Here is a 54066-nt window from a genome sequence, read left to right as displayed (position 1 = left end):
AGCGCTCAGAACGGCTCGCCCGGCTTGGGCATCGGCTTCCAGGGCAGGTCGTGCAGCGGCTGCTCGCCGACACCGAGCTCACGCGCCTGCTGGCCGCTCAGCTGCACGAATTCGAGCTGCGACGAGGGCACGGTGAGGCCGAGGGCGCGGTGGTCTTCAGAGCCGCCCTGCGTGTCGCGCACGAAGCCGTTGGCTCGCGGGTCGAGCTGCGCGCGCATCAGCACCGCGCCGTTGTTGGCGAACTCGGGCCGCAGCATGTAGTCGCGCGAGCCGTCGCCATGGCTCATGTAGACCGTCTCGGAGTTGGCGCCGTTGCGCAATGCCTCGGCCGCGTTGTGGCGGCTGCTGCGCAGGATCATGTTGGCGTCGGCCGGCGGCAGGCCCATCGCGCCGACCATCTGCACCGTGCTCAGGTGCTGCGCCACCGCGTGGTCGGCGCTGGGGTAGGCGTCGCCCCGTTGCGCGTCGAGCCCGGCGCCCTGGCGCGGCTGCTGGGCCAGCGGCATCAGGCCACCGGCATCGCGAATGGACTCGGCATTGGCCGTCGCCGTCAGGTGGTACAGCGTTTGCGGGTTGGGGCCTTGCACCGCCTCGCGCTGCGGCAACTGGTAGCTGCTGCCCGGCGGCGGCAGCGAGGCCGTGCGCCGCCGCGGCGCACCGTCGCCCAGGCCCCCGGCGCGGCTGGCCAACCCCGCGGGCGCCGCCCACTGCTGCGACGCGGGCGTTGGCGTGGTGGCGGGTGACGCGTGGTCGGCAGCGCCACTGTCGCTGGTGCCGGTGACGGACTGGGAACGGATTCGTGTCATGAGGGCCCCGCATGAATGGCGTTGGGCCTCGAGGCTAGGGCGGGCCGCGGCCCGGGCCGCTGGGGTGACACGAATCAACGTCCAGCCGCGCGAAGCCGGGCCGGCGGGTGGGCCGCGAAACCGGCTGGCAAGATGGCGGCGCCGGGCGGCCACCGCATCCCGCAAGCCTGCCCCCTTCAATGCCTGCCCCATCGGAATGACCGTGCAATTCAGGCCCTACACCTTGACGACCATCGCCTCGACCGGCGACCGGTTCACCGACTTCGCGCCCTATGTGGCGTCGATCAACGACGCTGGCGTCGTGGCCTTCCAGGCCACGCTGGCGGGCGGGCACAGCGGCGTGTTCACCGGCGGCGGCGGGCCGATCACCGACATCGCCGTGACCACCTCGGCCGCGTGCCCGGTGCAGCGGTTCACGAGCCACCCCGACATCAACCGGGCGGGCGCACTCACCGTCTATGGCACGCTCGACACCGGCGAACAGGCGCTGCTGATGTTCACCGACGGCCACCTCGCCGCAGCGGGCGGGCGCGACCGCTTCACCACGATCGGGCCCCTGGGCCCGACCATGAACGAGCACGGCGAGGTGGCCTTTCGCGGCGCGCTGCGCGACGGGCAGGCCGGCATCCATCTTCAGCGCGGTGCCGAGGCCATCACCATCGCAACGGCCGGCCCAGGCTACCGCGGGTTCGAAGGCCTGCCGGTGGTCAACAACCTGGGGCAGCTCGTGTTCCGGGCCGACCTGCCCGATGGGCGGCAAGGCCTGTTCATGCACCAGCAGGGCCAATGCTCGGCGATCGCGACGACGGGCGACGACTTCACCGAGCTCGCGCGCTTCCCGATCGTCAACGACCACGGCACGGTGGCCTTCGCCGCCGTGCGCAAAACGGGCGGGCCGGCGCTGTTCACCGCCACGGCCGGCCGCCTGACCTGCCTGGTGGACGCGGCGGCCGGCTTCGAGAGCTTTCGCGGCGTGCTGATCAACAACGCAGGCCCCGTGGCCTTCTACGCCACGCCCGCCGCCGGCCAGATCGGCATCTACACCGGCCCCGACCCGCTTCACCACCGCGTCGTCGGCGTCGGCGACGCCCTGCTCGGCGCCACGGTCACCGACTTCGCCCTGAACCCGGTGTCAGTCAATGAGCTTGGCCAGTTAGCGATCCGCGTCGCCCTCAGCGACGGGCGGCAGTTCATCTTGCGGGGTGATCCGGGCGGCTGACGCTTGCCGACTTGCCGCTGCCCGGCAGAACAGAGGAACGCGCGGCCGGCCTGACAGCACACTGGTTAGACTCCCCGGGCATGAACGCCTTGTTCTCCGAAATCAAGCAGGTGAGCTACGCGCCGGGCTTGGTGATGGAGCCGCACCGGCACCGCCGCACCAGCTTGTCGCTGGTGCTCGCCGGCAGCTACGAGGAGAGCATCCGCGGGCGCCGCGGTGAGTTCGAATTCGGCGCGCTGCTGGTGTGCCCGCCCCACGAAACCCACGCCCAGCGCTTCGGCGCGACGGGCTTGCGCCAGCTGTTGTTCACGCCCACGCCTGAGGCCATCGCGCGGCTGGATGAGGTGATGCGCCTGGCCGACGCTCCGGCCGTGCGCACGCTTTCGCTGGCCGACGTGGGCCGGCGCATCGCTCAGGAGCTGCACACGGCCGACGATTTCTCGGCGCTGGTGGTCAGCGGCCTGTCGCACGAGTTGATCGGCTTGGCCTCACGCGAGCAGGCCCGCCGCGGTGGCGCGCTGCCGTTGAAGCTGCGCCGGGCGATGGACTTGCTGCGCGAGCAGTCGTGCCAGCCGCTGGCGCTGGACGACATCGCCCGCGCCGTGGGCTACGAAGCGGGCGAGCTGGCAAGGGCCTTTCGCGCCCATGTCGGCCAGACGCCCGGCGAGGTCCACCGCCGCCTGCGCGTCGAGCGCGCGGCCACGCTGCTGGCCCGGTCGACGCAGCCGCTGGCAGACATCGCCGCACTCTGCGGTTTCAGCGATCAGCCGCACATGACGCGCGCCTTCAAGGCCCAGCTCGGCACCACGCCGGCGGCCTACCGCCGCCGCACCAGCGGCTGACGTTCAAAAGCGCAGATCCCGTTCAAGACAGGCGCCGCTGCCTGGGCGACAAACGCGTTCCTTTCATTTCACGAAGAGACGGCCATGACCGTGATGCGCCGGCCCCTGCTGTTGGCCGCCTTGACCCTGACCACGCTCACCGCACAGGCACGCGGCTATGACGCCGCCGCCTGGCAGCGCGACTACGCCCAGCTGAAGAAGACGCTGGAGCAGCAATACGCCAACCTGGCCTGGTTCGCGTCACCCGAAGGCGGCGTGAACCTGCCACGGCTGGACCACCTCACCCGCCAGGCCCTGCAGGCCGCGCGCAGTGATGACGAGGCGCGCCGGGCCATCCAGGGCTTCGTGGGCGCATTCAAGGACGGGCACTTCTCGGTGCTGCCCGATCAGGCCGCGCCCACAAGCGCGGCGCCCGAGGTGCCGGCCAGACCTTTCGACGCGACCGACCCCACGGCGAGTTGTGCGGCGCTGGGCTTCTTGCCCACGGCGCGCGAGGCCTTCTCGCTGCCGTTGGAGAGCCTGCCCAACTTTCGGCTGATGGGCGATGGGCTGTCGACCGTTTACCGCTCGGGGCTGGCCACCATGGCGGGTGGCCAGAAGATCGGCGTCCTGCGCATTCAAAACTTCTACAAAGAAGCCTTCCCTGCGGTTTGCCCGCAAGGTCATGCCTGGCTGAAGGCCAAGGGCGACCGCATCGACGAGAAGTCTCTGCGCGACGCTGCCGACCATCGCTGGTTCGAGGGCCTGGCCGAGCAGATCGACGAGCTGAAGGCCGCGGGCATGACCACGCTGCTGATCGACGTGGGCAGCAACAGCGGTGGCAATGACAGCGGCGACCTGTTCCCGCGGTTGCTGACCGACAAGCCCGTGCGCTCGAGCCGGCTGCGCATGGCGGCGTCCGCCGCGGCCACCGCCTATGCGGATGAACAACTGAAGACCCTGGACGCTGCGCTGAAAACTTCACCGCCCGCCGAGGCCCGCGACGCGCTGGGCCGGGCGCGCGAATTCTTCGTGCAGGCCAAGGCGCAGGCGCAGCAACCCTGTGACATGGCCTGGGTGTGGACACAGCAGCGGCCCTGGGCGAGCCAAGGCTGCAAGCGGCTGGTGGACGTGGGCCATGCCGGCGGCTTCGCAGCCACGCTGCCGCGGGGCGCGTTCGGCGACCAGAACATCGCCTACCGGCTGTCCTACCCGTCCAGCGCCGACGACCTGTGGGCCATGTGGAGCGGCCCCTTGTACGTGCTGACCGACGGTCGCACCTACTCGTCCGCCGAGATGTTCACAGCCGTGGTGCAAGACAACCACCTCGGCAAGACCGTGGGCGCCACCACCGGCGGCGACGGCTGCGGCTTCATGAGCGGCGACAAGCCCAAGATACTCACCCACTCGCGCCTGCGCCTGCGCATGCCCGATTGCATGCGGCTGCGCGCCGACGGCAGCGACGAGGTGGCCGGCATTGCACCGGACCTGCCGGTGCTGGCGACCGAAGGCGAAGACGGCCGCCAGCGCGCAGTGCGGGCGCTGGAAACCATCGCGGCCGACGTACTGGCGCGATAGGCCGTGGCGCTCTGGCCCTCTGGCCTTTCGGGCCCGCCGCGCGTCGTGGGCGTTACCTGCGGCCTCGCCCACGCGCGCCGCCGCGCCCACCACCGCGCCCCTGCCGGCGGGCACCGCCGCCCCCGCCACCGCCGCGCCGTCGATTCCGTTCCTTTTCCAGTTGACGAAGCAGCCGTCTTTCGTGATTGGTCCATCGCGCGTGCTTCCGGTCGCCCAGTCGAGCATCCTCGTCCTCGCGGCTCTGGATCGAGCTTTCCAGGTGGCCGATGTTCTCTTCGAGTTGTTCGGCGGTCAGCGCACCCCGCTGCTCGTTCGTCTTGACCTCCCGGATGTTGTCGATCTGCTGCTTGAGGGCCTGGTAAGCCGCTTGCGGCAAGTTGACACCGCCCCTGCCCCCGCCGCCCCTGCCACCGCGGCCGCCGCGGTTTCCGCGGTTGCCGCCCCGGCCTGCGCCGCCTCGCCCGCGCGGCTGCTTGTTGCGCTTGGGCATCCGCTGCACCGGCGCTGACGACTGGCTCTCGGCAATCGCGGCCGCCTGACCGGTGTCGTTCGCCGCATGCTCTGCGGCTGTCAAATGCGCCAGGGCCTGCCGCTGGGCCACCATGCGCGGGCTGTCGGCGAAGGGCGGTGGCCGCCCACCCGCCACCTGCGGCGCGCGCTGCGCCGACTCGGGCTCCGCAGCCGCGCGGCGCTGAGCCGCCTTCGCCACATCCTGCGGCGTTCGGGTCTTCATCAAGTCTTCTCCGGGCGGACGGGCAGCGACGGCCGCCCGTCCGCGCAGCCTAGCCACTTGAGGCTTGCAGCGGCATCGGCAATTTGCTGATTTCGCAGCGTGTGCGCTGGTGCGCCCACGGGCTGGTACGCGGACGGCCCAGCCGTGCGGCGTCAGCCGGCAGACCAGCGCTTCAGCGATCGTTCGACCTGCTTCGTGTCCAGCAGCAGCGCGGGATCAAGGCTCCAGCGCAGGAACCTCTCGACCACTTGCCGCTGCTCAGGAGAGCAGTTGAACTTGAAGTTCAGATGCGTGAGTTCAGGCTTCTTCGATCGCCCAAACTCCGCCAGTGCACTGACCGTGTAGTCGTGGACGAGTTCAGCCGGTCGATGCCCATTTCGCGCGCACCACGCCATGTACGCCGGAACCACGGTCTGCAGGCTGACGGGCGCGACCAGACGAGAGAGGTCGGGGTGAGCCTCGATGAAGACGTCGGATAGAACGCCAACGCTGTCCGGAAAGGCCGCTTCGATCTGTGCGGAGAGATGCGTGTTCTTCATGGGGGCCCAACGTTGGGAAAGCGATGCCTAACGTTTGCCAGCGTCATCCGCCTTGCCGGGTGGCATCTTCTCGGTGAGAGGGTTAGCCGTCCGGTCGCTGGTCACGCCAACGATCGGCCCCAGCTCTGCTCGCCGGTCGTCTCGCTGGAGGTCTGCCGAATACAGGCTGGACACCACGCCATCCAGGTACAGCGCATCCTTGCAGTGCAGGACATCCCGGAAGAAGACGGCCATTTCGTAGAAGGTGACGGGCCGCTCGGATATCACGAAGAAGGCAGCGCCTCCCGATACTCCAACGCCGTTCCGAATGAGCCGCGATTTTGACGCCGCATTGAATGCGGGGTGAATGACGCCGTTTCTGAGGAGCAGTGGGCCCGATTGGGTCGCGAAGCGAATGCCGTTGGCGACCTGTGGATACTCCCCGGCTTCCACAACCATCGGGCCTGGTGGCGCGAGCGCAAAGACCCCGTTGGGCTTCAGAAAGAAGTTGCCGCTTCCGGCCGCGGTATTGAGTGGAGAGACTTGCTTTCCTTCCACGACCAACAGACCGACCGGCGAGAAATCGGGGTGGTACATCCCCGCGTTCATGGCGAACACCAGCTTCTTTCCCTTGCCATGCAGCCAAGTCGACAGATGGTCGAACTGCTTGAACGGCTTGCCCTGCTCGTCACCCCAGAACACTTGCAGGTTCTCGGAGGCGGGATCAACGCGAACCACTGTGAATGGCTGATCCGATGCCTCAGAGGTGAAGCTGGCTGCCAGAAAGAGGAAAGCGAGAAGCGCGCCTCTCATCGTGTGACGCCTAACGTTCGACGCAAGAGGTGTCATGAATGCTCACGCCAGTTGCTCTGCCCTAGCATCGAACTGCCAGGCGACAAATGATCGCGGGATCGAACAGGGCCTAAGTCTTGTCGGGCGATTGCGCATCCGCTTCAAGCTTTTCAAGCTGCTCGACGTACTTGGTGCGGGAGAACACAAACGGCCCCAACTCGTCGTAGCGCCAATGGCCGGCGGCCGAGTCGGGCCCTCGATGCGGTTGTTCGAACTCGCTCCAGACAACTTCGGCCTCATTGACCTGGATTCTCGCGAGCAGCGGCCAGCAGCCCGGCTCACCACACTCGCAAGCCAGCACCATGATCTTGTCGTCCGGATCTTGGCCGCCTTCGGCCAGCTCCTTGCGCAGCGCGGCCGTATTGGCCACCCATTCATAGGCGCCGGCGATGCTCAGCTGGCCCAGCCGCTTGGCTTGCGGTTGCTCGACCTCGCGCACAAGGTCGATGAAGTTGCATCCATCGATCTTCAGTTCCACGCCGCGATGGCCCGTGTCGGCGGCATCGACCTGAATTGGATTGAGTTGGAGTTCGTTCACGCTGCTGGCAGCCTACCGGCCCGACACGCGCTCAGCAACTCCCGAGTCGCAACGCAAGACCCCAAGATGACCTCAAGGCCCGAAATTTCATTGCGTCAGCTCACTAGCGCGCTTGCTAACGAAGTCCATAAAGCTTGGATGCGCCGCGATACCGGTCAGATCATTCCTATCGTGGAATCGCTGAAGACACGCGGCAATTACGGCTGGGGCCGTATGCGTCCCACGCTGCTTCATTGCGCTGTTCGCCGCCGCGACGACGCCATTGACGGACATCTTGAAGCGTTTTTGGTCGTCGGGAGGTACCCCAATGTCGGTGACCATTTCGTCAAGAATTTCGCGCCACGGTCGCGGATCGGTCGTGACTCCCGCAACCTTGTCGGGGAGGGTCCACCAGTGCAGGCGACGAGTCCCAGTCACTGACGTATGGTGGCCGGTGGCATATCGAAACACACCTGGGTCAAACATGCTCTGCCAAGCCGGCACCTTGGCGAGAGTTCCTGGTGTGCGCCCGGAGAATTCCACCTCTCCGTTCTTCTCGGCGATGAATACGATGTTTGGAGGGAGTACCGAGCTGAGGCGCCTAGCGGCGGCCAGGGCCGACACTTCGCATTCTTCGCTTAGGCACTTGTGGCATTGACTAAGGTCTGGCGTTGATTCAAGCAAGCCTTCAAGCCAATCCGATGGCATCAAAAGTTCGGCGGCAAACTGGTTCGCTTCTTCTTCGAACAGCCAATAGTCATCCTTCGCCTCAACGTGCTCTGGGTCTAGGTGATCTACGATCGTTCCCCTGTGCCAGGGAATGACAATATGACCAAGCTCGTGGGCCTCTGTGAACCTCCTTCGGAGCGGCGGATTCGCAGAGTTGATAACCACCCGGGGTCGCTTGCCAGGAACTTTTAGATTCAAGCAGACGCCGTCCACGCCAGCGATCGGAATGCCTGCATCAACTACATCTGCATAGCGCTCAAGCATCGATCGAACATCGACACGTGGCGCGAGCCCATACCTAGCCGACAGACGCCGAGCAAATTTTTCCGGTGCGCCCGGTGCTAATTCCACAACCCCTGGTCCTTTAGCCACCGAGCCAGCTGCAAAGCCTTCCCCGACGACTCGGCCCGTGCAGCCATTGGCAATGCATTGAACTGCTCGATCAGATCGGCGGCATCTACGCCAGTGCGATGTGCATCCAAAATGAACGGGAGCACATCAGAGTCAACAACCCAGAGGTTGTACTCAGATCGAGTCATCCCCAAGAATTCGTGCAACGGAACATTCGCCCCTCCGTCGTGCCAGGCGTCGACATAGTCGTCTACCTCTTCTGGCAAGCGGTCACCCTGCAAGCAAAGTTGAACAAAGCTAGACATCGATCTTCCTTCCACGCACAGCATCCTTGATTAGCGATCCAGTGACTGCATCGATAGCGCCAAGGTGTCGTCCACGCTTGTTGTAGACCTCAATCTCCCCGTGCAGTGAGTCCCAAGTGTATAGGCGCTCGCCATCTGGCGATCGCCAGCGACGTTCGCCGTCAAAGGCGCCAAGACGGATACACCCGTCCAGGAACGAGGGGTGCGGAATTGGCTTTGGCGACACAAGAAGCGTCCTAAGGTTGGAAACCAAGTTGCCCAAGTAGTTGCCGAAGCACGCACTCGCAGCACAAGGATTCCGTGCTCCGTCTTGGACTCCTGCTCCTGTTGAAAGGAGGCGCGGGCCCTCGTGCAAACAGCCTGCTCTGCGGCTCCGTACGGCCATTTTGATAGTAAGCGACAGCCTCCCTCGTCACCCAAACACCCCCCTCACCACCTCCGCATTGCTCATCCCACCCGCATTGCCCAACGTCGACGATGAAGCCACCTGCCAGCACGCCAAGTGCGCCAGCGCATTCACCATCACCGGCGTCAGGTACAGCTGGGTAAACGTGTTGTAGAGCGGGAAGTCGTCGAGGCTTTCGATGTCGAGGGCGATGCGGGTTTCGGTGGGCAGTTGGCTCCACCAGCTGCTGACGTTGTCGTTGTAGACCCAGAGCACGTCGACCTGCTCTTGCGCCGGCACGTTGAACCACGGGTTGCTCAGCACGCGCAGGGTCTGGCGCACCAGCAGCGCGCCGCCGGCGCGTTTGGCGGTGAGCAGCTTTTGCTTCAACTCGTCGAACGCGCTGGTCTCGAAGACCTGGTTGTGGCGGAACAGGCGTGCCGCGCCTTGGCCCGGGTCGTAAGGGCCGTAGGGCACGTAGCCGTGGGCGGGTGAGAAGGGCTGCAGGCCGAACAGCGGCGGCAGGTCGCTGGAGACGACCGTGTCTTGGCGCGCCGGGTCGCGGCGCACGCCTTCGTCGGTGTTGATGAAGACGATCAGGCGCGGCACGCCGCGGGCCAGCAGCGCGTTGAGCCCCAGGTTCTCCAGGCTGCCGCCGTCGGCAAAGCGGTAGTCGAGCGCGGGCTGTTCGGCGCGGCCCTTGATGGGCCAGTAGTTGTAGCGCGGCACCAGGCCGCGAAACTCGGGGTATTGCTCTTCGAACATCTGCGCAAAGGCCGCGCTGCTGCAGCCGGCGATGTCGCTGAGCGAGAACGCGCGCTGCGGGCGGCTGGTGTGCACCTCGCCGGGGTTGCCCTCGCCGAGGTAGGCGCTGCGCATGGCGAACGAGTCGATCAGGCCGCCGCCGATGTCGCCCGGCTGCTGCGCGCTCTTGGGGAAGGCCGCGCGCACGCCGAGCATGAAGTTGGCCTCGTAGGGCATCAGCTCGGCGTCGACGCCGTCGCTGTTGAACAGGCTGGTGTTGAAGACCGGGTAGGGGCGCTTGCGCTGCACGGTGATGAAGTCGCCCGCGCGCAGCGTGGGGTTCTGCGCCAGGATGCCGTTGGGCGCTTCGAGGTAGCGCTCGGTCCAGCTGAAGTAGCGCGGGTCGAAGCCGTCGGCCGAGGGTGACCACAGACCGTAGTCTTTCAGCACCTGCTCGCCGATGAAGCCTTGCCACAGCTCGTTGTTGGCGTAGCCGTAGTCCTCTTTCAGGCGGTACAGGTTCTCCACCACGCGGGCGGGGTCGAAGCGGGTGGGCACCCAGCCCAGGTTGTTGGCTGGCAGCTCGTCGAGCCGCGCCAGCGTCAGGCGCGACGGGTCGAGCTCGACGTCGCCGAGGAAGTCGTCGTCCGAGATGCTAGCGGGCAGGTAGGTGAACAGCGTGTTGGCCCAGGTGCCGCCCGAGACCGACGAGATCGCGAACGTGTCGTCGAGCAGGCCCAGGTGGCGCAGGCCACGCAACTGGCCCATCGCGCACGACAGCGCCCGGCTGCCGCCGCCCGAGAAGCACAGGCCCACCGAGCGTGCGCCGGGTTGCGGGCTGCGGGCCGAATCGGGGGCGCGCTGCGCGGGGCGCAGCGGCAGGATGCCCGCGGTCAATGAGATGGTCATGGTGGGCTCCCGGGTGACGTCGTACGGTGGTCGAACTGCTGGTCGTACGAGGCACACCCGGCGCCGCCGCGGTGCCCTCACCCGGTAGAACGAGATCCACCGGCGAAACCCGACAACTGCTTGTGGGAATAGTTCACGAATGCTGGCTTGTTCACCGGCGCCGCCGCAGTCAGTTTCCTGGGGACGGCGATTCAAGAAAATCGACCAACCACCAAATCACAAGCCATTGTCAATAAAAGACTTTTTCTATTAAAGTCAAGAATTACAAGACTCCAAAGACAGAAATCTCAGCCTATGGCTCAGTTTGTTCACCACGACTTGCGGTTGCTGAACCCGAGCTTCGATTCGCCGCTACTCGACGTGCTGACCGACCTGGAGCATCTGCGCCGCCTGCAAATGCAGGGCACGACGCCCTGGCCAGTCTTCTTGCAACTGAAGCAGGTTTTCCATTTGCTGGAGAGCCTGGCCTCGGCGCGCATCGAAGGCAACCACACCACACTGGCGGACTACGTGGAAGCCAAGGTGTTCGAAGGCTCCGCAGCAGCGCAATCAGAGCAACTGCGCGAGGTCACCAACATCGAACAGGCCATGCAGCAGCTGGAGGCCGCATTGCAACCTGGGGATCCGCTGCCCGAGCATCTTCTGCGCGCGCTGCATGCCACCACCGTGGACGGCCTGACACGTGAAGGCGACCGCAGCCCCGGCACCTATCGCAACGGCTCGGTGCGTATCGCGCAGGCCGAGCACCTGCCCCCCGATGCGCTGAGGGTGCCTGAGTACATGACCGAGTTGATGGCCTTCATCAACCGGCCCGACCCGCCCAAGTACGACCTGATGAAGGTCGCCTTGGCGCACCATCGCTTTGCCTGGGTTCACCCCTTTGGCAACGGCAACGGGCGCGTGGTGCGGCTGTTCACCTATGCGTTGCTGATCAAGTACGGATTCCAGGTCACGGCGGCAGGGCGATTGCTCAACCCGGCCGCGGTGTTCTGCGCCGATCGCAACCGCTACTACGCCATGCTGAGCCATGCCGACACGGGCAGCGATGCCGCGTTGGAAGCCTGGTGTGCCTACGTGCTGACAGGCATTCGCGACGAGCTGAACAAGGTGAATCGTCTGGCCGACTACGCACACCTGCAAAAGGCCGTGTTGCTGCCTGCAGTGGCGCATGCACGGCAACGTCAGCTCATCACCGCGCAAGAAGAGGCCATGCTGGCAACCACCGTCAAAGCTGGCGTCGTGAAGGCGGGTGATCTTGAAATGGCGATGCCGGGGCTCACCCCCAACCAGCGCACCTACCAGATTCGCAAGCTGGTGGACGGCGGCATGTTGCAGCCCATCAAGCCCGGCGCCCGCCAGTACAGCATCGGCTTCAGCCACAACGTATTGCTACGCGGCGTGGTACGGGCGCTGACCGACCAAGGGTTCATCTCGGACGTGCTCGCCGCGCCATCGCCGTAGCCGCACGCGGCGGCTCTCGAAAAGAACCAGGCTCCGCGCGGCCCAGCGCTACTTGACCAGCATCACCCGCATGCCCAGCGAGCGGCCGGCTTCGCGGTCGAGCACCTGCACGGTCGTCTGGCGCGGCTTGAAGCCTTCGGGCAGCGCCACGTTGCCGCGCACGATCTCGTGCGTGCCGATCGAGACCGGGATGGGCTTGGGGCTGACGGTGTTGGGGCCGCCGTGGGCCGACTCGCCGGCGACGACGAACTGCACCACGCCGGTCATCGGCTTGGCGCCGGCGCGGTTGCGCGTGAGCACCACGTCGTAGGCCAGCGTGTTGCCGCTGGCATTGAAGCGGCCGGCGCGCACCTCGACGCCGTTGTCGCGCGGGTCGGGCGGCAGCGCGTCGACCAGCGTGGCCACGTCGGCGCGCAGGTCTTGGGTGGCGCTGCGGCTGGCGGCCAGCTCGGCATCGAGCGTCTTCTTGGCGGCCAGCGCGGCGTTGAGTTGCTGCTGGGTGCTGGCCAGCTCGGCCTGCAGGCGCTGGCGCTCGCTCTCGGCCTTGTCGTAGGCGTTGCGCAGGGCGGCCGAGTCGGCTTGCGACAGGCGCGGCGGCAGGTGCCGCTCTTGCAGGTAGATCACGCCGCCGATGCCGGCGATGGTGCCGGTCAGCAGCCACACCATCCAGCTGGGCATGCGCCAGCGCGAGCGCCGGCGGCCGTAGGGGTCAAAGACAACAGGCTTGTTTCGGCCGAACATTCGCTCAATCAGGGTTCAAAGGTCGTTGGCACGCTACCGCCCGCCGACGACCTGTTTGAAACCTGATGTTCGCACGTTGGCCCACCGGCGCGGGCTAGAACTTCGAGGCTTCGGGCAGCTCGATCTTGACCTCGAGCACTTCGAGGTTGTCCTGGCGCTCGAGGTGGACCTTGATGTCGTTGGGGTTGATCGAGACGTACTTCGAGATCACGGCCACCAGCTCGCGCTGCAGCGCGGGCAGGTAGTCGGCCCCGGTGCGGCCGGCGCGCTCGTGGGCGAGGATGATCTGCAGCCGCTCTTTCGCGACGCTGGCGGTCTGCTTCTTCTCGCCGAGCAGGAAAGACAGGAACGACATCGGCACTTACCTCCCCCCGAACAGGCGCTTGAAGATGCCGGCTTTGGCGGCCTCGGTGTAGCGCATCGGCTTGTCTTCGCCCAGGAAGCGGGCGACCAGGTCTTGGTAGGCGCCGGCCACGTCGGAGTCTTTCAGGTGGATCGCCGGCAGGCCCTGGTTCGAGGCCTGCAGCACCGTCTCGGACTCGGGCACCACGCCCAGCAGCGGGATGCGCAGGATCTCTTGGATGTCGGCCAGCGACAGCATGTGGCCGTCCTGCACGCGAGCGGGGTTGTAGCGGGTGATCAGCAGGTGTTCCTTGACGGGCTCCTTGCCTTCGATCGCGCGCTGGGTCTTGCTGCTGAGCATGCCCAGGATGCGGTCGGAGTCACGCACCGACGAGACCTCGGGGTTGGTGACCACCAGCGCTTCGTCGGCGAAGTGCATCGCCAGCAGCGCGCCGGTTTCGATGCCGGCGGGCGAGTCGCAGACGATGTAGTCGAAGTCCATCGCGGCGAGGTCATTGAGCACGCGCTCGACACCCTCTTTGGTCAGCGCGTCCTTGTCGCGCGTTTGCGAGGCGGGCAGCACGAACAGCTTGTCGCACTGCTTGTCCTTGATCAGCGCCTGGTTCAGGTTGGCCTCGCCGTTGATCACGTTGATCAGGTCGTAGACCACGCGCCGCTCGCAGCCCATGATCAGGTCGAGGTTGCGCAGGCCGACGTCGAAATCGATCACCGCGGTCTTGTGGCCACGCAGGGCGAGGCCGGACGAAAAACTGGCGCTGGTGGTGGTCTTGCCGACGCCGCCTTTGCCGGATGTGACTACGACGATTCTTGCCATCGGTAACGAGTCCTCGAAATTTGATTCAGTGAAACGGCGTCAAGCGCCAAAACGGTCACGGGCTGAGGCCGCTCACGCCGGCTCGGGGCGGGCCTTGCTGGCCTTCGGTTCTTTCAGCGGCTCTTTCAGCGGCTCCATCACCAGCTTGTCGTCGACCAGCCGCACCTGCGCCGGCTTGCCGTGCACCTCGGCGGGCAACGCGGTTTCGGTGGTGCGGTAGACGCCGGCGATGGCGATCAGCTCGGGCTCCAGGCAGGTGCTGAAGATACGGGCCTGGGTGTTGCCCTTGTTGCCGGCGATGGCCTTGCCGCGCAGCGGGGCGTACACATGGATGTGGCCGTCGGCGATGACCTCGGCACCGAAATTCACCGCCGCCAGCACCACCAGGTCGCCCCCCTTGGCGTAGACCTGCTGGCCCGAGCGCAGCGGGCGATCGACGACCATGGTCGGCGTGATCGCGGCCGGCACTTCGACAAAGACTTCGCGCACCACCTCTTTCACCACCTCGACCTCGCGGATTTCCACCGGACGAGGCTTGGGCGACGGCGTCGGATCGGGCGCCTCGGACAGGCCTGCCGCCAGCGCCGCCTCCATCTGTGCCGGCGAGCCGCCCGCCGCGGCGATCGGCTGCAGCTTGTGCTCGCGCAGTGCCGCCAGCAGCGGCTCGAAGGCGATCGGATCTTCCTGCTCGCGCAGCGCCGACAGGTCGACCACCACCGGATCGTGGTTGAAAAGTTGCGGCGTCTCGCTCAGCCGGGCGGCCAAGGCGTCGCCCAGGGCAGCGGCATCGGCGCTCTTCAGCGCGATCGACAGCAGCGGCAGCGTGGTGTTCTTGAGATCGAAGGCGGCGTCATCGCCACCGGCCGGAGCCACAGTCATGGGTGCGCAGGAAACAGCCGCAGAGGGCGCGAAGTGTAACGGGGGGCCGCGCGCCCCCCGGTGGCCTCACGAACTCGCGACTTCAAGCTCAATCGATCCGGCGAAGGCGGAAGATGGTGCCTGCACCAACGGGTCCATCCTCGCAGGTCACCCCCATCAGATCGCGATTGGGGAGGAGCGTCAAGGCCCCACGCGTGCCGCTGCCTTCCGAGCCGTCCGCTGCGAACTTGTGTAGCACGGTCAGAACGCCGTTCTTCAACTGGTAGACCGTGCCCGGCCCTGTGGTCATATCAGCATTGATCGAGGCAGACGTCGTGCCGTATGCCACCCCCCTGGGCCCGACGGTCAAGCCGGTCACCGGCCAGATGCCCTCGGATCCATCGTCGGCGAATCCATGCGCCATGGTGTAGTTGCCCGCCGGATCGATTCGGTACACCGAACCGCTGGCGTAAGGCGTGGAATACGCCGTCGTGCCAACAATTGACCCGTCGGGCGCCAGGCTCGGACCCGCAAATGCTTGTTGCCCGTCGCGACCATCCCGCAGGAACGAATGCATAACCGCGAAGGAGCCATCGAGGCCAACGCGATAGATCGCCCCAAACCCCGAGTCGCCGCCATCGCTGGTCGCACCGTAGAAGGTGCCCGGAGTTCCTTCAACCAGCGCACCGCTGGTGTAGAGAGGATCCGTGTAGTTGACGCCAATCGTGTGCAGGACCGTGTACTCGCCTTGCGCCGTCAGTCGATAGATTCTGCCGCCGCCCCAGTAGCCGCCGCCCTGGGTTGTGGCGCCGTAGAAGGCCCCGTCCAGGCCCTGGATGATAGGTTGGGGGCCTTCGAACATGTCGAAGGCGTGAACGACCGAGTAGTCTCCATTCGGGCTCAAGCGATAGACCACCCCGCCGCGGTTGGCTGTCCAGTCGCCGAAAGTCGAGCCATAGAGATTTCCGTCGGTGCCCAACACGACACCGTTGGGAGACGCGTTGTCCTTTGCCGGAACAAAGGTGTGAAGCGTTTGAAGCCGGCCATTCGGAGTCAGACGGAAGACCGTGCCCTTGCTGCCGCTTGCCTTGCCGCCCTCGCGCGTGGTCCCGTAGTAGTCCCCATCGGAACCCCGAACCAGCGTGCTGTTGGGGCATGAACCGTCGGTGCCGCTGAAAGCGTGCACGATGCTGAACGCGTAGGTCGGCGCAGCGAGGCCATCCACGGCAGTCAGGCAAAGCGGCAACGCCGCGAGAAGTTTCGACCAACGAACAAGGCGTTGACCATGGGTCGCGCGCGACCCTGCACGGATTGAATCCAAATCGACTCCCTCTTGTCGCGCCAAAAAGCAGGCGCGTGCCGCAGAGGCTAGCACAGCATCTTTCGCTGGCCTTTGAGGAGCCTGTGGGTGCGCCCACCCTACGACATGATGACCTGCAGGCTGTGCTCGTAGCTGGCGGTGAGGCGGTCGAACACGTCGAGCAGCGCGTCGCTCGAGCGGGCCAGCAGTGTGCGGCTCTCGCTGCTGGGTGAGCCTTCGGTGCCACGCAGGCCGTGCAGCAGGCGCAGCCATTCGTCGCGCGCAGCGGCCAGCGCTTCGCGGCTTTCGGCGCTGGTCAGCGGGGCGCGCTCCAGCTCCAGAAGCGCCGCCTCGACCTCGTCGAGCAGCGGCTTCAGGGCCTCGCGCCGCGCGGGCTCGCCCAGCAGCGTGGCCAGCAGGGCGTCTTTGGCCACACGCTGCACGCGCATGCGCTGGCGGCCGCACAGGTTGACGACGGTCAGCGCGCGGCGTGCACCACCTTCTTCGAGCGCCTCGGTCAGCGCTTCGGCACTGGCCAGCAAGGCCATCGCACGCTGGTCGCTGTCGGCCAGGGCCTGCGGGGTCTGGCGCTGGCTCAGCGCGGCGGCGAGCGCAGCCCAGGCATCGTTCACCGCGGCGAGCGCGTCGCGCGTCGGCGCCGGGGCGTCGGCCAGCGGCGGGCAGGCGGCGAGGTGGTCGAGGTTGTCTTGCACACGCTGGGTGGCTTCGTCTTGCAGCGTGCGGGCACGGCGCGCGTCGATGCCGGCCAGGCGCTGCGCGGCCAGCTTGACCAGGCGCTGCGACAGCATGCGCAGCTGGCCGGCGCGGTTGATCGCATCGGCCCATTGGCTGGCCTCGATGACCGAGCGCGAGACCTCGCCCACCCGCAGGTTGGCGTGCATCGCCGCGCCGCGCAGCAGGCGAAAGGCCTCGTCTTCGCCAATGCCGCGTGCGCTCATCAACACGCCCTTGGCGCGGTCGACCCATTTGCGCTCGTCGAGCTGGCCGCGGGCCCGGGCCAGCTCGTGGCGGGCCGCGGCCTCGCGCTGCCAGCGGGCGCGGTCGAGCGCCAGGCCGGCGGCCAGCGCGTCATCGGCCAGGCCCTCATGCGGCCACCAGCCGGCCAGGCCCAGCGCCAGCAGCTCGGTGCGCTCGGCCTCGGCCAGCGGCGCCGACAGCAGCGACACCGCGCACGGCGGCTCGCCGGCCAAGGGCTGCAGCGCCTGCGCCAGCTCGGCCGCGGTGGCCACCACCACGACCTGATCCGGTGCGGGCGCACCAGCCTGATGCACCAAGGCGCTGCATGCGCCGCCGCGCCGGGCCTGCGCGCCCGCGCGTTCGAGCGCCTGCTGCACCCGCGACAGCGCCGCATCGACGGCGCCTGACACCTCTGAAGACGACAACAAGATCACGCTGACGGCCATGCGAGCGATTGTGACTGCAGCCTCGCTCACCGGTTGTCGAGCGGGCGCCGGCGCGCAGGCATGCGTCTTGCGTAGATGAGGCTGCGGTGTAACGACGCACCGCTGTTCCCATCACCGTCTTCAGGTTCGGCGTCATCGGCCCACGTTCTGGCTGGGCACGCGCGCCAACCTGGCCCACAGCTCTCGCAGTTGTTGGCGTGGCCCGCGCCTTGGCGCCGCAGCCCGGACCCTGCCCCGTTCCCCCCAATTCTTCCGCCGGCGCCCACCGTGGCGCGCCGGCGTTTGCGCATCGCTTGATCGCCTATCGAGATTCGCCCGACTTCATTGCCTTGCCACCCACCATGAGCCACCACAGCTTCAAGAACTTCCTCGGCGCCGGCCACGGGCCCACGCTGTTCGCCGCGTTCTTCTACTTCGCGTTCTCGTGCTGCATCTGGGTGTTGAACGGCGCGATGGCCCCGTTCATCAGCGAGGCCTACCAGCTGACGCCGGCGCAGAAGGGGCTGATGCTGTCGGTGCCGATCATCGCCGGCGCGCTGATGCGGTTTCCGCTGGGCGTGCTGTCGCAGTACATCGGCCGCAAGAACGCGACGCTGGTCGAGATGGGGTTGATCGCGGTGGCGATGATGTACGGCTATACGGCCGTGGACAGCTTCAACGACCTGCTGAAGATGGGTGTGCTGCTGGGCATTGCGGGCGCCAGCTTCGGCGTTGCGCTGAGCCTGGGCTCGGGCTGGTTCCCGCCGCAGCACAAGGGGCTGGCGATGGGGCTGGTGGGTGCCGGCAACGTGGGCACCGCGGTGTCGGTGCTGGTGGCGCCGCCGCTGGCGCAGTGGCTGGGTTGGCAGTCGGTGTACGGCGTGGCGGCCGGCGCGATCTTGCTGCCGATGGTGGTGATGGTGCTGTTCGCGAAAGAGCCGCCCGATGTCGACGCCCATGCGAGCTTCCGCGCCCACATCGCCTGCCTGTTCGAGAAAGACGGTTGGGTCTTCAGCCTGATCTACGGCGTGACCTTCGGCGGCTTCATCGGCCTGACCACCTTCTTGCCCAGCTACTACTACGACCAGTTCGGCGTGAGCAAGGTGCAGGCCGGCCAGTTGACGATGCTGGCGGCCTTCATGGGCGCCGCGGTGCGCGTGGGCGGCGGCTGGATCTCTGACCGCTGGGGCGGTGTGAACACGCTGACGCTGGTGCTGCTGGTGGTGGCCGGTGGCTTGACGCTGGTGGGCTTTGCCGGCGGCTCGCTGGTGCTGACGACGCTGCTGCTGATCGTGTGCTTCGCCGCGCTCGGCGCCGGCAACGGTGCCCTCTTTCAGCTGGTGCCGCTGCGTTGGCCGACGAGCACCGCGGTGGCCGGCTCGATGATTGGCGAGATCGGTGCGCTCGGCGGTGGCCTGGTGCCGAACGCGATGGGCTTGTCGAAGCAGTACCTGAGTTCTTACACCTGGGGCTTCGTGTTGTTCGCCGCGCTGGCGCTGCTGATGTTGGGCGTGATGCGCATGATGCAGATCCGCTGGACGCGGACTTGGGCTGAGAAAGGTGGGCGTGCACGGGCAGTGCCGACGCCCGACGCCGCGACCTACACCGGCGGCGATGTGAAGCGCGTGGCGCGTTCCTGAGCGGCGAGGGGCAGGGTGATGAAACCGGCTCGGCGCTCAATGCGGCAGGAAGAGAAGCCACATCACGAGCACGAAATTCAGCAGCAGCGACAGCCCGAGCGCGAGCTTCAGCACGGCCGCCGGGTCGCGCTTGATCAGCGGCGTGCTGCCGGGTGCACGCAACGGCCGCGAGGCGCCACGCTCCAGCGCGAGCAGCAGCTCTTCGGCGGTTTCGAAACGCTGGGCCGCCTCACGCGCCACCAGCTTCTGCAGCACATGGTCGAGCCAGATCGGCACGTCGGGCCGGATGCGCGACGGGGCCACCGGGTCGCGCCGGTAGCGCGCGCTCTGGTAGGGCTCGATCTCGCCGTAGGGCAGGCGGCCGGTCAGCCACTGGTAGAGCGTGACGCCGAGCGCGAACAGGTCGCTGCCGGCGTCGGGCAACTGGCCGTCCCACTGCTCGGGGTTCATGTAGCTGGGCGTGCCGGCATGCAGCTCGCGCTGGGCTTCGGTTTCACGGCCGCTCAACGCGACGCCGAGGTCGAGCACGCGCCAGACGCCGTCGTCGCCCAGGTGCAGGTTGCCGGGCTTGATGTCGCGGTGGACCACGCCGTGGCGGTGCAGCCGGCCGAGCGCCCGGGTGCAGGCCAGCGCGGCCTCGATCACCTCGGCCACTGCGGGCCGCTCGCCGGTGGCCATGCGTTGCTCGAGCGTGCGGCCATGGTGCCAGTCGAACACGGTGTACAGCGCGCTCGCCTCGGCGCGGCGCTCGTGCACACGAACGAAACCGCCGGCATCGTCACCCGCGACACGCTGGCCCAGCCAGGCTTCATGCGCCAGCATCGCGCGCTCTTCGGGGTCGCTGGCGCGCGTGGGGTGCAACGTCTTCAGCGCGACCAGCGCACGGCTGTCGGGCAGACGGGCCTGGTACAGGCGGTGCACGCCGGTGTCGGCGATCAGCGCAGTGATCGCCAGGCCGTCGAGCGTGTCGCCGACCTTCAGCAAGGGCGGTACCGGCAGGCGGCGGCCATCGGCCAACTCGTCGTCGAGCTGGCGCGCATCGAGACCGGTGACACGCAGCACCAAGGCGGTCGCGTTGTCGCGGCTGCCGGCGTTGATCGCGGCTTGGGTCAACGCATCGGCCGCGGCTTGCGCGCTGGGCGCTTGCACCAGATCGGCCAGCACCTTGGCTTTCAGCGCGCCGTGCACGCCGTCGGTGGTCAGCACGAAGACATCGCCGATGCGTGCATCGCCCTGCGCGTAGTCGACACGCACACCGTCGTCGAGGCCCACGGCGCGGGTCAGGCGGCTGCGCTGGTCGGGGTGGTCGAAGGCGTGGTCCTGGCTCAGCTGCAGCAGCGCACCGTCGCGCAGCAGCCAGCAGCGCGTGTCGCCCACGTGGGCCAGCGTCCAGGTCTGGCCTTGCAAGGCCAGCGCGGTCAGCGTCGTCAGCGCAGAAGCGTCGCCCGGCCGGCGGCGGTTGTGGTTGGCGAGCCAGGCGTTCTGCGCGCCGATCAGGCGGTCGAGCACGACCGTGGTCTCCCAGGTATCGGGCGCGGCGAAGTAGTCGGCCAGCAGGCCCATCACCGTGGTCTGCGCGGCTTCGAGGCCCTGGCCACCGGTGGACACGCCATCGGCCACCGCGGCGATCAGCCCACGCGCCGATTCGTGCGGCGCGGCCAGCACGGCGCCAGCGAAGTCTTCGTTGCGCTCACGCGGACCGCGCTCGCTGCTATAGCCGACATCGACCTCAAAGCTCATCGCGCGATTCTCGCGGCGATGGCACCCGAATTGCTTTTCGTGAACTGAAGAAAGGACGGCCCACCATGAAGAAGATGAAGCTCGTGATGGTCGGCAACGGCATGGCCGGCGTGCGCACGCTCGAAGAGCTGCTGAAGATCGCGCCGGACCTGTACGACATCACCGTCTTCGGTGCCGAGCCGCACCCGAACTACAACCGCATCCTGCTGAGCCCCGTGCTGGCCGGCGAGCAGACGGTGGACGAGATCATCCTCAACCCGGTCAGCTGGTACGAAGAAAACGGCATCACGCTGCACCTGGGCAAGAAGGTCACGCGCATCGACCGCGTCAAGCGCCTGGTGATCGCCGAAGACGGCACCGCCGCAGCCTACGACCGGCTGCTGATCGCGACCGGCTCGAACCCGTTCATCCTGCCGGTGCCCGGCAAGGAGCTGGACGGCGTGATCGCCTACCGCGACATCGCCGACACCAACACGATGATCGAAACGGCGAAGACGCACAAGCATGCGGTCGTCATCGGTGGTGGCCTGTTGGGCCTGGAGGCGGCCAACGGCCTGATGCTGCGCGGCATGCAGGTCAGCGTGGTGCACATCATGCCGTGGCTGATGGAGCGCCAGCTCGACGACGTAGCGGGCAAGCTGCTGCAGAAGTCGCTCGAGGACCGTGGGCTGAAGTTCGAGATCGGTGCGCAGACCGACTCGCTGCTGGGCAACGCCGAAGGCCGCGTCACATCGGTGCGCTTCAAGGACGGCCGCGAGATCCCGGCCGACCTGGTGGTGATGGCGGCCGGCATTCGCCCCAACACGCAGCTGGCCGAGAGCATGGGCATCCACTGCAACCGCGGCATCGTCGTCAGCGACACGATGCAGACGGTGACCGACCCGCGCATCTACGCGGTCGGCGAATGCGCGGCGCACCGCGGCATCGCCTACGGCCTGGTGGCGCCGCTGTTCGAGCAGGGCAAGGTCTGCGCGACGCACCTGGCAGAGTTCGGCATCGGCCGCTACAGCGGCTCGCAGACCAGCACCAAGCTGAAGGTGACCGGCATCGACCTGTTCTCGGCCGGCGACTTCATGGGCGGCGAGGGCACCGAAGAGATCGTGCTGTCGGACCCGAACGGCGGCGTTTACAAGAAGCTGGTGCTCAAGGGCGACAAGCTGGTCGGCGCGTGCCTGTATGGCGACACGGTCGACGGCAGCTGGTACTTCAAGCTGCTGCGCGAAGGGCGCACGGTCAACGACATCCGCGACCGGCTGATGTTCGGCGAATCGAACATCGGCGACACCGGCCACGAGGGCCACAACAAGGCCGCGGCGATGGCCGATGCCGACGAGGTCTGCGGCTGCAACGGCGTCAACAAGGGCACGATCTGCAAGGCCATCAAGGACAAGGGCCTGTTCACGCTCGAAGAGGTGCGCAAGCACACCAAGGCGAGTGCCTCGTGCGGCTCGTGCACCGGCCTGGTCGAGCAGCTGATCATGTTCACCGCCGGCGGCGACTACTCGGCCACGCCGAAAAAGAAGGCGATGTGCGGCTGCACCGACTTCAGCCACCAGGACGTGCGCGAAGCGATCTTCAAGGAGCACCTGGTCAGCATCCCGGGGGTGATGCAGCGCCTGAACTGGAAGACGCCGAACGGCTGCGCCAGCTGCCGCCCGGCGCTGAATTACTACCTGATCTCGTCGTGGCCGAAAGAGGCGCAGGACGACCCGCAAAGCCGCTTCATCAACGAGCGCTCGCACGCCAACATCCAGAAGGACGGCACCTACAGCGTGATCCCGCGCATGTGGGGCGGCGAGACCACGGCCGACGAGCTGCGCCGCATTGCCGATGCGGTAGACAAGTACAAGATCCCGACCGTCAAGGTGACCGGCGGCCAGCGCATCGACCTGCTGGGCGTGAAGAAGGAAGACCTGGTGAACGTGTGGAAGGACATCGGCATGCCCTCGGGCCATGCCTATGCCAAGGCGCTGCGCACGGTGAAGACCTGCGTGGGCAGCGAGTGGTGCCGCATGGGCACCCAAGATTCCACCCAGATGGGCAAAGACCTGGAGCGCGCGATGTGGCGCATGTACGCGCCACACAAGGTCAAGTTCGCGGTCTCGGGCTGCCCGCGCAACTGCGCCGAGGCTGGCATCAAGGACGTCGGCATCATCGGCGTCGACTCGGGCTGGGAGATGTACATCGCCGGCAACGGCGGCATCAAGACCGAGGTCGCGCACTTCTTCTGCAAGCTGAAGACGGCCGAAGAGGTGCTCGAGTACACCGGCGCCTTCATGCAGCTGTACCGCAAGGAAGGTTGGTACCTGGAGCGCACGGTGCACTACGTCTCGCGCGTGGGCCTCGACTACGTGAAGAAGAAGATCCTCGACGACGCCGAAGGCCGCAAGACGCTGTGGGCCGAGTTGCAGTTCGCCCTGGATGGTGAGCCCGACCCGTGGTTCGACTTCGACAAGGCGAAGGTCGATGTGCGGCAGTTCGATGCGGTGGCGGGGGCTTGAGGTGGTGAGATCTCTTGCGTCGATGGCGGGGTGGCGGGCCGGACACCGGCACCCACCCGGGCTCATATGTTCGCGCACTCGGCTGTGCCGAGGGTTCCCTGCGATGCTCGGGCGCTTGGCCCGCGCAGAACTCGCTTCGCTCACTTGCGTTCGCTGCGCTCAAACAGCTGCGCGAATCAGTTCACGAAGCGCGCTGGCGCGCGCGGCCAAGCGCCCTGCGCTTCTCGGCGCTGCCAATTCGCCCGAGCGGGTACCGGCGTCCGACCAGCGTCCGTTGCGGCCATGGCAACGCGTGTGTACCCGGCGCGTCGGAGCAGCACCCACGATGGAATCGGCCGGGGGCCGGCAGGCGGTGGGGCGATTTCGGAGCGCCGAAGCGCGCAGCGTTCGTGGCTGCGAGCGCAGCGAGCTTCGTAGACAAATTCGCGGCCGCTGTTCGAGCGCAGTGAGCGTCCGCGAACGAAGCGAGTTCGGCCGCGGCCACGAACGCGAGCACTGCAGGGAACCCTCGGCGCAGCCGAGGGCGCGGACGCATGAGCCCCACCGCCTGCCGGCCCCCGGCCGCGTCACCACTGCCTGAGAGTTAGCCCATGACCACCTGGAAAACCATCTGCAAGGTCGACGACATTCCCGTCCTCGGCTCACGCCGCGTCACCCGCCCGCAAGGCCCTGCCGTGGCGATCTTTCGCAATGAGCAGAACGAGGTCTTCGCGCTGCTCGATCGCTGCCCGCACAAGGGCGGGCCGTTGAGCCAGGGCATCGTCTTCGGCAAGAGCGTGGCCTGCCCTCTGCACAACTGGACGATCGGGTTGTGCGACGGTGTCGCCGCGGCGCCCGATGAAGGCTGCACGCCCAAGTTTGCCGTGAACGTTGTCGACAGCATGGTGCAGCTCGACGAACGCGAGCTGGCGACGCTCGGCATCGACCTGCCGGTGCCGGTGGCGGGGCCGACGCTGCGCATCGTTTCGGCCGCCTGAATACGAACCACGCCGCCATGCGCGAAACCAAGTCCACCTGTTGCTACTGTGGCGTTGGCTGTGGCGTGATCATCGAACACGATGGGTCACAGATCAGCGGCGTGCGAGGCGACCCGGACCATCCGGCCAACTTTGGCCGCCTGTGCAGCAAGGGCTCGACCCTGCATCTGACGGCCGCGGCGCCGGTGACCCGGCAGACGCGGCTGCTGGCGCCGATGCGGCGCGCGGCGCGGGGCGAGGCGCCGGTGGCGATCGGGTGGGACGATGCACTGAGCGAAGCGAGTGACCGGCTGGCAGCGATTCACCAACAGCACGGGCCGGACGCGATCGGCGTCTACATCTCGGGCCAGCTGCTGACCGAGGACTACTACGTCTTCAACAAGCTGGTCAAAGGGCTGCTGGGCAGCAACCACATCGACACCAACTCGCGGCTGTGCATGAGCAGCGCGGTGGCCGGCTACAAGGCCACGCTGGGTGCCGATGCGCCGCCGTGTTCGTACGACGACCTGGCGCACGCGCAGACGGTGTTCATCACCGGCAGCAACATGGCCTGGGCGCACCCGATCCTGATGCGCCGGCTCGAAGATGCGAAGCGCGCGAACCCGGCGCAACAGTGGATCGTGGCCGACCCGCGCCGCACCGAGACGGCCGAGGCGGCCGACCTGCACCTGCAACTGCTGCCCGGCAGCGACGTGGCGCTGTACCACGGGCTGCTGCACCTGCTGCTGTGGGAGGGCCTGACCGATGCCGCCTACATCGCGGCGCACACCCACGGCTTCGACGCGCTGCGTGACCGGGTGCGCGAGTACACGCCGCGCGAGACGGCGCGCCTGACGGGGCTGAACGAAGCCGACATCGTCACCGCGGCGCGCTGGTTCGGCCAGCAGACGCCCACGCTGTCGCTGTATTGCCAGGGCCTGAACCAGAGCAGCGCCGGCACCGCGAAGAACGCCGCGCTGATCAACCTGCACCTGGCCACCGGCCAGATCGGCAAGCCCGGCGCGGGGCCGTTCTCGCTGACCGGCCAACCGAACGCGATGGGCGGGCGTGAGGTGGGTGGGCTGGCCAATCTGCTGAGCGCACACCGTGATTTGGCCAACCCCGAGCATCGCGCCGAGGTGGCGCGGCTGTGGGGCCTGGATCGACTGGGTGACGATGTGCCGTCGACCCCCGGCAAGTCGGCGGTCGAGATGTTCGAGGCCGCGGCCGATGGGCAGATCAAGGCGCTGTGGATCGTCTGCACCAACCCGGCCCAGTCGATGCCCGACCAGGCCACGGTGCGCCGCGCGCTGGAGCGCGCCGAGTTCGTCATCGTGCAAGAGGCCTTCGCGACGACCGCGACCTGCGCCTATGCCGACCTGCTGTTGCCGGCCACCACCTGGGGCGAGAAGGACGGCACGGTCACCAACAGCGAGCGCCGCATCAGCCGCGTGCGGCCAGCGGTCGCGCCGGCGGGCCAGGCGCGGCACGACTGGGCGATCGCACGCGATGTGGCGCAGCGCCTGGCCGCACGCATCGCGCCTGAACGCGTCGCGCTGTTCGACTACCCGACGCCCGAATCGGTCTGGCTGGAACACCGCGAATCCACCCGCGGCCGCGACCTCGACATCACGGGCCTGAGCTACGCGATGCTGGAGACCCAAGGGCCGCAGCAGTGGCCGCTGCCCGAGGGCGCGACCGAAGGCAAGCCGCGGCTGTACGAGGATGGCGTGTTCGCGACCGCCGACGGCAAGGCGAAATTCGCCGACGTGCCCTTCACGCCGCTGGCCGAGCCGCGCGATGCGCGCTACCCGTTCAGCCTGAACACCGGCCGGCTGCGCGACCAGTGGCATGGCATGAGCCGCACCGGCACCTTGGGCCGGTTGTACGGCCACGAAGGCCTGCCGTGCGTGGACCTGCACCCGCAAGACCTGCAGCGCTTGAAGCTGGCCGAGGGCGAGTTGGTGCGCGTGCGGTCGCGCCGCGGCCAGGTGGTGTTGCCGGCGCGGGCGAGCGACAGCGTCGCGCCGACCCAGGCGTTCATCGCGATGCACTGGGGCGAAGAGGTGCTGAGCGGCCACGACGGGCAAGGCCTCACGATGGCTGGCGTGAACGCGCTGACCACGCCGCGCTTCTGCCCGCAGTCCAAGCAGCCCGAGTTGAAGCATGCGGCCGTTATCGTCGAGAAGGTCGACCTGCCCTGGCGATTGACGGCGATGGCCTGGCTGCCGGCCGACGAGGCGCTGGCGCTGCGTGAACGGCTGAAGCCCGAGCTGGCGCGCTTCGGCTACGCCAGCCTGCTGCCCTTTGGCCGCGAGCCCGACGAGAGCGGGCGGCTCGGGCTGCTGCTGCGCGCCGGTGCAGCCGAAGCGCTGGGCGACGACCTGCTCGCGCCGATGCGGGCCGGCTTCGGCTTGGCCCAGGCCGGCGTGCTGGCCTACCAGGACGCGCGCCGCGGCCAGCAGCGTGCGCTGCGCGTGGCGCGCGACACCGACGGCGCCGAGCGGCTGCAGGGCTTCTGGGTCACCGGCGATGTCAGCGGCGAAGCCTGGTTGCGCTCGCTGCTCGAAGCCGACCAGACCTTGCCCGGCCCCGGCCGCCAGCTGCTGGCACCGGGCGCACTGGCGAAGAAGACAGCGGCACCGAAGAGCGCGCAGGTCTGCACCTGCTTCAACGTCGACGAGGCGTCGATCCGAGGTGAACTGCCGCGTTGCAGCGGCTCGACCGACGCGCGGTTGACGCAGCTGCAGGGCCGCCTGAAGTGCGGCACCAATTGCGGGTCGTGCCTGCCGGCGTTGCGCAAGCTGGTGCAAATCGTCCCGGCCGGGGTGGCGGCATGACCGGTGCCTTCGGGCGGCCCGGTGCCGACCGACAATCGCCGCCATGAGCATCGCACCCTACCTGCGCGAAATCGGCCGAGGCAAGGATGGCGCACGCGCCCTGCCGCGCGACAAGGCCTTCGACCTGATGAACCAGCTGCTCGGCGGTGAGCTGAGCGACCTTGAAAAAGGCGGCTTCGCGCTGGCGATGCGCATCAAGGGCGAGACGCCGGAAGAACTGGCCGGGTTCATGGACGCGGTGCTGCCGCGCACGCTGGCGCTGCACGCGCCGTCGGCCGCGATCGTGCTGCCCAGCTACAACGGCGCGCGCAAGCTGCCGAACCTGACGCCGCTGCTGGCGCTGCTGCTGGCGCGCGAAGGTGTGCCGGTGCTGGTGCACGGGGTTCAGGTCGATGCGAACCGCACGACCAGCGCGCAGGTGTTCGAGGCGCTCGGCCTGCCGCCGGTGTCGACTGCCGCGGAAGCCGAAGCACGCTGGGCCACGCACCAGCCGGTGTTCATGCCGATCGCCGCGTTGCACCCGTCGCTGGCAGACCTGCTCGCGCTGCGCAACGTGCTGGGCCTGCGCAACTCGGGCCACACGCTGGCCAAGCTGTTGCCGGCCACTCCCGGTGCTCTGCGCGTGGTCAACCACACCCACCCCGAGTACGCGGTCAGCCTGGCCGAGTTTCTGGGCCAGACGCAGGCCACGGCCTTGCTGATGCGCGGCACCGAGGGCGAGCCGGTGGCCGACGCGCGCCGGCTGCCGACGCTGAAGTGTTTCGTCAACGGCGTGCTGGATGACGGCTTGACGGTGGACGGCGAGAGTGGCTCGCTGGCCAAGCTGCCCGAGCTGCCGAGCGGCATCGACGCTGCCAGCACCGCCGAGACGATCCGCGCGATGTTGAACGGGGCGCTGCCGGTGCCCGAGCCGATCACGCGCCAGGTGCAGTGCCTGATGGCGCTGCGCCAACGACTGCCCTAGGAGAAGTTACGCGATGCCCACGCTGCACCCTGTCCACCTGGTTGGCGCCGGCCCCGGCGACCCCGAGCTGCTGACGCTGAAGGCGGTGCGGGTGATCCGCGAAGCGACGGTGATCCTGGTTGACGATCTGGTCGGCGAACAGGTGCTGGCCAGTGTGCTGGATGGCGTGGCGACGCCGCCGCGCCTCGTGCAGGTCGGCAAGCGCGGCGGTTGTGCATCGACGCCGCAGGCCTTCATCGAACGCCTGCTGGTGCGCGAAGCGCTGGCGGGTGAGAAGGTGGTACGCCTGAAGGGCGGCGACCCGCTGGTCTTTGGCCGCGCCGGCGAAGAGATCGCCGCTCTGCGCGACGCGGGTATCGAGGTGCGGGTGGTCAATGGCATCACCGCGGGGCTGGCCGCCGTGAACGCGCTGGGCACCGGCTGGACCGACCGGCGCTGCGCGCAAGGGGTGCTGCTGGTCACCGGCCACGCGCAGCCCGGTCACCCGGGGCCAGATTGGGATGCGATCGGCGCCGCCGCCGCGAGCGGCATCACGCTGGTCGTCTACATGGGCGTGGTGCAGGCACCGCGCATCGTCGACGGCTTGCTGCGCCGGTTGCCGGCCGACTGGCCGGCGGCAGTGGTGCAGGGAGCCAGTGGCGCGAGCGAGCGCTGCGGTTGGTCGACGCTGGGCGAGTTGCCGGCGATGCTGCAGCGCGAGGGCTTTGGCAGCCCGGCGGTGCTGGTGATTGGCCGGGTGCTCGAGGCCAGCGCGCTGGCGCAGGCCCGCGCGCTGGTCACACCGCCGGCGGCACGAACGGCAGGCTGACGCGGAACACCGTGCCCGGCCCTTCGGCGGCCGGCAGCGGGTGGGCCGTGAGTTGGCCGCCCATCGCCTGCACCAGCGCGTGCGACAGCGCGAGCCCGAGGCCCGAGCCCTGGACCGTGCCGGCCTCGCGGCCCAGGCGCTGGAACGGCAGGAACAGCTTGTCCAGCTGGTCTTCGGGCAGGCCGATGCCGGTGTCGCGGATGTCGATCACGCCGTGCTCGCCCTCGATGCGCGCACTGACCTCGACCCGCCCGCCGGCCCGGTTGTACTTGATGCCGTTGGTCAGCAGATTGATCAGCACCTGCTTCAGCCGCATCGGGTCGGCGCGCAGCACGAGCCCCGCCGGCAGCGTGCCCTCGCCCAGCAACACCTCGGCATCGACGGCCTGGCCGCGCAGCAGGTCGAGGCAGTCGTGCGCCAGCGCCGGCAGGGGCACCGGCTCGACCTGCATCGGCAGCCGGCCCGATTCGACCAGCGACAGGTCCAGCAGGTCGCCGATCATCGCCAGCAAGTAGTCGCCGGCCTGGTGGATCAGGTTCACGCGCCGGCGCTGGCCGGCCGTCAGCGGCTCCTGACTGTCGATTTCGAGCAGCTGCGAAAACCCGAGCACTGCATTCAGCGGCGTGCGCAGCTCATGGCTGACGCGCGACAGGAACTGCGTCTTCGCCGCGTTGGCGGCTTCGGCGGTGAGCTGGTCCTGCTGGGCCTGCTCGAGCGCGTGCTGCACGGTGGCGTCGGTCTGGGTGCCGAACATGCGCGTTGGCCGGCCTTGCGCATCGCGCTCGACCACACGGCCACGCTCTTCGATCCAGCGCCAGGAGCCATCGGCCGCCTTGGCCCGGTAGACGGCGCGGAAGCTCTCGGTCTCGCCGCGGGCATGGGCCTGGTAGGCGGCCTCGACGCCGTCGAAGTCTTCGGGGTGGATCAGCAGGTCCCAGTCGGCCTGGGTGTGGCCGATCGCGTTCGGCGGGTAGCCCAGCATCACGCCGCCTTCGTCGATGTCGCCCAGCGAGTCGGTCGCCAGGTCCCATTCCCAGACGAAGGTGCCGCCTTCGCGCATCGCCGCGCGGGCGAGCGACAGCGCATCGCTGCGCGCCCCGTCACGCTCGGCCAGCCAGCTGCCGAGCAATGCGCCCGCGGCTTCGAGCAGCGGCAGCAGGCGCAGCGCGACGACCTGGGTGTCGGCATCGGCCGGCAGCTCGGCGGTGAACTGGCCGACCGGGATGCCGTGGTGCGTCAACGCCGCTTGCCAGTGCTGCGCGGGGGCGCTGTCGCCGGGCCGCTCGCGGCTGGCCTCGAACAGGCCGCCCGGCACCGGTTGGCCGCCTTCGTCGAGCGCCTCGATGTGGCACCCGCGGTTGCCCAGCAGGTGCACGCAGGCACGCGTCAGGCGCTGCAGCGCGTGGGTCGAGTCACCGCGGCGCAGCCGGTCCAGCAGCGCCGCGTTGGCCTCGGCCCAGACGGCGCTCTCGGTGGTCTCGGCGGGCTGCGGCGCAGGGCGGTCGGTGGACATTGCGCGTGGGTTCGGCTTGTCGCACCTGGGGCCGGCGGGGGCCGGCCCGTTGCAGCGTCAGTGGCCGCCGCCGAGCTTTTCGCCCGCCTTCAGGCGGTAGACCGTGCCGCAATACGGGCACTTGGCTTCGCCTTCGTGCGCCAGGTCGAGAAAGACGCGCGGGTGGTTGCTCCACAGCGTCATCTTGGGGTTCGGGCAGAACACGACGCCGGGGCCTTGCAGGTCGGCGGCGGTGACTTCCACCGGGGTGGCGGGCGAGGAGACGGAACTCATGGTCGGACGACTCTCTGGCGAATGAAACTCAAACCCGGGTCAGCCACTCGGCGTACTTCGGGTTGCGGCCGTTGACGATGTCGAAGAACGCCGTCTGGATCTTTTCGGTGATCGGCCCGCGCATGCCGGCACCCAGCTCGATGCGGTCCAGCTCGCGGATCGGCGTCACCTCGGCGGCGGTGCCGGTGAAGAAAGCCTCGTCGCTGATGTAGACCTCGTCGCGGGTGATGCGCTTTTCGACCAGCTTCAGGCCCAGGTCCTGGCAGATCGAGAAGATGGTGTTGCGGGTGATGCCGTTCAGCGCGCCGGCCGACAGGTCGGGCGTGTAGACCACGCCGTTCTTGATCACGAACAGGTTCTCGCCGGCGCCTTCACTGACGAAGCCCGAGGCGTCGAGCAGCAGCGCCTCGTCGTAGCCGTCGTCGGTGGCCTCCATGTTGGCCAGGATCGAGTTGGTGTAGTTGCTGACCGTCTTGGCCTGCGTCATCGTGATGTTCACGTGGTGGCGCGTGTAGCTCGAGGTCTTCACGCGAATGCCGCGCTTCATGCCTTCTTCGCCCAGGTAGGCGCCCCAGGGCCAGGCGGCAACCATCAGGTGCACGGTGTTGCCCTTGGGGCTGACGCCGAGCTTTTCCGAGCCGATCCAGATCAGCGGGCGCAGGTAGCCGCTGGCCAGCTTGTTCTCGCGCACCACGGCGCATTGCGCGTCCATCACCTGCTGCTGCGAGAACGGGATCTTCATGCGCAGGATCTTGGCCGAGTTGAACAGCCGCTCGGTGTGCTCGCGCAGGCGGAAGATCGCGGTGCCGCCGACGGCGTCGTAGGCCCGCACGCCTTCGAACGCGCCGCAACCGTAGTGCAGCGTGTGCGTCAGCACATGGATCTTGGCGTCGCGCCAGTCCACCATCTGCCCGTCCATCCAGATCTTGCCGTCGCGGTCGTCCATGCCCATGGTGCTGGTCCTCGTGCCTTGAATGCCCGTGCTGCACGGGCGGAGCGGGGATTTTAGAGGCGGCGTTCCACCGCGCCGCCGGCGGCCGGGCTCGGCCGTCTTTGTAAGCAGTCGTGGCCGCCCATCGACAGGAGTGTGCATTCCTTCACACCCGCTGTCGTGGCGCACACCACAGCCTCCCATTTCCCCCTAACTCAAACCGCCCTTACACCTTCTAACAGTGCAGCCTTTTCGGGACACTTCAGTCCAGCGGCTTTCGATGGCCGATCAATCCGGCGTCGAGGGTCGCCGCGTAGCACAAAACACGGAGGTCGTGATGCACTCTTTCTTTCCTCGCGCACTGCAAGCGCTGGCCCTGTCGGCCGGCGTGATGGCAGCCGCCCCGGCATCGGCTGAAACCTATGACTTCGGTGGCCTGTTGCTGGGTGATGGGGCTCCGCTGACCGCGAGTTTCGCCACCTTGACCACGTCCGTGGTCGGCAACGACGTGCTGTTCACGCTCAATGCCTACGGGCTGGACCAGTTCAATGGTGACACGCCCTGGATCGGCGCGATGTCGGTCGACGGTGTGAAGACCGGCGAAATCACCAACGTGAACGGCGACGCCAACGTGACCATGGGCAAGGGCAACGGCCCGGACGGCAGCTTCGAGTTCAAGTTCGACTTCAGCGACACCACGGGCAAGCTGGTCGACAACGAAACGGTTTCCTGGACCTGGGTCGGTGGCGCCGGCCAATACACCGACTTCGCGGCCCACGTGAAGGGCATCTCGTACGGCGAGACCAACAACGCCTGGTACGACGCCGCGCTGGCGGTGCCGGAGCCGAACTCCTACGCGCTGATGCTGGCCGGTCTGGGCGTGATCAGCGTGGTCGCGCGCCGCCGCCGCCCGCGCTGAGCCCCCCGCACCGAGTCGGGCCATGAACGCCCCCACGCCGAGCCGCAGGTTTGCCGCTCGGCGTTTTTTGTTTGGCATTCGAGACAGTCTTCCAGCCCGGCCCGGCCGCTTGCACAAAAGGTTGAGGGGGCGGGCGTGCCAGGCCTGCACAGAGGGCACACGCCCTGTTACGCTGATCGCCAAACCCAGGGTGGGGGTGTTGCGACCGTCGCACCATCCTGCCGCTACTCGGTTCTGGTGGAGGGGTTCACCATGACACATCAAAATCGATTCATTTTCGGCTCCGCGGTGCTGACCGCAGCACTGGCTTTCCCGATGGGTGCCAGTGCGCAAACCACCATCTACCACTTCGGCGACCTGCTCTCGGGCAACGGCGCGCCGACGCAACTCGACTTCGCGACGCTGAGCGCCACGGTGTCGGGCAACGACGTGCTGTTCACGCTCGACGCCCAGAACCTGGACCTGTTCGACGGCAAGCAACCCTTCATTGGTGCGCTGGCCATCGACGGCGACAAGGTGGGTGGCCTGGGGGGCGTCAGCGGCGACTCCCCGGTCAGCATGGCCAACGGCGGCGGCCCGAACGGTGGCTGGGAATTCCGGTTCGACCTGACCGGCAAGAAGAAAGACCGCCTGGTCGATGACGAATCGGTCAGCTGGACCTGGATCGGCGGCGCCGGCCACTTCAGCAACATCGGCGCCCATGTGCAGGGCCTGGACTACGGCGGCACCACCAGCGCGTGGTACCAGACCCTGGCCGTGCCCGAACCGGGCGCCTATGCGATGTTCCTGAGCGGCTTGGCCGTTCTCGGTGTGTCGGCGCTGCGCCGCCGCCGCCTCGGCGGCTGAAGCCGACGCCGCCCGCCGCCCTGGCTTCAGGCCTCAGGCGGGTGGCACCTGCGCCGACGACGGCTCCGCCGTCTCGGCAGGGCGAACCAGGTCCCAGCGGACCAGTCGCCCGTCCAGCCACTCGGTGCGCACCTTCGCGCCCGACGCATCCCCCCATTCGAAGGCCTCCGGCTCGGTGCTCACCGGCCGGCCCAGGCTGGCCGTCAAACGCAGCACCTGGGGCAGGCGCATGCCCGGGCGCAGCTTCGAATGCAGCATCACCGCGCTGGCCACGCTGCCGATCGGCGCCGCGGCGGCGTCCCGCATCGTCCGCAGCGCGCGGCTGAACTGCAGCAGCAGCCAGAACACGACCAAGGTGGTGGCCAAAACCACCCCCTGCCAGCCCCACTGCACGTAGCCGACGGCAACCGCCACCACGCCCAGCACCCAGCTCAGCGTCGCATCGCGGTTCATTCGGCGTCGCCCCCCGTGATGGCCTGAGCAGCGTCCTGGCCGCCCGTGCCACGGCGCCCAGCGGGCCGCGCCGCCGCCACGTCGCGCTCGGTGCGCCCGACGCGGCCAGTGCGCAAGGCATCGGCCCAGTCGCCACGGCCATGGCGCTCGGCCTGCCGCGCGGCCGCCTCATGGTCGTACGGCGTCGCGCGCAGCGACGCCCGCCACCCCTGCGGCCCTTGCTCGATCACGGCCCAGCGCGCGAGGGGGCTGCCGTTCTCGACCCGGTGCGGATGCCCGTGGTCATCGTCGAACGCCTGCAGGCCCACGCTGCCCGGGTTCAGCAACAGGCACGCGTCCACCGTGGCGATGCGCGGCACATGGGTGTGGCCACACAGGACCACCGGCGCACGCACCGTACCGAGCCGGTCGCCCAGTTCCGCCGCGGTGGCCGGCCGGATGCCGTTCGAGCCGTCGACACCGCAGCCCGGCACGACGGTCTCGAGAAAGTAGACCAGGTCGCTGCCGGGCGTCCCGTGGCAACAAAAGATCTGCGGGCCCAGCCAGCGCGTCGGCGGCTGGCTGCGCAGCCAGCTTCGCTGCAGCTCGCTCAACCGATCGGCGGCGAAGGCGTCGCTCAGGCCCTGGCGCTCTCGCGGCAGCGTCAGCAGCTGACGCTCATGGTTGCCGGCAATCGCCGGCCAGTCGAGGGCCATCAGGCGATCGGCGGTGTCGGCCGGCCACAGTGGGCCGGACAACGCATCACCCAGTTGAACCACCTGGGTGATGCCCTCGGCGCTCAGCTCGGCCACCACCGCCTCCAGCGCGGGCAGGTTGCCGTGGATGTCGGACAGGACGGCCCAGCGCGGGGCCGCAGGGGAGACACGTTCGCTCATGAAGTGGCCTCGGCAGGTCAGCTCAGTTCGCGCAGCATATCGATGGCCTGCTCGATGCGCTCGACCGGGTGGATCGTCAGGCCTTCGATCGGCTTCTTCGGTGCGTTGGCCTTGGGCACCAGGGCAACGGAAAAGCCCAGCTTCGCAGCCTCTTTCAGCCGCTCTTGCCCACGCGGCGCCGGCCGCACCTCGCCGGCCAGGCCGACCTCGCCAAACGCGACGAAGCCCCGCGGCAACGGCTTGCCGGCCAGGCTGCTGCGAATGGCCAGCAGCACCGCCAAGTCGGCCGCCGGCTCGCTGATGCGCACGCCGCCCACCGCGTTGACGAACACGTCCTGGTCGAGGCTGGCGACACCGGCGTGGCGGTGCAGCACTGCCAGCAACATCGCCAGCCGGTCGCGGTCCAGCCCCACCGACAGGCGCCGCGGGCTCGGGCCGCCCGAGTCGACCAGCGCCTGGATCTCGACCAGCATCGGCCGCGTGCCTTCGAGCGTGACCATCACGCACGAGCCCGGCACCGGCTCACCGTGCGTCGACAGGAAGATCGCGCTCGGGTTGCTGACCCCCTTGAGCCCCTTCTCGGTCATCGCGAACACGCCGATCTCGTTGACCGCGCCGAAACGGTTCTTGATCGCCCGCACCAGTCGGAAGCTGGAATGGGTGTCGCCCTCGAAGTACAGCACCGTGTCGACGATGTGCTCGAGCACCCGCGGCCCGGCCAGCGCGCCTTCCTTCGTCACATGGCCGACCAGCACCACGGTGCAGCCCGAGGCCTTCGCCGTGCGGGTCAGCTGGGCCGCGCATTCGCGCACCTGGGCCACCGAGCCGGGCGCACTGGACAACTGGTCGGAGTACAGCGTCTGGATCGAGTCGATGACGCAGAACGCCGGCTGCTCCGACTCGATCGTCGCCTGGATCCGCTCGAGCTGGATCTCGGCCAGCACCCGCAGCGACTTGCCCGGCAAGCCCAGCCGATGGGCCCGCAAGGCCACCTGTGCGCCAGACTCTTCGCCGGTGACATACAGCACCTTCATCTGCTGCGACAGCGCATCGGCCGCCTGCAACAGCAGCGTGCTCTTGCCGATGCCGGGGTCGCCGCCGATCAGCACCACGCCGCCTTCGACGATGCCGCCGCCCAGCACGCGGTCCAGCTCCTCCAGCCCGGTGGGCGTGCGCGCGACCTCGGCCGCCTCGATCTCGCTCAAGGTGGCCACCGGCTGGGCCTTGGCGAGCGACTGGAAGCGGTTCTTGGCCGGGCCCGCGGCCGGCTCGGCGATCGACTCCTCCAGCGTGTTCCAGGCCCGGCAGTGCGGGCACTGGCCCAGCCAGCGCGGGCTGGTGCCGCCACATTGGCTGCAAACGTAGATCGACTTGCTCTTGCTCATGGCGCGCGGTGCGGACGAGCCGGTCGGACACGCCGGCGGCTTCGTGAAATAGGGGCGGAACGGAACGAATTGGGCGGGCGGTGGCCTGCGTTTCCGGGCTTCATTGTCGGCGCGACCGGCCGATCATCCGTTGGCAGACTTCCTCCACTTCGCGGACCCGCCCTCCGACCACCCCATGAGCACTGCCGTCGTTCTCGCTCCGTCCATCCTCGTGGTCGACGCCCGAGCGGTGTCACGCACCCACGCGGCCTGCCTGATCCGCAACCGCTGGCCGGACGCGCGGGTCAACGAAGCGAACGATGCCGACAGCGCGCTGGCCGAGGTGGCCGACGGCGAGACCGACCTCGTGATCATCGACCTGCCGGGCGAAACCGGCCTGGCCTTCGCGCAGCGCCTGCGCGAGAAGCAGCCGGCCTGCCAGGTGGCCCTGCTGGCCGAACCCGGCACCGCCGCAATGCGCAACCGCGCCGACCAGGCCGGCATCCGCCTGTTCCGCACGCCGGCCACCGGCGACGTGATCGAGCAAGTACTGTCCCTGGTCGGCTGGGGGGACTAGGCCCCCCAACGGCCCTTGCCAGGGCCTGCCTCCCAAAGGGGGCTCGCGTAGCGGACCGGCCAAGCCGGCGCGATCCGACCCACCGTCGGCGTGGGAAAACCGCGGCCTCCTACACTGCAGATTCCTGGCCGCTCGCGGCTGATTTGAAAGCCCGCGGTGGAACTCGCTACCTGGATCCCCTTCTTTCTGGCGACGGTCGCGATCAGCCTGTCGCCCGGCCCGGGCGCCATCGCCGCGATGGGGGCCGGCCTGAACCACGGGTACCAGCGCGGGCAGCGCATCGCCTTCGGGCTGGCGCTCGGCGTGTGGACACAGCTGGTGGTCGTCGGTGTCGGCCTGGGTGCGCTGCTGGCCACGTCCAACACCGCCTTCAGTGTCGTCAAGTGGCTCGGTGTCGCGTACCTGGTCTGGCTGGGCATCCAGCAATGGCGGGCCCCGGCAGCGCCGCTGGTCGCACGCGACGAGGGCGCCGGCCAGATGAGCACCCGGGCGCTGATCCTGCGCGGCTGGACGGTCAACGCCGTGAACCCCAAGGGCACCGTGTTCCTGATCGCGGTGCTGCCGCAGTTCGTCGACACCGCCCAGCCGCTGCTGGCGCAGTACCTGGTGATCGGCGCGACCTTCGGCGTGGTCGAGTTCTGCGTGATGAGCGGCTACGCGGCGCTGGCCTCGCGGGTGTTGGGCCTGCTGCGCACGCAGCGCCAGATGCGCACGACGAACCGGGTGTTCGGCAGCCTGTTCGTGCTCGCCGGCGCGCTGCTGGCGACCTTCAAGCGCGTGTAATTGGCGCACCCGGTGGCAGGCGGTACCTGCCACCACCCGCCGAGCGGGTGCGCGGCCGCTTCGGAGCGGCCGTGCGCTGGCCGCGCCGCCACCGCCCTCTCACTCTTTGACGGGTCCGCGGCCGGCCTTGACCGCGCCGCGAATCGCCTTGCCGGCCAGGCGCCGTTGCTGCGAACCACGCGTCGGCTTCGTCGCCCGCCGTGCCTTGGGCACGAAGGCCGCGGCGTCGACCAGCGCCTGCAGCCGCGCCAGCGCATCGGCACGGTTCATCGGCAGGCTGCGGTGTTCCTGCGCCTTGATCACCACCACGCCATCGGCGCTGATGCGCGCATCGGGCCAGGCCAGCAGCCGCTCTTTCAACGTGTCCGGCAGCGACGACGCGCGGATGTCGAAGCGCAGGTGCACCGCGTTCGACACCTTATTGACGTTCTGCCCACCCGCGCCCTGGGCCCGGATCGCACTGAACTCGACCTCGGCTTCGTCGATGCGCGGCGCGGGCTTCACGCCGCGTCGCCAGGCGGCGCCGGGCTGCGCATCTCGCGCTGGCGCTGCTCCATCTCGGCGCGCAGCTGGCGCCGCACCCGGGCGTTCTCCGAGCGCCGTTTTTCATCGGGCGTGGCGGGCTGCAGCGGCGGCACCGCCACCGGCTTGCCGTCGTCACCCACTGCGATCATCGTGAAGAAGCAGCTGTTGGCATGCCGCAGCACCTGGGTGCGGATGTTCTCGGCGACGACCTTGATGCCGATTTCCATCGACGAGGTGCCGGTGTGGTTGACCGACGCGAGAAAGGTCACCAGTTCACCCACGTGGATGGGCTGGCGGAACATCACCTGGTCGACGCTCAGCGTGACCACGTAGCGGCCCGCATAGCGGCTGGCGCAGGCATAGGCGACCTGGTCGAGCAGCTTCAGGATCGTGCCGCCGTGCACGTTGCCGCTGAAGTTCGCCATGTCGGGCGTCATCAGCACGGTCATCGACAGCTGGTGCGAAGGCAGGTCCATGGGGTCTCGGTGGCGAAAAGGGCCGGTCAGGGCCAAAGCAGGCGCAAGGCCTGCGGCACAGTGTGGGCCTGGGGCAGCCAGTGGTGCAAGGCCCAGCCGGTGGCGGCCGTGACCGCGCTCAAGCCCAGCATCGGCATGAAGGTGCGCCGCAGCGCGTGCCGCAACCAGCCTTCGCGGCGCGCGCGCCAGGCCAGCGCACCGCCCACCGAGGCGAAGGCGATCTCGACCGCCACCCCGAGCAGCACCTCGACGCCGAACAGGCCGAAGACCAGCAGGCCGAGGCCGGCCGCGATCGCCAACGCGACGCCAACCACCAGCGCCAGCGGCACGACGACCACCACGCCTTCGTCGGCCGAGCCCAGCGCATCGCCGACCCCGTCGAGGACATCGCCGGCGCCGCCGAGGTCGCCGAAATCACCGCTGGCGCCGCCACCGCCGAAGTCACCGCCCCCACCGGTGCGGAACACCGAGCCGCGCGCGTTGACCAGCCCGTCGGCGGCGTCGAGCAGGTCGCCCGGCCCGGCGTCGACGGTGCCCGCGTCGTGCGACAGCAGCCAGCGCGCCCACAAGGCCATCAGCCCGAGGTACAGCGGGTAGCTCAGCCACAGCGCCAGCAACGGCCGCCAGGCCAGCGAGTCGACCCCGACCGCATCGAGCGCCCGCGACACCGCCCAGCACAAGGCCAGGCTGACGGCGCCGAGCATCAGCACATGCAGGCGCAACCAGCGGCGCTCGCGCAGGTCGGCGCAGGTCGCCTGCTCGAAGTGGAAAGCGTCCACCGCATCGCGGTTGGGACGGCGCGGCGTCACACCACGCTCACCGGCACGCGCTGCGCCAGCGCGCACATCAGCTCGTAGCCGATCGTGCCGGCGGCGCGCGCCACCTCGTCGATCGGCAGCCGCGTGCCGCGCGGGCCCTCGCCCCACAGCGTGACCTCGCTGCCCATCTGCGCGGCCGGCACCGGCGTCAGGTCGACCGCGATCATGTCCATCGAGACACGCCCGACCGTGGTGGTGCGCACGCCGTCGACCAGCACCGGCGTGCCGCTGCCGGCGTGGCGCGGGTAACCGTCGGCATACCCGCAGGCGACGATGCCGATGCGCTGCGGCCGTTCGGCGACGAAAGAGCTGCCGTAGCCGACCGACTCGCCCGGCTCGATCGACTGCACCGCCAGCAGGCGCGAGCGCAGCGTCATCGCGGGGCGCAGGTTCCAGTGCGCGCTGTCGTGCTCGGGGTAGTCGGGCACGCCGCCGTAGCTCATGATGCCGGCGCGCACCCAGTCCGAGCGCACCCGCGCATCGCCCAGGTGGCGCAGCGTGGCCGCGCTGTTGGCCAGCGAGCGTTCGCCGGGCAGGTCGTGCGTCGCCTCGTGAAAAGCCTGCACCTGGTGCGCGATGCCGTTGGCGCCGAAACGGTCGGCGTCGGCGTCCGAGAAGTGCGTCACCAGCGCGATCTCGTCGACCTGCGGCAGGGCGTTGAGCCGCGCCCATGCGGTACGAAAAGCCGACGGCCGGAAGCCGAGCCGGTTCATGCCGCTGTTCATCTTCAGGAACACCCGGTGCGGCTGGTGCGTCTTGTGGGCGGCCAGCCAGTCGATCTGCTGCTCGCAGTGCACCACATGCCACAGGTTCAACCGCGAGCACAGCTCGAGGTCGCGCGGCTCGAACACGCCCTCGAGCAGCAGGATCGGCCCGCGCCAGTCGAGCGCGCGCAGGCGCTCGGCTTCGTTCAGGTCCAGCAGCGCAAAACCGTCGGCGCCGCGCAGGCCGGCGTAGGCCCGCTCGATGCCGTGGCCATAGGCATTGGCCTTGACCACCGCCCAGACGCGCGCGTCTGGGGCGCATTCGCGGGCCCGCGCCAGGTTGTGCGCCAGGGCGTCGGTGTGGATCAGGGCTTCGATCGGGCGGGGCATGGCTGGGGTCTTTCCTTCGGCGGGAATTCTGCCAGCGCCGCCTGCAAGCCCGCGGCGGCGCCAGATGGTCCGCCAACCCTGCATGCTATAAACCCCACGCTTTTTGCCTTCTCTGGAGACACGAGACCCCGCCCTTGCGCGCCCATCCGCAGGCGCACGGCGCTCAGCCGCATGAAAAAAGGCTTCTACACCATCATGTCAGCGCAGTTCTTCAGCTCGCTGGCAGACAACGCATTGCTGGTCGGGGCGATCGAGCTGTTGAAAACCACCGGGGCCCCCGGTTGGCAGACGCCAGCGCTGATCCCGATGTTCGCGCTGTTCTACGTCATTCTGGCCCCGATGGTCGGCGCCTTCGCCGATGCCGTGCCCAAGGGCCAGGTGATGTTCTATTCGAACAGCATCAAGGTCGTGGGCTGCCTGATGATGCTGTTCGGCGGCCACCCGCTGCTGGCCTATGCCGTGGTCGGGCTCGGCGCCGCGGCCTACTCGCCGGCCAAGTACGGCATCCTGACCGAACTGCTGCCCCCCTCGCAGCTGGTCAAGGCCAACGGCTGGATCGAAGGGCTGACCATCTCGTCGGTGATTCTGGGCGTGCTGCTCGGCGGCCAGTTGGTCGGGCCGCGGATGGCCTCGGCGCTGCTAGGCGTGGACCTGCCGATGATCGACACCGGCATCGACACGCCCCCCGAGGCGGCGATCTCGGTGATGGTCGGGCTGTATGTCATCGCCGCGGCGTTCAACCTGAAGATCCCGCGCACCGAGGCGCCGCTGCAACCGCTGAGCATCAACGTGGTCGAGCTGGTGCGCGACTTCGGCCAGTGCAACGCACGGTTGTGGAACGACCGGCTGGGCCAGATCTCGCTGGCGACCACCACCCTGTTCTGGGGCGTGTCGGGCAACCTGCGCGTGATCGTCTTCGCCTGGGCCGCCGCCGCGCTGAGCTACGACACGACCAAGGCCTCGTCGCTGGTCGGCGTGGTCGCGATCGGCACCGCGGTCGGCGCGGTGGTCGCGTCGTTCCTGATGAAGCTGGACCGCGCGACCAACGTGATCCCGCTGGGCATCGCGATGGGTGTGCTGGTGATCGGCCTGAACGTGATCACCAATGTCTGGGTGGCGGCGCCGTTCCTGGTGATCCTGGGCGCGGTCGGCGGTTACCTGGTGGTGCCGATGAACGCGCTGCTGCAGCACCGCGGCCACAACCTGATGGGGGCCGGCCGCTCGATCGCGGTGCAGAACTTCAACGAGCAGGCCTGCATCCTCGGCCTGGGCGCGTTCTACACCGGCATGACCCGCGTCGGCCTGTCGGCCTTCGCGACCATCGCGGTGTTCGGCGTCGGCGTCGCCACGACGATGTGGTGGATCCGCCGCTGGCACCAGCGCAACAGCGTCGTGCACCGGGCCGAGGTCGAGCGCCTGCTCGCGATCGCCCGGTCAGACAGACACTGATGCACGCAGCGTCGGCCACGCAGCCTGCGGCCGCAGGCCGGCGCTGGCGGCCGGCACTGGCCCTGGTGCTGAACGCGCTGATCTGGGGCACCTCGTGGTGGGCGTTTCGCCAACTGCATGAGCAGGCCGGCCTGCACCCCCTGTGGACGACCGCCGGCATCTACCTGATGGCGGTGGTGGTGATCGCCGGCAGCCGGCCGGCGGCGGCCAAGCAGGTGCTGCGCACGCCGGCGCTGTGGCTGATCATGCTGGCCTCGGGCACCACCAACGCCACCTTCAACTGGGGCGTCACGGTCGGCGACGTGGTGCGCGTGGTGCTGCTGTTCTACCTGATGCCGCTGTGGGCCGTGGTGCTGGCGCGCGTGATGCTGCACGAGGCGCTGACCCGTGCCGCACTGCTGCGCGTGGCCATGGCCCTGGCCGGCGCGGCCATTGTGCTGTGGCCGCAGCCGGGCCACCCGATGGGGCCGCTGCAGCTGACCGACGCGCTGGGGCTGATCGGCGGCTTCAGCTTCGCGCTGAACAACGTGATGCTGCGGCGTGAATCGCAGCGCAGCGAGTCGTCCCGCGCGCTGGCGATGTTCTTCGGCGGCACCGTCGTGTCGGCCGCGCTGGCCATGGCGATCGGCGGGCCGCAGGTGCCGTTGCCGACCGTGCTGGCGCCTGGCTGGCTGGTCTTCGCGGTGCTGCTGGGCGGGCTGTTCCTGCTCAGCAACATGGCGCTGCAGTACGGCGCGGCGCGGCTGCCCGCCAACGCCACCGCGGTGATCATGCTGACCGAGGTGGTGTTCGCCTCGGGCTCGGCGCTGGCCTTGGGCGCCGGCACGCTGACACCGGCCCTGGCGCTGGGCGGCGCGCTGATCATCGGCGCCGCGGTGCTGGCCGCGTTGCGCCCCTGATGCGGGGCGTGGCTTTGCGCCGCGCTAGCATCGCCACCGCTTTCACGCGGAGACACCCATGAGCAGCATCTACGACTTCACAGCCCAGACCATCGACGGCAAACCCGTGGCCTTGAGCCAGTTCAAGGGCCAGGTGCTGTTGATCGTCAACACCGCCAGTGCCTGCGGCTTCACGCCGCAGTTCAAGGGCCTGCAGGCCTTGTGGGAGCGCTACGGCAAGCAAGGCCTGACGGTCGTCGGCTTCCCCAGCAACGAGTTCGGCGCGCAGGACCCCGGCAGCAACGACGAGATCGCGTCGTTCTGCGAGATGAACTACGGCGTCGACTTCCCGATGATGGCCAAGGTCGAGGTCAACGGCACTGGCGCCCACCCGCTGTGGCAATGGCTGAAGAGCGAGAAGCCCGGCCTGCTGGGCATCGAGATGATCAAGTGGAACTTCACCAAGTTCCTGGTCGGCCGCGACGGGCAGGTGCTCAAGCGCTACGCGCCGCAAGACGAGCCGGAAAAGATCGCGAAAGACATCGAGGCAGCGCTGGCGGCGTCCTGAGCGCGCGCGGTCAGGGCGGCGGCAACCACAGCCCGCCGTAGCCCGGCCGCAAACGGCCCTGGCGCGCCAAGGCCGTCACCAGCTCGTTGACGGTCTGGCGCGACAGCCCGGCCAGTGCCGCCAGCTCGGCTTGGGTGCTGCGCAGCCAGCGCCAGCCCTGCGCATCGGTGCGCAACACCCGCCCATCGCTTTGCAGCCGGGCCAGGGCGAGCGTCAGGCGTTCGATCGCGCTGGAGTGGCGCGCCGCCTCCAGCAAACGCAGGGTCTCGCCGTGGCGCCGCGCCAGTTCGGCCAGCAAGGCGCGCGCAATGCCAGACACGTCGTCCAGCAAGGTCGTGTAGGCCGCCGCGCCGAAGACCGCCAGCCGCGTGGGCCGGCGCGCCACCGCCTCGTAGCTCGACGGCACGCCGCTGGCAAACGATGCCAGCCCGAACAGGCGCGGGGCCGGCACATGGTCGACCACCGACACGGCCCCATCGACAGTCACGAAGCGGACCTCGATTTCCCCAGACAGCACGCCATACAGCGCAGTCGTCGGCTGCCCGGGCGAAAACACCACCGCCCCCCGCGGCCACGCGCGCACGACCACCAACCGGCCGAGTGCGGCCTGGGCGGCAGGCGGGATCACGACCCCGGGGAAATTGGCCGCCAGCAGGGCCATCAGGTCGTCGCGCATGCAGGGGTTCGGCGAAGTTCGTGCGCCGGTCGAGGCGGTGGCCCAATTGTCGACCACCCGACATTTCATGCCGCGCCCGACCGATAAGCTGCCTGCCATGCACACCGCGACGACCCCTCAGGCTTTCAACGAATTTGCCGGCCGCCCGCTGGCCGACCACCCGCTCGCCGCGGTCTTCGAAGGCTGCGTCGAGCGGCGCGACTATCCCGAGGAGCCGCTGTACGAAGTGCTGAGCCGGTTGATCGCGCGCTCGCCGCAGTTGCTGGCGCTGATGGACGCGGCCCCACCCACCCAGCGGCGCGCGATGCTGATCCTGGCGGCACTGCACGCCCAGGTGCTGGAGGCCGCCGACCGCGGCGCGCCGGCCTCGGCGCTGGCGGCCTACTACGCCAGCGTTGGGGGCCGCCGCGCGCCGGACGCTGCCTTGTCCGGCGCGTTGGAGGCCTTTGTGCAGACCCACGAAACGACCCTGCGCGCCGTGATGGCCAGCCACCGCACGCAGACCAACGAGGTGGGCCGCTGCACCGTGCTGTGGCCGGCACTGGCCGAGATCGCGCGCCAGTCCGGCCGGCCACGACTGGCGCTGTTCGACTTCGGCTGCAGCGCCGGCCTGAACCTCGGCGTGGACCGCTACCGCATCGCCTACCGGCAAGCGGATGAGGTGCGGCACGTCGGGCCTCACCACCCGGCCGCGCCCGAGCTGAGTTGCCGCGTGCTCAACCGGCCCCTGCCGCCAGCGCTGCTGGCCGATTCGGCTTGGCACTTGACGGCGCGCGCCGGCGTCGACCAGGCCACGCTCGATGTGCACAACGACCACGCGATGCGCTGGCTGCGCGCCTGCTTGTGGCCCAGCGACCAGGCGCGTGCCGACCGGCTGAAGGCGGCCGCGGCGTTGGCACGCGAGGCGCGCGACCCGGTGCACCAGGCCGAAGACGGCCTGGCGGTGCTGGACGACTGGCTGCGCCAGCTGCCTGCCGACACCACGCCGGTGCTGTTCAACAGCTGGGTGCTCGCCTATTTCGGCGACGAGGACCTGCGGCGCCACCGCGATCGCGTGCTGGCGCGCGTGCAGTCGCATGGCCTGTGGTGGCTGAGCGCCGAAGACGGTGAGCGCTGCCGCGCGACCACCGGGCTCGAGCCCCCGGCGTCACCGTTGCCCGGCGAGGCTCGCAACGAGGCCGCCAGCCACACCTTCTGGACCCTCAGCGCGCCCGGAGAAACGGCGCCGCGCCACCAACTCGTGGCCCGCTCGCACCCCCACGGCGCCTGGCTCGAATGGTGGCAGCAGGGCAGCTGACGCCGCGGCCATGGTCCGATAATCCGCCTTCCGATCCACCCGACCCAGAGCCCGCCCATGTTCGCCCACATCGCGCCCTACGCCGGCGACCCGATCCTGTCGCTGAACGAAGATTTCCAGAAAGACCCGCGCCCGGGCAAGATCAACCTGTCGATCGGCATCTACTTCGACGACGCCGGCAAGATCCCGGTGATGGAGTCGGTGCGCAAGGCCGAGGCCGTGCTGGCCGCCCACGTGGGCCCCAAGCCGTACCTGCCGATGGAAGGCGCGGCGAACTTCCGCGCCGTCGTGCCGAAGCTGCTGTGGGGCGAAGGCCACCCGGCGATCGCCGAAGGCCGCATCGCGACGATGCAGTCGGTGGGCTCCAGCGGCGGCCTGAAGGTCGGCGCCGACTTCATCAAGACCTGGTTCCCCGACAGCGCGATCTGGCTCAGCGACCCCACGTGGGACAACCACAAGGCGGTCTTCGAGGGCGCGGGCCTGACCGTCCACACCTACCCGTACTACGACAACGCCACCGGCGGCCTGCGCTTCGACGCGATGCGCGACACGCTGGCCACGCTGCCGCCCAAGAGCGTGGTGCTGCTGCACGCCTGCTGCCACAACCCGACCGGCGTCGACCTGACGAAGGCGCAGTGGGATGCGCTGATCCCCGTGCTGAAAGAGCGCCAGCTGATCGCCTTCCTCGACCTGGCCTACCAAGGCTTCGGCGACAGCATCGAAGAAGATGCTTACGCCGTGCGTGCACTGACCGACAGCGGCCTGTCGTTCTTCGTCGCGAACTCGTTCTCGAAGAGCATGAGCGTCTACGGCGAGCGCTGCGGCGCGTTGAGCGTCGTCTGCCCCAACGCCGCCGAAGCCGCGTTGGTGCTGGGCCAGCTGAAGTTCACCGTGCGCCGCAACTACTCGAACCCGCCACTGCACGGCGGCCAACTGGTGGCCACCATCCTCGGCACGCCAGAGCTGAAGGCCCTGTGGTTCAGCGAGGTCGACGCGATGCGCACCCGCATCCAGGCGATGCGCCAGCGCCTGCACGCGATCATCAGCGCCAAGGTCCCGGGCCGCGACTTCAGCTACTTCCTGACCCAGCGCGGCATGTTCAGCTACACCGGCCTGACCGTCGCCCAGGCCGACCGCCTGCGCGAGGAATTCGGCGTCTACGTGCTGCGCTCCGGCCGCATGTGCGTCGCCGGCCTGAACAACGGCAACGTCGAGCGCACGGCCGAGGCGATGGCGGCGGTGTTGGCCGGCTGAGCTACACAGCACCCAGACGAAGCGGGCCGTGAGGCCCGTTTTTTTTGACGATCACCGGTGTTGCCCGCACGCCCAAGCGAGTCGTCTCAGCATCAGGCTTGCCTCCAGCGCCTTTAAGACCCGGTTAATCCGTGCTGCCGATCATGGCGGCCATGGACTCATCAACCCGTGCTCTGCTCTCTCGGCGCCGATCGTGGCGGGGCCTCGCCGCCTGCGTCGTCGCCTGGCCCCTGCTCGTGACGGCCGGCACGCCGGCTGAGCAATTGGCGGCGTACAGCGCGGCGGCCCAGCGGCCGGCGCAGCCTCAACAAGGCGAGGCCTTCTTCGGGGCCAAGCATGGCCGCGAGTGGGCTTGCGCCAGTTGCCATGGCTCACCGCCCACGCGCCCCGGCCAGCACCGCGCCACCGGCAAGACCATTGCCCCGCTCGCGCCCGCTGCCGAGCCAGCCCGCTTCACCGACCCGGCGAAGACCGAGAAATGGTTTCGCCGCAACTGCAACGACGTGCTCGGTCGCGAGTGCAGTGCCGGCGAGAAGGCCGACGTGCTGGCGTGGCTGATGGGGCTCAAGCCATGAGCCACCCCTTCGTTTCACGCTGGATCGCCCGTCCCGGCCTGATGGCCCTGGCGCTCGCCACCCTGGCCTCGGCCGCCCGTGCCGACGACCATGGCGCGCGCGTGCCGCTGCCACCGGCCTATCTGCAAGAGTGTGGCGCCTGCCATGTGCCGTTCCCGGCGCAAAGCCTGCCGGCTGCCTCGTGGCAGCGGTTGATGAACGACCTGCCACGCCACTTCGGCACCGACGCTTCGCTCGACGCCGCCACCACCCGCGCGTTGGCGGACTGGTTGCAGGCGCATGCGGCCACCGGCCGCCGCGCCGCCGAGCCGCCGCAAGACCGCCTGACCCGCAGCGACTGGTTCGTGCGCGAGCACGACGAAGTGCCCGCCGCGCTGTGGCGCTCGGCCGCCGTCGGCAAAGCCACCAACTGTGCGGCTTGCCACACCCGTGCGGCCGAGGGCCGCTTCGGCGAGCGAGACATTCGCCTGCCCCGTTGAACCGGAGATCGAGATGACCGTTCCCACCTGGCCCGCCGGCCCCGCGAACACCGCCCCACCCGGTACCACCGAGGCCGCATCGCGCGTCCGCCCGATCCTGGTCTGGGACGCCCCGGTGCGCGTGATGCACTGGCTGATGGTGCTGAGCTTTGCCGGCGCCTGGCTCAGCGCCGAGAGCGAGCGCTGGCGGTTGGTGCACATCACGCTGGGCTACACGCTCGCCGGCCTGGTGGCGGCGCGCCTGCTGTGGGGCCTGGTGGGCACGCGCCACGCGCGATTCACGTCGTTCGTGCGCGGCCCGTCGGCGGCACTGGCCTACCTGCGCGGCCTGGCCAGCGGGCGCGCGCCGCACCACAGCGGGCACAACCCCGCCGGCGGCTGGGCGGTGATCGCGCTGCTGGCACTGGGCGCGGCAACCACCGCGCTCGGCTGGGCCGTCGAATCGGACCTCGGCGGCGAATGGCTGGAAGAGACCCACGAGGCGCTGGCCACCGGCATGCTGATCGTCGTCGGCCTGCATGTGCTGGGAGTGATCGCCAGCAGCCTGGCGCACCGCGAGAACCTGGTGCGGGCGATGGTCACCGGCCGCAAGCTCGGCCCGGCGCGCGACGCGATCGGCCGGCGCTGGCGCGGGCTGGCGGCCGCCGTCTTGATTTTGGTCATCTCGTTCTGGGCCTGGCAGTGGCAGAGTGCCCCGGTGCCGACCGAGAGAGGCTCGGCCCACGTCACCGCGCAAGACGACGACGACGATGACGACGATTGAGGCCGCCCATGCGCATCCTGCTGGCTGAAGACGACACGCTGCTGGGCGACGGCCTACGGGCCGGCCTGCGCCAGCTCGGCTTCCAGGTCGACTGGGTGCGCGACGGTGCGGCCGCCTTGCACGAGCTGCAGACCGAGGCCTACAGCGCCGCGGTTCTCGACCTGGGTTTGCCGCGGCTGGACGGCCTGGAGGTGCTGCAGCGCGCCCGCGGCAGCGGCATTGCCACGCCGATCCTGGCGCTGACCGCGCGCGACGCGTTGCCACAGCGTGTGCGTGGGCTCGACGCTGGCGCCGACGACTATGTGGTCAAGCCGGTCGACCTGAGCGAGCTGGCCGCCCGGCTGCGTGCGCTGGTGCGCCGATCGCACGGCCAGCCGCGCGAGCAACTGCAGACGAAAGACATCGTGCTCGACCCGGCCGCGCGCACGGTGACCCGCGCCGGCGAAACGGTGGCGCTGTCGACGCGCGAGTTCGACCTGCTGCACGCCTTGCTGCTCAACGCCGGCCGCGTGCTCACGCGCGACCAGCTCGAGCAGCGCCTGTATGCGTGGGGCCAGGAGGTCGACAGCAACGCGGTCGAGGTCCACATCCACCACCTGCGGCGCAAGCTCGGCAATGGTCTGATCGTCACGGTGCGGGGCGTCGGCTACACGCTCGGTGCGTGACCCGGAAAATGGCCATGCGCTCGCTGCAATGGCGGCTGGTGGCCGGTGTCACCGCGGCGGTCGGCGCGTTGTGGCTGGCGGCCGGCCTGTGGCTGGGCCTGGACGCGCGTCACGAGGTCGACGAGTTGCTCGACGCGCACCTGGCCCAGTCGGCAGCGCTGCTGGTGGCGCAGCAGGCCCAGCCGAACGACGATGACGATGACGACGTGCAGGTCGATGCGCCGATGCTGCACCGCTACGCCCGCCACGTGGCCTTTCAGGTGTGGCACGAGGGCCGGCTGGCGATGCGATCGCCGAACGCCCCGCTGCAGCCGCTGTCGACGATCGGCCAAGGTTTCGAGACCCGCCGCCTGGGCGATGCCGAATGGCGCCTGTTCGCCACCCGCGGCGCGGCGTCCGATGTGCAGGTCTACGTGGCCGAGCAGACAGCCTCGCGCAGCGAAGTGCAGCACGCGCTGCTGCGCGGCCTGCTGGCGCCGTTGGCGCTGGTCTTGCCCGCGCTCGCGCTCGCGGCGTGGGCGGTTGTGCGCGCGGGCCTGGCGCCGCTGCGCCAGCTGGGCGCGTTGCTGGGCGCCCGCCCCGCCGCAGCGCCCGGCCCGGTGGTGCTGCCCGGCGGGCCGCCGCCACGCGAGATGGCGCCCTTGCTCGCGGCATTGAACCAACTGTTCGAGCGCATCGCCGGCCTGCTCGAGGCCGAGCGCCGCTTCACGGCCGATGCGGCGCACGAGCTTCGCACGCCGATCGCCGCGATCCGCGCGCAGGCCCAGGTGGCGCTGGCGGCCGAACACGACGACGAGCGCCAGCATGCGCTGCAGGCCACGCTCGCGGGCTGCGACCGGGCCACGCACCTGGTCCAGCAGATGCTGACGCTGGCGCGGCTCGAATCGAGCGGCGAGATCACGCGCAACACGCTGGACCTGGCCGGCCTGGTGCGCCAGGTGGCGGCCGACCTCGCCCCTAGCGCGCTGGCCCATCGGCAACAGATGGCGCTCGACGGCGCCGATGCACCCTGCCCGGTGGCCGGCGACGCCGGGCTGCTGGCGGTGCTGCTGCGCAACCTGATCGACAACGCGATCCGCTACAGCCCGGTGGGCGCGCGGGTCGAGATCCGGCTCTCACCGGCCAGCGCCGGCCAGGGCGTGGCGCTGACGATCGAAGACAGCGGCGCCGGGCTGGACGCCGCGGCGCTGGCGCGGCTGGGCGAGCGCTTCTACCGCGCCGGCGACCAGGCGTCGCCGGGCAGCGGCCTGGGCTGGTCGATCGCGCGGCGCATTGCGCAGGTGCACGGCGTCAACCTCGAAGCCACCCGCTCGGGCCGGCTGGGCGGCCTGGCCGTGACGCTGGTTTGGCCGGTCGCCTGATCCGCCTGCTCAGCCGCTGCTGCGCCCGTCGCTCGCCGGCGTGCGCTCGATCAGCCCCCGCAGCCAGCGGTGCGCGGGGTCGTTGTCGCGCCGCAGGTGCCACAACATCTCGACATGGACGCGGCCCAGCTCGAACGGCAGCTCGCAGGTCACCAGCGCCTTCTCGAAGCCGGTGGCGCCAATGAAGCTCAACGGCAGCACGGTCAGCAGGTCGGACTGGCTGACCACCCGGCCGCCGGTGAAGAACTGGTTGACCGTCAGCACGATACGGCGCTGCCGGCCGAGCCCCGCCAGGGCCTGGTCGACAAACCCGTGCGGCCGGCCTGAAAAGCTGACCAGCAGGTGCCGGGCCTGGCAGTAGGCGTCCAGGTCCAGGGCCCCGGGTTCGGCCAGCGGGTGACCGCGCCGCATCACGCACACATAGCGTGTCTGCGACAGGCGCTGGTGACGCAGGCTCGCATCGGCGCCCTGGGCATCGACATGGGCGATCGCCTCGGGAAAGTAGCCGACCGCCAGGTCGCACTCGCCTTGCTCCAGCAGCATCCGAGGATCGCGGGTCGTCAGCGGCAGCACCCGCAAGTTGGCCAGTGCCCGCTGTTCTTCAATCGCCGTCACCAGCGGCGGCAGCAGCAGAGCGGCGGTGGCGTCGGCCATCGCCAGCCGCAGGTTGACGGCGTCTTGCTCGGGGTTGAAGGCGCTCGGCGCGAGCGTCTGCTGCAGACCGGCCAGCGCGCTGCGCACCTGCGGCCACAAGGCCTGGGCCCGGGCGGTGGGCTTCATGCCGTGGGCGGTGCGCTCGAACAAGGCCTCGCCGATGGCGTCGTGCAGGCGCTTGATGGCGTGGCTGACGGCCGGCTGCGTCATCGCCAGCACCTGGGCGGCGCGGGTCAGGCTGCCTTCGGCCATCACCGTGTCGAACACGCGCAGCAGGTTCAGATCGAGTGTGCGGAAGTTCATGGTTCAAGGTGATATGCACCATATATATACCTAACCTGAACAATATTCAGTAGACAGCAGTACGTACAAACCCTAGGATTGCACCATCTGATCCAACCCGACGCCGTCTGTACGGCGAGATCCCATGAGCACGCTGACCCGCCCCCACCCGCTGCATGCTGCCAAGGCCCACGGCCGCGCCGCTTCGCTGAAGCAGGTGTGGGGCCGGCAACTGGCCGATGGCTGGGCCCGCATCTGGGCGGCGCTCGAAACCACCGGCCGGCTGCATGCCGCCCCGGCGCTGCTGCAACAGGCCGAGCGCCTGCAGACCACCAACCCGGCCTTGGCCGCGGCGCTGCGCGAAGTCGCCCGTCCGCGCGCCGCCACCCCGTTCAACACAGCCGCCGGCACCCCGTCGGCTGTTCGCTGAGGCGCCGCCACCCGCGGCCCCAGCCCACTTCAGGAGTTTCACCATGACTGCCATCACTTCCAAGACCTTCACCTACGGCCCCACGTTCAACATTCCCCGTGGCGCCCGTGCCGCGGCCGACCTGTTCGTCGCCGCCGGCCGCCTGCTGGCCGGCCTGTTCACGCACCAACCGCAACGCAGCCAGGACATGTCGGCCGACGACGTGCGCCACCTGGCGATCTCGGTGCAGAACACCGACCCCGGCTTCGCGGCCGACCTGTTCGCCGCGCTGGCCCGCCACGAGAACGAGCAAGACCGCTGAGCGGCTGATTCAGGCCGGTTCGCCGGGCCGGTCGCGGCGCTTTCCTGCATCATTGGCAGGACGCCGCTTCCCGCACCGCGACCGCCCGCATGGGTCTGTTCCTCCTCAAGCGACTGCTGACCCTGCTGGCCACGCTGGCTGCCGCCTCGGCACTGATCTTCTCGGTGCTGGAGCTGCTGCCCGGCAACGTGGCGCAAGTGATCCTGGGTGATTCGGCCACGCCCGAATCGATCGCCGCCCTCGAAGCCAAGCTCGGGCTGCATCGCCCGGCGCTTGAACGCTACGCCGACTGGGCCGGCGGCTGGTTGCACGGCCACAGCGCCGTCTCGACCTCTTACGACACCCCCACCGCCACGCTGATCGCCGAACGGCTGCAGGTCACCTTGCCGCTGGCCGTGCTGGCGATGGTGCTGACCATGGCGCTGGCGTTGGCGATGGGCGTCTACGCCGCCTCGCACCACCGCCGCGCCGGCGACGTGGTGGTGATGACCCTGTCTCAACTCGGCCTGGCCGTGCCGAGCTTCTGGCTCGCAATCCTGCTGATCCTGGCTTTCGCGGTGAAGCTGCAATGGGTCAGCGCCGGCGGCTTCCCGGGCTGGACCGAGGCCGACGGTGGTGGCCTGTGGCCCGGCCTGCAGGCGCTGCTGCTGCCCGCGGTCGCCCTGGCCGTGGTTCAGGCCGCGGTGCTCGCGCGCTGGGTGCGCTCGTCGGTGCTCGACGTGATGCGCGACGACTACGTGCGCACCGCGCGCGCCAAGGGCCTGAGCCGGCGCGCCACCTTGTGGCGCCACGTGCTGCGCAACGCAATGATCCCGGTGCTGACGGTGATCGGCCTGCAGTTCGCCTTCCTGATCAGCGGCACCGTGGTGGTCGAGCAGGTGTTCGTCTTGCCGGGCGTCGGCCGCCTGGTGTTCCAGGCGGTGGCCAACCGCGACCTGGCGGTCGTGCGTGATGTCGTGATGCTGCTGGTCGCGATGGTCGTGGCCGTCAACTTCATCGTCGACCTGCTCTACGTGGCGATCGACCCGCGGCTGAAGGTGGCGCACGCGTGAGCGGCCGCGGCGTCTTGCAACGCGCGCTGGCGCACCGCAGCTTCGTGCTCGGCGGGCTGCTGGTGACGCTGCTGTTGGCCGCAACCGCGCTGTCGCTGGTCTGGCAACCCTGGCCGCCGGCCGAGATCGACATCAACGCGCGCCTGCAGGGCCCCAATGCGCTGCACTGGCTGGGCACCGACAGCCTGGGCCGCGACGTGGCGGCGCAACTGCTGGTCGGTAGCCAAACGTCATTGCTGGTCGGCGTGTTAGCCGTCGCGATCGGGCTCGGCGCTGGCGTGTTGCTCGGGTTGCTCGCCGCAGCGGCGCGCGGCTGGGTCGACGAGGCGGTGATGCGCCTGTCGGACTTCGGCTTCGCCTTTCCCGCGCTGCTGAGCGCGATCTTGCTGGCCGCCATCTACGGCCCCGGCCTGGTCACCGGCGTGGTGGCGATCGGCCTGTTCAACGTGCCGGTGTTCGCCCGCACCACCCGTGCGGCCGCGCTGCAAGTCTGGTCGCGCGACTATGTGCTGGCGGCGCGGGCGGCCGGTTTCGGGCCCTGGGGCATCACGCGCCACCATGTGTTGCCCAACATCGCCAACGTGCTGATCGTGCAGGCGACGGTGCAGTTCTCGACCGCGATCCTCGGCGAAGCGGCGCTGAGCTTCCTGGGCCTGGGCGCCCAGTCGCCGCGGCCCAGCTGGGGCCGCATGCTGGCCGAAGCGCAGACCCAGATGTTCCAGGCGCCGTCGCTGGCCGTATATCCTGGCGCCGCCATCGCGCTGGCCGTGCTGGGCCTGAACCTGCTGGGCGACGGCCTGCGCGACCTGCTCGACCCGCGCCTGGCCCGCTCGCGCTGACCTCACAAAAGAAGGAGTTCCATGCCCGTCTTCATCGTCGGCTTCGCCCGCTCTGGAACCACGCTGTGCCAACGCTTGGTGTCCGAGCACCTGGGCCTGCCCACCTTGCCCGAGACCCATTTCTTCGAGCGGCTGGACAAGTACCACCCGCGCGACCGCTTCATCTCGCCGACCAACGCACGCGGGCTGCTGCGCGAGTTGGCGGAGCTGCTGCCGATCGACCTGGCGAACTACCGCGAC

At 69.0% G+C, this 54066-nt stretch carries 57 protein-coding genes (1 of these 57 cut by a window edge); 29 read left to right on the top strand and 28 right to left on the bottom strand.

Annotated elements, in window-relative coordinates; translation table 11 throughout:
* Positions 1-5: 5 nt before the first annotated feature.
* On the bottom strand, positions 6-806 hold the full coding sequence (locus tag ACE3SG_RS14910) for a hypothetical protein (RefSeq protein WP_374566191.1): 801 nt from the start codon (positions 804-806) through the stop codon (positions 6-8).
* A 202-nt stretch (positions 807-1008) separates the two neighbouring features.
* On the opposite strand from ACE3SG_RS14910, the gene ACE3SG_RS14905 reads away from it, so the two are divergent.
* The 3 genes from ACE3SG_RS14905 to ACE3SG_RS14895 all read left to right on the top strand — a co-directional run bounded on the left by ACE3SG_RS14905 (position 1009) and on the right by ACE3SG_RS14895 (position 4424).
* Complete coding sequence (locus ACE3SG_RS14905; protein WP_374566189.1) at positions 1009-2025, top strand: choice-of-anchor tandem repeat NxxGxxAF-containing protein; 1017 nt, start codon at positions 1009-1011, stop codon at positions 2023-2025.
* A gap of 80 nt (positions 2026-2105) precedes the next feature.
* A complete protein-coding gene (locus ACE3SG_RS14900; RefSeq protein ID WP_374566188.1) occupies positions 2106-2867 on the top strand; it encodes a helix-turn-helix domain-containing protein in 762 nt (253 codons plus the stop codon).
* Between the two features lie 84 nt (positions 2868-2951).
* A complete protein-coding gene (locus ACE3SG_RS14895; protein WP_374566186.1) occupies positions 2952-4424 on the top strand; it encodes a S41 family peptidase in 1473 nt (490 codons plus the stop codon).
* Between the two features lie 52 nt (positions 4425-4476).
* Here the strand turns inward: ACE3SG_RS14895 and ACE3SG_RS14890 are convergent, their stop codons facing one another.
* The 8 genes from ACE3SG_RS14890 to ACE3SG_RS14855 all read right to left on the bottom strand — a co-directional run bounded on the left by ACE3SG_RS14890 (position 4477) and on the right by ACE3SG_RS14855 (position 10467).
* Positions 4477-5157 carry a hypothetical protein gene (locus ACE3SG_RS14890; protein WP_374566184.1) on the bottom strand — a complete coding sequence of 227 codons (681 nt, stop codon included), beginning with the start codon at positions 5155-5157 and terminating at the stop codon, positions 4477-4479.
* Between the two features lie 152 nt (positions 5158-5309).
* Positions 5310-5696 carry a hypothetical protein gene (locus tag ACE3SG_RS14885; RefSeq protein WP_374566182.1) on the bottom strand — a complete coding sequence of 129 codons (387 nt, stop codon included), beginning with the start codon at positions 5694-5696 and terminating at the stop codon, positions 5310-5312.
* Positions 5697-5723: 27 nt separating this feature from the next.
* Positions 5724-6488: a phosphodiester glycosidase family protein gene (locus tag ACE3SG_RS14880; protein WP_374566180.1), complete on the bottom strand. Its 765-nt coding sequence runs from the start codon at positions 6486-6488 to the stop codon at positions 5724-5726.
* A gap of 109 nt (positions 6489-6597) precedes the next feature.
* Positions 6598-7065: a hypothetical protein gene (locus ACE3SG_RS14875; RefSeq protein ID WP_374566178.1), complete on the bottom strand. Its 468-nt coding sequence runs from the start codon at positions 7063-7065 to the stop codon at positions 6598-6600.
* 87 nt (positions 7066-7152) lie between these two features.
* On the bottom strand, positions 7153-8037 hold the full coding sequence (locus ACE3SG_RS14870; protein WP_374566176.1) for an ImmA/IrrE family metallo-endopeptidase: 885 nt from the start codon (positions 8035-8037) through the stop codon (positions 7153-7155).
* A 77-nt stretch (positions 8038-8114) separates the two neighbouring features.
* Positions 8115-8429 (bottom strand): hypothetical protein, encoded by a 315-nt coding sequence (locus tag ACE3SG_RS14865; protein ID WP_374566175.1) that lies wholly within the window; start codon positions 8427-8429, stop codon positions 8115-8117.
* Positions 8422-8814 (bottom strand): colicin E3/pyocin S6 family cytotoxin, encoded by a 393-nt coding sequence (locus ACE3SG_RS14860; RefSeq protein WP_374566173.1) that lies wholly within the window; start codon positions 8812-8814, stop codon positions 8422-8424. Before ACE3SG_RS14860 ends, ACE3SG_RS14865 begins: the two co-directional genes overlap by 8 nt.
* Before the next feature lie 27 nt (positions 8815-8841).
* On the bottom strand, positions 8842-10467 hold the full coding sequence (locus ACE3SG_RS14855) for a hypothetical protein (RefSeq protein ID WP_374566171.1): 1626 nt from the start codon (positions 10465-10467) through the stop codon (positions 8842-8844).
* Between the two features lie 294 nt (positions 10468-10761).
* On the opposite strand from ACE3SG_RS14855, the gene ACE3SG_RS14850 reads away from it, so the two are divergent.
* Positions 10762-11928, top strand: coding sequence for a Fic family protein (locus ACE3SG_RS14850; protein WP_374566169.1), 1167 nt, complete (start codon positions 10762-10764; stop codon positions 11926-11928).
* 48 nt (positions 11929-11976) lie between these two features.
* On the opposite strand, the gene ACE3SG_RS14845 is transcribed toward ACE3SG_RS14850, so the two are convergent.
* The 6 genes from ACE3SG_RS14845 to ACE3SG_RS14820 all read right to left on the bottom strand — a co-directional run bounded on the left by ACE3SG_RS14845 (position 11977) and on the right by ACE3SG_RS14820 (position 17428).
* Positions 11977-12669, bottom strand: coding sequence for a DUF6776 family protein (locus tag ACE3SG_RS14845; protein ID WP_374566166.1), 693 nt, complete (start codon positions 12667-12669; stop codon positions 11977-11979).
* 94 nt (positions 12670-12763) lie between these two features.
* Positions 12764-13024 (bottom strand): cell division topological specificity factor MinE, encoded by a 261-nt coding sequence (gene minE, locus ACE3SG_RS14840; RefSeq protein WP_329716198.1) that lies wholly within the window; start codon positions 13022-13024, stop codon positions 12764-12766.
* A gap of 6 nt (positions 13025-13030) precedes the next feature.
* Positions 13031-13846: a septum site-determining protein MinD gene (minD, locus tag ACE3SG_RS14835; protein ID WP_374566164.1), complete on the bottom strand. Its 816-nt coding sequence runs from the start codon at positions 13844-13846 to the stop codon at positions 13031-13033.
* 72 nt (positions 13847-13918) lie between these two features.
* On the bottom strand, positions 13919-14725 hold the full coding sequence (gene minC / locus ACE3SG_RS14830; protein WP_374566162.1) for a septum site-determining protein MinC: 807 nt from the start codon (positions 14723-14725) through the stop codon (positions 13919-13921).
* Between the two features lie 88 nt (positions 14726-14813).
* Positions 14814-16025, bottom strand: a complete 1212-nt coding sequence (locus ACE3SG_RS14825) for a choice-of-anchor tandem repeat GloVer-containing protein (RefSeq protein WP_374566160.1) — start codon at positions 16023-16025, stop codon at positions 14814-14816.
* Between the two features lie 98 nt (positions 16026-16123).
* Positions 16124-17428 (bottom strand): ANTAR domain-containing protein, encoded by a 1305-nt coding sequence (locus ACE3SG_RS14820; RefSeq protein ID WP_374566158.1) that lies wholly within the window; start codon positions 17426-17428, stop codon positions 16124-16126.
* Between the two features lie 341 nt (positions 17429-17769).
* Between ACE3SG_RS14820 and ACE3SG_RS14815 the strand changes: the two genes are divergently transcribed.
* Positions 17770-19047: a nitrate/nitrite transporter gene (locus tag ACE3SG_RS14815; protein ID WP_374566156.1), complete on the top strand. Its 1278-nt coding sequence runs from the start codon at positions 17770-17772 to the stop codon at positions 19045-19047.
* A gap of 36 nt (positions 19048-19083) precedes the next feature.
* On the opposite strand, the gene ACE3SG_RS14810 is transcribed toward ACE3SG_RS14815, so the two are convergent.
* Positions 19084-20787 carry a protein kinase gene (locus ACE3SG_RS14810; RefSeq protein ID WP_374566154.1) on the bottom strand — a complete coding sequence of 568 codons (1704 nt, stop codon included), beginning with the start codon at positions 20785-20787 and terminating at the stop codon, positions 19084-19086.
* A gap of 65 nt (positions 20788-20852) precedes the next feature.
* Between ACE3SG_RS14810 and nirB the strand changes: the two genes are divergently transcribed.
* The 5 genes from nirB to cobA all read left to right on the top strand — a co-directional run bounded on the left by nirB (position 20853) and on the right by cobA (position 28856).
* Entirely contained in the window at positions 20853-23288 is a 2436-nt protein-coding gene (gene nirB / locus ACE3SG_RS14805; protein ID WP_374566152.1) for a nitrite reductase large subunit NirB, read from the top strand.
* Positions 23289-23878: 590 nt separating this feature from the next.
* A complete protein-coding gene (gene nirD, locus ACE3SG_RS14800; protein WP_374566150.1) occupies positions 23879-24265 on the top strand; it encodes a nitrite reductase small subunit NirD in 387 nt (128 codons plus the stop codon).
* 17 nt (positions 24266-24282) lie between these two features.
* On the top strand, positions 24283-27084 hold the full coding sequence (locus ACE3SG_RS14795) for a molybdopterin-dependent oxidoreductase (RefSeq protein ID WP_374566147.1): 2802 nt from the start codon (positions 24283-24285) through the stop codon (positions 27082-27084).
* 43 nt (positions 27085-27127) lie between these two features.
* Entirely contained in the window at positions 27128-28048 is a 921-nt protein-coding gene (ybiB, locus tag ACE3SG_RS14790; protein WP_374566145.1) for a DNA-binding protein YbiB, read from the top strand.
* A 13-nt stretch (positions 28049-28061) separates the two neighbouring features.
* Positions 28062-28856 (top strand): uroporphyrinogen-III C-methyltransferase, encoded by a 795-nt coding sequence (cobA, locus tag ACE3SG_RS14785; RefSeq protein ID WP_374566143.1) that lies wholly within the window; start codon positions 28062-28064, stop codon positions 28854-28856.
* Here the strand turns inward: cobA and ACE3SG_RS14780 are convergent.
* Genes ACE3SG_RS14780 through ACE3SG_RS14770 form a run of 3 tightly spaced genes read right to left on the bottom strand, consistent with a single transcriptional unit; the run spans position 28825 to position 31594 of the window.
* Entirely contained in the window at positions 28825-30369 is a 1545-nt protein-coding gene (locus tag ACE3SG_RS14780) for an ATP-binding protein (RefSeq protein WP_374566141.1), read from the bottom strand. The two genes, cobA and ACE3SG_RS14780, sit on opposite strands and share 32 nt — an antisense overlap.
* A 57-nt stretch (positions 30370-30426) precedes the next feature.
* Positions 30427-30642, bottom strand: coding sequence for a zinc-finger domain-containing protein (locus ACE3SG_RS14775; protein ID WP_374566139.1), 216 nt, complete (start codon positions 30640-30642; stop codon positions 30427-30429).
* A 28-nt stretch (positions 30643-30670) separates the two neighbouring features.
* Complete coding sequence (locus ACE3SG_RS14770; protein WP_374566137.1) at positions 30671-31594, bottom strand: branched-chain amino acid transaminase; 924 nt, start codon at positions 31592-31594, stop codon at positions 30671-30673.
* A gap of 316 nt (positions 31595-31910) precedes the next feature.
* On the opposite strand from ACE3SG_RS14770, the gene ACE3SG_RS14765 reads away from it, so the two are divergent.
* Complete coding sequence (locus tag ACE3SG_RS14765) at positions 31911-32492, top strand: PEP-CTERM sorting domain-containing protein (protein ID WP_374566135.1); 582 nt, start codon at positions 31911-31913, stop codon at positions 32490-32492.
* A 252-nt stretch (positions 32493-32744) separates the two neighbouring features.
* Positions 32745-33338 (top strand): PEP-CTERM sorting domain-containing protein, encoded by a 594-nt coding sequence (locus ACE3SG_RS14760; RefSeq protein ID WP_374566133.1) that lies wholly within the window; start codon positions 32745-32747, stop codon positions 33336-33338.
* 33 nt (positions 33339-33371) lie between these two features.
* On the opposite strand, the gene ACE3SG_RS14755 is transcribed toward ACE3SG_RS14760, so the two are convergent.
* The 3 genes from ACE3SG_RS14755 to radA are packed head-to-tail and all read right to left on the bottom strand — an operon-like array spanning position 33372 to position 36051.
* Positions 33372-33791, bottom strand: a complete 420-nt coding sequence (locus ACE3SG_RS14755) for a hypothetical protein (RefSeq protein WP_374566131.1) — start codon at positions 33789-33791, stop codon at positions 33372-33374.
* On the bottom strand, positions 33788-34666 hold the full coding sequence (locus ACE3SG_RS14750; protein ID WP_374566129.1) for a metallophosphoesterase: 879 nt from the start codon (positions 34664-34666) through the stop codon (positions 33788-33790). Before ACE3SG_RS14750 ends, ACE3SG_RS14755 begins: the two co-directional genes overlap by 4 nt.
* Positions 34667-34683: 17 nt before the next feature.
* Positions 34684-36051, bottom strand: coding sequence for a DNA repair protein RadA (gene radA / locus ACE3SG_RS14745; RefSeq protein ID WP_374566128.1), 1368 nt, complete (start codon positions 36049-36051; stop codon positions 34684-34686).
* 175 nt (positions 36052-36226) lie between these two features.
* Here radA and ACE3SG_RS14740 point away from each other — a divergent pair, with 175 nt between their 5' ends.
* Together ACE3SG_RS14740 and rhtB are read left to right on the top strand one after the other, a co-directional pair.
* On the top strand, positions 36227-36607 hold the full coding sequence (locus ACE3SG_RS14740) for a response regulator (protein ID WP_374566126.1): 381 nt from the start codon (positions 36227-36229) through the stop codon (positions 36605-36607).
* Between the two features lie 156 nt (positions 36608-36763).
* Positions 36764-37390, top strand: coding sequence for a homoserine/homoserine lactone efflux protein (gene rhtB, locus ACE3SG_RS14735; protein ID WP_374566124.1), 627 nt, complete (start codon positions 36764-36766; stop codon positions 37388-37390).
* A 99-nt stretch (positions 37391-37489) separates the two neighbouring features.
* Here the strand turns inward: rhtB and arfB are convergent, their stop codons facing one another.
* The 4 genes from arfB to alr are packed head-to-tail and all read right to left on the bottom strand — an operon-like array spanning position 37490 to position 40303.
* On the bottom strand, positions 37490-37894 hold the full coding sequence (gene arfB / locus ACE3SG_RS14730) for an alternative ribosome rescue aminoacyl-tRNA hydrolase ArfB (protein ID WP_374566121.1): 405 nt from the start codon (positions 37892-37894) through the stop codon (positions 37490-37492).
* Entirely contained in the window at positions 37891-38391 is a 501-nt protein-coding gene (locus ACE3SG_RS14725; protein ID WP_374566119.1) for an acyl-CoA thioesterase, read from the bottom strand. The genes arfB and ACE3SG_RS14725 overlap by 4 nt, the downstream gene beginning before the upstream one ends.
* 26 nt (positions 38392-38417) lie before the next feature.
* Entirely contained in the window at positions 38418-39200 is a 783-nt protein-coding gene (locus ACE3SG_RS14720; protein ID WP_374566117.1) for a hypothetical protein, read from the bottom strand.
* Complete coding sequence (alr, locus tag ACE3SG_RS14715; protein WP_374566115.1) at positions 39197-40303, bottom strand: alanine racemase; 1107 nt, start codon at positions 40301-40303, stop codon at positions 39197-39199. Before alr ends, ACE3SG_RS14720 begins: the two co-directional genes overlap by 4 nt.
* 171 nt (positions 40304-40474) lie before the next feature.
* Here alr and lplT point away from each other — a divergent pair, with 171 nt between their 5' ends.
* From lplT to ACE3SG_RS14700, 3 genes are read left to right on the top strand one after another with little or no spacing between them, the layout of a single operon-like run.
* Positions 40475-41752, top strand: coding sequence for a lysophospholipid transporter LplT (gene lplT / locus ACE3SG_RS14710; RefSeq protein WP_374566113.1), 1278 nt, complete (start codon positions 40475-40477; stop codon positions 41750-41752).
* Entirely contained in the window at positions 41752-42651 is a 900-nt protein-coding gene (locus ACE3SG_RS14705; protein ID WP_374566111.1) for a DMT family transporter, read from the top strand. The genes lplT and ACE3SG_RS14705 overlap by 1 nt, the downstream gene beginning before the upstream one ends.
* Positions 42652-42709: 58 nt before the next feature.
* Positions 42710-43198: a glutathione peroxidase gene (locus ACE3SG_RS14700; protein ID WP_374566110.1), complete on the top strand. Its 489-nt coding sequence runs from the start codon at positions 42710-42712 to the stop codon at positions 43196-43198.
* Positions 43199-43208: 10 nt separating this feature from the next.
* Here ACE3SG_RS14700 and ACE3SG_RS14695 read toward each other — a convergent pair whose 3' ends face one another.
* Positions 43209-43874, bottom strand: a complete 666-nt coding sequence (locus ACE3SG_RS14695; protein ID WP_374566108.1) for a Crp/Fnr family transcriptional regulator — start codon at positions 43872-43874, stop codon at positions 43209-43211.
* A 97-nt stretch (positions 43875-43971) separates the two neighbouring features.
* On the opposite strand from ACE3SG_RS14695, the gene ACE3SG_RS14690 reads away from it, so the two are divergent.
* The 7 genes from ACE3SG_RS14690 to ACE3SG_RS14660 all read left to right on the top strand — a co-directional run bounded on the left by ACE3SG_RS14690 (position 43972) and on the right by ACE3SG_RS14660 (position 50268).
* Positions 43972-45171, top strand: a complete 1200-nt coding sequence (locus tag ACE3SG_RS14690; RefSeq protein WP_374566106.1) for a DUF2332 family protein — start codon at positions 43972-43974, stop codon at positions 45169-45171.
* Positions 45172-45228: 57 nt separating this feature from the next.
* A complete protein-coding gene (locus ACE3SG_RS14685; RefSeq protein ID WP_374566104.1) occupies positions 45229-46425 on the top strand; it encodes an aromatic amino acid transaminase in 1197 nt (398 codons plus the stop codon).
* 152 nt (positions 46426-46577) lie between these two features.
* Entirely contained in the window at positions 46578-47000 is a 423-nt protein-coding gene (locus tag ACE3SG_RS14680; RefSeq protein ID WP_374566103.1) for a DUF1924 domain-containing protein, read from the top strand.
* Complete coding sequence (locus ACE3SG_RS14675; protein ID WP_374566101.1) at positions 46997-47479, top strand: diheme cytochrome c; 483 nt, start codon at positions 46997-46999, stop codon at positions 47477-47479. The genes ACE3SG_RS14680 and ACE3SG_RS14675 overlap by 4 nt, the downstream gene beginning before the upstream one ends.
* Before the next feature lie 13 nt (positions 47480-47492).
* Entirely contained in the window at positions 47493-48242 is a 750-nt protein-coding gene (locus ACE3SG_RS14670; RefSeq protein WP_374566099.1) for a cytochrome b/b6 domain-containing protein, read from the top strand.
* 8 nt (positions 48243-48250) lie between these two features.
* Positions 48251-48907, top strand: a complete 657-nt coding sequence (locus tag ACE3SG_RS14665) for a response regulator (protein ID WP_374566097.1) — start codon at positions 48251-48253, stop codon at positions 48905-48907.
* A gap of 14 nt (positions 48908-48921) precedes the next feature.
* The gene (locus ACE3SG_RS14660) at positions 48922-50268 is read left to right on the top strand and encodes an ATP-binding protein (protein ID WP_374566095.1); all 1347 of its coding nucleotides are present in this window, start codon (positions 48922-48924) and stop codon (positions 50266-50268) included.
* Positions 50269-50277: 9 nt separating this feature from the next.
* Here ACE3SG_RS14660 and ACE3SG_RS14655 read toward each other — a convergent pair whose 3' ends face one another.
* Positions 50278-51225, bottom strand: a complete 948-nt coding sequence (locus tag ACE3SG_RS14655) for a LysR family transcriptional regulator (protein WP_374566093.1) — start codon at positions 51223-51225, stop codon at positions 50278-50280.
* A gap of 124 nt (positions 51226-51349) precedes the next feature.
* Here ACE3SG_RS14655 and ACE3SG_RS14650 point away from each other — a divergent pair, with 124 nt between their 5' ends.
* From ACE3SG_RS14650 to ACE3SG_RS14630, 5 genes are all read left to right on the top strand, one after another.
* A complete protein-coding gene (locus ACE3SG_RS14650; RefSeq protein WP_374566091.1) occupies positions 51350-51634 on the top strand; it encodes a hypothetical protein in 285 nt (94 codons plus the stop codon).
* A gap of 43 nt (positions 51635-51677) precedes the next feature.
* On the top strand, positions 51678-51935 hold the full coding sequence (locus ACE3SG_RS14645; RefSeq protein ID WP_374566090.1) for a hypothetical protein: 258 nt from the start codon (positions 51678-51680) through the stop codon (positions 51933-51935).
* An 89-nt stretch (positions 51936-52024) separates the two neighbouring features.
* Entirely contained in the window at positions 52025-52987 is a 963-nt protein-coding gene (locus tag ACE3SG_RS14640; RefSeq protein ID WP_374566088.1) for an ABC transporter permease, read from the top strand.
* A complete protein-coding gene (locus ACE3SG_RS14635) occupies positions 52984-53826 on the top strand; it encodes an ABC transporter permease (RefSeq protein ID WP_374566086.1) in 843 nt (280 codons plus the stop codon). The genes ACE3SG_RS14640 and ACE3SG_RS14635 overlap by 4 nt, the downstream gene beginning before the upstream one ends.
* A 21-nt stretch (positions 53827-53847) precedes the next feature.
* Positions 53848-54066: the 5' portion of a sulfotransferase gene (locus ACE3SG_RS14630; protein WP_374566085.1), read on the top strand. It continues 687 nt past the right edge of the window; only the first 219 of its 906 coding nucleotides appear in the window; it begins with the start codon at positions 53848-53850; its stop codon lies beyond the right edge, outside the window.

Source organism: Ideonella sp. (assembly GCF_041914305.1).
Classification (GTDB): Bacteria; Pseudomonadota; Gammaproteobacteria; order Burkholderiales; family Burkholderiaceae_C; genus Ideonella.
This window is presented reverse-complemented; position numbering and strand designations above follow the sequence as displayed.

Coding starts and splice junctions, on each gene's coding strand:
- ACE3SG_RS14660 (WP_374566095.1), top strand. CDS start 48,922: ATGCGCTCGCTGCAATGGCGGCTGGTGGCCGGTGTCACCGCGGCGGTC.
- ACE3SG_RS14885 (WP_374566182.1), bottom strand. CDS start 5,696: ATGAAGAACACGCATCTCTCCGCACAGATCGAAGCGGCCTTTCCGGAC.
- ACE3SG_RS14810 (WP_374566154.1), bottom strand. CDS start 20,787: ATGAGCTTTGAGGTCGATGTCGGCTATAGCAGCGAGCGCGGTCCGCGT.
- ACE3SG_RS14760 (WP_374566133.1), top strand. CDS start 32,745: ATGACACATCAAAATCGATTCATTTTCGGCTCCGCGGTGCTGACCGCA.
- ACE3SG_RS14870 (WP_374566176.1), bottom strand. CDS start 8,037: ATGCTTGAGCGCTATGCAGATGTAGTTGATGCAGGCATTCCGATCGCT.
- minE (WP_329716198.1), bottom strand. CDS start 13,024: ATGTCGTTCCTGTCTTTCCTGCTCGGCGAGAAGAAGCAGACCGCCAGC.
- radA (WP_374566128.1), bottom strand. CDS start 36,051: ATGAGCAAGAGCAAGTCGATCTACGTTTGCAGCCAATGTGGCGGCACC.
- ACE3SG_RS14890 (WP_374566184.1), bottom strand. CDS start 5,157: ATGAAGACCCGAACGCCGCAGGATGTGGCGAAGGCGGCTCAGCGCCGC.
- ACE3SG_RS14895 (WP_374566186.1), top strand. CDS start 2,952: ATGACCGTGATGCGCCGGCCCCTGCTGTTGGCCGCCTTGACCCTGACC.
- ACE3SG_RS14655 (WP_374566093.1), bottom strand. CDS start 51,225: ATGAACTTCCGCACACTCGATCTGAACCTGCTGCGCGTGTTCGACACG.
- ACE3SG_RS14880 (WP_374566180.1), bottom strand. CDS start 6,488: ATGAGAGGCGCGCTTCTCGCTTTCCTCTTTCTGGCAGCCAGCTTCACC.
- lplT (WP_374566113.1), top strand. CDS start 40,475: ATGAAAAAAGGCTTCTACACCATCATGTCAGCGCAGTTCTTCAGCTCG.
- ACE3SG_RS14695 (WP_374566108.1), bottom strand. CDS start 43,874: ATGCGCGACGACCTGATGGCCCTGCTGGCGGCCAATTTCCCCGGGGTC.
- ybiB (WP_374566145.1), top strand. CDS start 27,128: ATGAGCATCGCACCCTACCTGCGCGAAATCGGCCGAGGCAAGGATGGC.
- ACE3SG_RS14740 (WP_374566126.1), top strand. CDS start 36,227: ATGAGCACTGCCGTCGTTCTCGCTCCGTCCATCCTCGTGGTCGACGCC.
- ACE3SG_RS14860 (WP_374566173.1), bottom strand. CDS start 8,814: ATGGCCGTACGGAGCCGCAGAGCAGGCTGTTTGCACGAGGGCCCGCGC.
- ACE3SG_RS14910 (WP_374566191.1), bottom strand. CDS start 806: ATGACACGAATCCGTTCCCAGTCCGTCACCGGCACCAGCGACAGTGGC.
- ACE3SG_RS14855 (WP_374566171.1), bottom strand. CDS start 10,467: ATGACCATCTCATTGACCGCGGGCATCCTGCCGCTGCGCCCCGCGCAG.
- ACE3SG_RS14900 (WP_374566188.1), top strand. CDS start 2,106: ATGAACGCCTTGTTCTCCGAAATCAAGCAGGTGAGCTACGCGCCGGGC.
- ACE3SG_RS14665 (WP_374566097.1), top strand. CDS start 48,251: ATGCGCATCCTGCTGGCTGAAGACGACACGCTGCTGGGCGACGGCCTA.
- ACE3SG_RS14820 (WP_374566158.1), bottom strand. CDS start 17,428: ATGGCCGTCAGCGTGATCTTGTTGTCGTCTTCAGAGGTGTCAGGCGCC.
- ACE3SG_RS14725 (WP_374566119.1), bottom strand. CDS start 38,391: ATGGACCTGCCTTCGCACCAGCTGTCGATGACCGTGCTGATGACGCCC.
- ACE3SG_RS14680 (WP_374566103.1), top strand. CDS start 46,578: ATGGACTCATCAACCCGTGCTCTGCTCTCTCGGCGCCGATCGTGGCGG.
- ACE3SG_RS14770 (WP_374566137.1), bottom strand. CDS start 31,594: ATGGGCATGGACGACCGCGACGGCAAGATCTGGATGGACGGGCAGATG.
- ACE3SG_RS14845 (WP_374566166.1), bottom strand. CDS start 12,669: ATGTTCGGCCGAAACAAGCCTGTTGTCTTTGACCCCTACGGCCGCCGG.
- ACE3SG_RS14705 (WP_374566111.1), top strand. CDS start 41,752: ATGCACGCAGCGTCGGCCACGCAGCCTGCGGCCGCAGGCCGGCGCTGG.
- ACE3SG_RS14815 (WP_374566156.1), top strand. CDS start 17,770: ATGAGCCACCACAGCTTCAAGAACTTCCTCGGCGCCGGCCACGGGCCC.
- nirD (WP_374566150.1), top strand. CDS start 23,879: ATGACCACCTGGAAAACCATCTGCAAGGTCGACGACATTCCCGTCCTC.
- ACE3SG_RS14700 (WP_374566110.1), top strand. CDS start 42,710: ATGAGCAGCATCTACGACTTCACAGCCCAGACCATCGACGGCAAACCC.
- nirB (WP_374566152.1), top strand. CDS start 20,853: ATGAAGAAGATGAAGCTCGTGATGGTCGGCAACGGCATGGCCGGCGTG.
- ACE3SG_RS14650 (WP_374566091.1), top strand. CDS start 51,350: ATGAGCACGCTGACCCGCCCCCACCCGCTGCATGCTGCCAAGGCCCAC.
- ACE3SG_RS14775 (WP_374566139.1), bottom strand. CDS start 30,642: ATGAGTTCCGTCTCCTCGCCCGCCACCCCGGTGGAAGTCACCGCCGCC.
- cobA (WP_374566143.1), top strand. CDS start 28,062: ATGCCCACGCTGCACCCTGTCCACCTGGTTGGCGCCGGCCCCGGCGAC.
- minD (WP_374566164.1), bottom strand. CDS start 13,846: ATGGCAAGAATCGTCGTAGTCACATCCGGCAAAGGCGGCGTCGGCAAG.
- ACE3SG_RS14865 (WP_374566175.1), bottom strand. CDS start 8,429: ATGTCTAGCTTTGTTCAACTTTGCTTGCAGGGTGACCGCTTGCCAGAA.
- ACE3SG_RS14850 (WP_374566169.1), top strand. CDS start 10,762: ATGGCTCAGTTTGTTCACCACGACTTGCGGTTGCTGAACCCGAGCTTC.
- ACE3SG_RS14690 (WP_374566106.1), top strand. CDS start 43,972: ATGCACACCGCGACGACCCCTCAGGCTTTCAACGAATTTGCCGGCCGC.
- ACE3SG_RS14640 (WP_374566088.1), top strand. CDS start 52,025: ATGGGTCTGTTCCTCCTCAAGCGACTGCTGACCCTGCTGGCCACGCTG.
- alr (WP_374566115.1), bottom strand. CDS start 40,303: ATGCCCCGCCCGATCGAAGCCCTGATCCACACCGACGCCCTGGCGCAC.
- ACE3SG_RS14780 (WP_374566141.1), bottom strand. CDS start 30,369: ATGTCCACCGACCGCCCTGCGCCGCAGCCCGCCGAGACCACCGAGAGC.
- ACE3SG_RS14755 (WP_374566131.1), bottom strand. CDS start 33,791: ATGAACCGCGATGCGACGCTGAGCTGGGTGCTGGGCGTGGTGGCGGTT.
- ACE3SG_RS14685 (WP_374566104.1), top strand. CDS start 45,229: ATGTTCGCCCACATCGCGCCCTACGCCGGCGACCCGATCCTGTCGCTG.
- minC (WP_374566162.1), bottom strand. CDS start 14,725: ATGACTGTGGCTCCGGCCGGTGGCGATGACGCCGCCTTCGATCTCAAG.
- ACE3SG_RS14765 (WP_374566135.1), top strand. CDS start 31,911: ATGCACTCTTTCTTTCCTCGCGCACTGCAAGCGCTGGCCCTGTCGGCC.
- ACE3SG_RS14675 (WP_374566101.1), top strand. CDS start 46,997: ATGAGCCACCCCTTCGTTTCACGCTGGATCGCCCGTCCCGGCCTGATG.
- ACE3SG_RS14795 (WP_374566147.1), top strand. CDS start 24,283: ATGCGCGAAACCAAGTCCACCTGTTGCTACTGTGGCGTTGGCTGTGGC.
- ACE3SG_RS14645 (WP_374566090.1), top strand. CDS start 51,678: ATGACTGCCATCACTTCCAAGACCTTCACCTACGGCCCCACGTTCAAC.
- ACE3SG_RS14670 (WP_374566099.1), top strand. CDS start 47,493: ATGACCGTTCCCACCTGGCCCGCCGGCCCCGCGAACACCGCCCCACCC.
- ACE3SG_RS14750 (WP_374566129.1), bottom strand. CDS start 34,666: ATGAGCGAACGTGTCTCCCCTGCGGCCCCGCGCTGGGCCGTCCTGTCC.